44 protein-coding genes are annotated in these 43,163 nt (G+C 68.7%); 32 read left to right on the top strand and 12 right to left on the bottom strand.

What is annotated here, in order from left to right; all coding sequences use genetic code 11:
• The 9 genes from ftsY to trmD all read left to right on the top strand — a co-directional run.
• On the top strand, positions 1-1,037 hold a 1,037-nt coding region (gene ftsY, locus ACN675_RS14580; protein WP_420751516.1), incomplete at its 5' end, for a signal recognition particle-docking protein FtsY.
• Positions 1,038-1,311: 274 nt separating this feature from the next.
• Positions 1,312-2,619 (top strand): ammonium transporter, encoded by a 1,308-nt coding sequence (locus tag ACN675_RS14575; RefSeq protein WP_420751515.1) that lies wholly within the window; start codon positions 1,312-1,314, stop codon positions 2,617-2,619.
• A 49-nt stretch (positions 2,620-2,668) separates the two neighbouring features.
• Positions 2,669-3,007 (top strand): P-II family nitrogen regulator, encoded by a 339-nt coding sequence (locus ACN675_RS14570; RefSeq protein ID WP_068160495.1) that lies wholly within the window; start codon positions 2,669-2,671, stop codon positions 3,005-3,007.
• Positions 2,997-5,522, top strand: a complete 2,526-nt coding sequence (locus ACN675_RS14565; RefSeq protein WP_420751514.1) for a [protein-PII] uridylyltransferase — start codon at positions 2,997-2,999, stop codon at positions 5,520-5,522. The genes ACN675_RS14570 and ACN675_RS14565 overlap by 11 nt, the downstream gene beginning before the upstream one ends.
• 95 nt (positions 5,523-5,617) lie before the next feature.
• The gene (gene ffh / locus ACN675_RS14560; RefSeq protein ID WP_420751513.1) at positions 5,618-7,204 is read left to right on the top strand and encodes a signal recognition particle protein; all 1,587 of its coding nucleotides are present in this window, start codon (positions 5,618-5,620) and stop codon (positions 7,202-7,204) included.
• 208 nt (positions 7,205-7,412) lie between these two features.
• Complete coding sequence (gene rpsP, locus ACN675_RS14555; RefSeq protein WP_197256133.1) at positions 7,413-7,868, top strand: 30S ribosomal protein S16; 456 nt, start codon at positions 7,413-7,415, stop codon at positions 7,866-7,868.
• The gene (locus ACN675_RS14550) at positions 7,868-8,110 is read left to right on the top strand and encodes an RNA-binding protein (RefSeq protein WP_068160502.1); all 243 of its coding nucleotides are present in this window, start codon (positions 7,868-7,870) and stop codon (positions 8,108-8,110) included. The genes rpsP and ACN675_RS14550 overlap by 1 nt, the downstream gene beginning before the upstream one ends.
• A 10-nt stretch (positions 8,111-8,120) precedes the next feature.
• Positions 8,121-8,705, top strand: coding sequence for a ribosome maturation factor RimM (gene rimM, locus ACN675_RS14545; RefSeq protein WP_420751512.1), 585 nt, complete (start codon positions 8,121-8,123; stop codon positions 8,703-8,705).
• A 4-nt stretch (positions 8,706-8,709) separates the two neighbouring features.
• Entirely contained in the window at positions 8,710-9,423 is a 714-nt protein-coding gene (gene trmD, locus ACN675_RS14540) for a tRNA (guanosine(37)-N1)-methyltransferase TrmD (protein WP_420751511.1), read from the top strand.
• A 63-nt stretch (positions 9,424-9,486) separates the two neighbouring features.
• Here the strand turns inward: trmD and ACN675_RS14535 are convergent, their stop codons facing one another.
• Positions 9,487-10,479 carry a serine hydrolase gene (locus ACN675_RS14535; protein WP_420751510.1) on the bottom strand — a complete coding sequence of 331 codons (993 nt, stop codon included), beginning with the start codon at positions 10,477-10,479 and terminating at the stop codon, positions 9,487-9,489.
• An 82-nt stretch (positions 10,480-10,561) separates the two neighbouring features.
• Here ACN675_RS14535 and ACN675_RS14530 point away from each other — a divergent pair, with 82 nt between their 5' ends.
• From ACN675_RS14530 to ACN675_RS14500, 7 genes are all read left to right on the top strand, one after another.
• Positions 10,562-12,952 (top strand): Tex family protein, encoded by a 2,391-nt coding sequence (locus tag ACN675_RS14530; protein ID WP_420751509.1) that lies wholly within the window; start codon positions 10,562-10,564, stop codon positions 12,950-12,952.
• Between the two features lie 83 nt (positions 12,953-13,035).
• Positions 13,036-13,941, top strand: coding sequence for a hypothetical protein (locus ACN675_RS14525; protein ID WP_420751508.1), 906 nt, complete (start codon positions 13,036-13,038; stop codon positions 13,939-13,941).
• An 84-nt stretch (positions 13,942-14,025) separates the two neighbouring features.
• Positions 14,026-14,367 (top strand): 50S ribosomal protein L19, encoded by a 342-nt coding sequence (rplS, locus tag ACN675_RS14520; protein WP_197251248.1) that lies wholly within the window; start codon positions 14,026-14,028, stop codon positions 14,365-14,367.
• A gap of 199 nt (positions 14,368-14,566) precedes the next feature.
• Positions 14,567-15,304, top strand: coding sequence for a signal peptidase I (gene lepB, locus ACN675_RS14515; protein ID WP_420751521.1), 738 nt, complete (start codon positions 14,567-14,569; stop codon positions 15,302-15,304).
• A gap of 2 nt (positions 15,305-15,306) precedes the next feature.
• Positions 15,307-16,005 (top strand): ribonuclease HII, encoded by a 699-nt coding sequence (locus ACN675_RS14510; RefSeq protein WP_420751507.1) that lies wholly within the window; start codon positions 15,307-15,309, stop codon positions 16,003-16,005.
• A gap of 37 nt (positions 16,006-16,042) precedes the next feature.
• Positions 16,043-16,357, top strand: a complete 315-nt coding sequence (locus ACN675_RS14505; RefSeq protein ID WP_068160521.1) for a DUF2469 domain-containing protein — start codon at positions 16,043-16,045, stop codon at positions 16,355-16,357.
• Between the two features lie 55 nt (positions 16,358-16,412).
• Positions 16,413-17,924, top strand: coding sequence for a DUF222 domain-containing protein (locus tag ACN675_RS14500; RefSeq protein WP_420751506.1), 1,512 nt, complete (start codon positions 16,413-16,415; stop codon positions 17,922-17,924).
• 210 nt (positions 17,925-18,134) lie between these two features.
• On the opposite strand, the gene ACN675_RS14495 is transcribed toward ACN675_RS14500, so the two are convergent.
• On the bottom strand, positions 18,135-18,659 hold the full coding sequence (locus ACN675_RS14495) for a nuclear transport factor 2 family protein (RefSeq protein WP_420751505.1): 525 nt from the start codon (positions 18,657-18,659) through the stop codon (positions 18,135-18,137).
• Between the two features lie 347 nt (positions 18,660-19,006).
• On the opposite strand from ACN675_RS14495, the gene ACN675_RS14490 reads away from it, so the two are divergent.
• Positions 19,007-20,107: a dihydrodipicolinate reductase gene (locus tag ACN675_RS14490; RefSeq protein ID WP_420751504.1), complete on the top strand. Its 1,101-nt coding sequence runs from the start codon at positions 19,007-19,009 to the stop codon at positions 20,105-20,107.
• On the opposite strand, the gene ACN675_RS14485 is transcribed toward ACN675_RS14490, so the two are convergent.
• The gene (locus ACN675_RS14485) at positions 20,082-20,492 is read right to left on the bottom strand and encodes a nitroreductase/quinone reductase family protein (RefSeq protein WP_420751503.1); all 411 of its coding nucleotides are present in this window, start codon (positions 20,490-20,492) and stop codon (positions 20,082-20,084) included. The genes ACN675_RS14490 and ACN675_RS14485 overlap by 26 nt on opposite strands.
• Positions 20,493-20,694: 202 nt before the next feature.
• Between ACN675_RS14485 and ACN675_RS14480 the strand changes: the two genes are divergently transcribed.
• From ACN675_RS14480 to ACN675_RS14465, 4 genes are read left to right on the top strand one after another with little or no spacing between them, the layout of a single operon-like run.
• Positions 20,695-21,051, top strand: a complete 357-nt coding sequence (locus ACN675_RS14480) for a YraN family protein (protein ID WP_420751502.1) — start codon at positions 20,695-20,697, stop codon at positions 21,049-21,051.
• Positions 21,051-22,559 carry a YifB family Mg chelatase-like AAA ATPase gene (locus tag ACN675_RS14475; RefSeq protein WP_420751501.1) on the top strand — a complete coding sequence of 503 codons (1,509 nt, stop codon included), beginning with the start codon at positions 21,051-21,053 and terminating at the stop codon, positions 22,557-22,559. The genes ACN675_RS14480 and ACN675_RS14475 overlap by 1 nt, the downstream gene beginning before the upstream one ends.
• Positions 22,556-23,710, top strand: coding sequence for a DNA-processing protein DprA (dprA, locus tag ACN675_RS14470; protein WP_420751500.1), 1,155 nt, complete (start codon positions 22,556-22,558; stop codon positions 23,708-23,710). Before ACN675_RS14475 ends, dprA begins: the two co-directional genes overlap by 4 nt.
• A 41-nt stretch (positions 23,711-23,751) precedes the next feature.
• A complete protein-coding gene (locus ACN675_RS14465) occupies positions 23,752-24,534 on the top strand; it encodes a siderophore-interacting protein (protein ID WP_420751499.1) in 783 nt (260 codons plus the stop codon).
• Positions 24,535-24,538: 4 nt separating this feature from the next.
• Here ACN675_RS14465 and ACN675_RS14460 read toward each other — a convergent pair whose 3' ends face one another.
• Positions 24,539-25,717, bottom strand: a complete 1,179-nt coding sequence (locus ACN675_RS14460; RefSeq protein WP_420751520.1) for a multidrug effflux MFS transporter — start codon at positions 25,715-25,717, stop codon at positions 24,539-24,541.
• Positions 25,718-25,835: 118 nt separating this feature from the next.
• On the opposite strand from ACN675_RS14460, the gene ACN675_RS14455 reads away from it, so the two are divergent.
• Together ACN675_RS14455 and ACN675_RS14450 are read left to right on the top strand one after the other, a co-directional pair.
• Entirely contained in the window at positions 25,836-26,759 is a 924-nt protein-coding gene (locus ACN675_RS14455) for a tyrosine recombinase XerC (protein ID WP_420751498.1), read from the top strand.
• A 317-nt stretch (positions 26,760-27,076) separates the two neighbouring features.
• Complete coding sequence (locus ACN675_RS14450) at positions 27,077-28,549, top strand: MinD/ParA family ATP-binding protein (protein WP_420751519.1); 1,473 nt, start codon at positions 27,077-27,079, stop codon at positions 28,547-28,549.
• A gap of 7 nt (positions 28,550-28,556) precedes the next feature.
• Here the strand turns inward: ACN675_RS14450 and ACN675_RS14445 are convergent, their stop codons facing one another.
• Complete coding sequence (locus ACN675_RS14445; RefSeq protein WP_420751497.1) at positions 28,557-29,054, bottom strand: M23 family metallopeptidase; 498 nt, start codon at positions 29,052-29,054, stop codon at positions 28,557-28,559.
• A 312-nt stretch (positions 29,055-29,366) separates the two neighbouring features.
• Here ACN675_RS14445 and rpsB point away from each other — a divergent pair, with 312 nt between their 5' ends.
• From rpsB to ACN675_RS14410, 7 genes are all read left to right on the top strand, one after another.
• The gene (rpsB, locus tag ACN675_RS14440; protein ID WP_420751496.1) at positions 29,367-30,194 is read left to right on the top strand and encodes a 30S ribosomal protein S2; all 828 of its coding nucleotides are present in this window, start codon (positions 29,367-29,369) and stop codon (positions 30,192-30,194) included.
• 127 nt (positions 30,195-30,321) lie between these two features.
• Positions 30,322-31,146, top strand: a complete 825-nt coding sequence (tsf, locus tag ACN675_RS14435) for a translation elongation factor Ts (RefSeq protein ID WP_420751495.1) — start codon at positions 30,322-30,324, stop codon at positions 31,144-31,146.
• A 176-nt stretch (positions 31,147-31,322) separates the two neighbouring features.
• Positions 31,323-32,051, top strand: coding sequence for a UMP kinase (gene pyrH, locus ACN675_RS14430; protein ID WP_420751494.1), 729 nt, complete (start codon positions 31,323-31,325; stop codon positions 32,049-32,051).
• Between the two features lie 28 nt (positions 32,052-32,079).
• Entirely contained in the window at positions 32,080-32,637 is a 558-nt protein-coding gene (gene frr / locus ACN675_RS14425; protein WP_197252861.1) for a ribosome recycling factor, read from the top strand.
• A gap of 65 nt (positions 32,638-32,702) precedes the next feature.
• Entirely contained in the window at positions 32,703-33,569 is an 867-nt protein-coding gene (locus tag ACN675_RS14420; protein WP_420751518.1) for a phosphatidate cytidylyltransferase, read from the top strand.
• 41 nt (positions 33,570-33,610) lie between these two features.
• Entirely contained in the window at positions 33,611-34,306 is a 696-nt protein-coding gene (locus ACN675_RS14415; protein ID WP_420751517.1) for a class I SAM-dependent methyltransferase, read from the top strand.
• Positions 34,303-34,812 carry a DUF1990 family protein gene (locus ACN675_RS14410; protein ID WP_420751493.1) on the top strand — a complete coding sequence of 170 codons (510 nt, stop codon included), beginning with the start codon at positions 34,303-34,305 and terminating at the stop codon, positions 34,810-34,812. Before ACN675_RS14415 ends, ACN675_RS14410 begins: the two co-directional genes overlap by 4 nt.
• Here ACN675_RS14410 and ACN675_RS14405 read toward each other — a convergent pair.
• On the bottom strand, positions 34,772-35,626 hold the full coding sequence (locus ACN675_RS14405) for an HpcH/HpaI aldolase/citrate lyase family protein (protein WP_420751492.1): 855 nt from the start codon (positions 35,624-35,626) through the stop codon (positions 34,772-34,774). The two genes, ACN675_RS14410 and ACN675_RS14405, sit on opposite strands and share 41 nt — an antisense overlap.
• A gap of 115 nt (positions 35,627-35,741) precedes the next feature.
• Between ACN675_RS14405 and rlmN the strand changes: the two genes are divergently transcribed.
• Positions 35,742-36,851 carry a 23S rRNA (adenine(2503)-C(2))-methyltransferase RlmN gene (gene rlmN, locus ACN675_RS14400; RefSeq protein WP_197250265.1) on the top strand — a complete coding sequence of 370 codons (1,110 nt, stop codon included), beginning with the start codon at positions 35,742-35,744 and terminating at the stop codon, positions 36,849-36,851.
• 15 nt (positions 36,852-36,866) lie between these two features.
• On the opposite strand, the gene ACN675_RS14395 is transcribed toward rlmN, so the two are convergent.
• The gene (locus tag ACN675_RS14395; RefSeq protein WP_420751491.1) at positions 36,867-37,316 is read right to left on the bottom strand and encodes an SRPBCC family protein; all 450 of its coding nucleotides are present in this window, start codon (positions 37,314-37,316) and stop codon (positions 36,867-36,869) included.
• A gap of 266 nt (positions 37,317-37,582) precedes the next feature.
• A complete protein-coding gene (locus ACN675_RS14390; RefSeq protein WP_420751490.1) occupies positions 37,583-38,479 on the bottom strand; it encodes a LysR family transcriptional regulator in 897 nt (298 codons plus the stop codon).
• A 70-nt stretch (positions 38,480-38,549) separates the two neighbouring features.
• Here ACN675_RS14390 and dapA point away from each other — a divergent pair, with 70 nt between their 5' ends.
• On the top strand, positions 38,550-39,500 hold the full coding sequence (dapA, locus tag ACN675_RS14385; protein WP_420751489.1) for a 4-hydroxy-tetrahydrodipicolinate synthase: 951 nt from the start codon (positions 38,550-38,552) through the stop codon (positions 39,498-39,500).
• A gap of 51 nt (positions 39,501-39,551) precedes the next feature.
• On the opposite strand, the gene ACN675_RS14380 is transcribed toward dapA, so the two are convergent.
• The 4 genes from ACN675_RS14380 to ACN675_RS14365 form a co-directional block, all read right to left on the bottom strand.
• The gene (locus tag ACN675_RS14380) at positions 39,552-40,226 is read right to left on the bottom strand and encodes a carboxymuconolactone decarboxylase family protein (RefSeq protein ID WP_420751488.1); all 675 of its coding nucleotides are present in this window, start codon (positions 40,224-40,226) and stop codon (positions 39,552-39,554) included.
• A complete protein-coding gene (locus ACN675_RS14375) occupies positions 40,210-40,953 on the bottom strand; it encodes an SDR family NAD(P)-dependent oxidoreductase (protein ID WP_420751487.1) in 744 nt (247 codons plus the stop codon). Before ACN675_RS14375 ends, ACN675_RS14380 begins: the two co-directional genes overlap by 17 nt.
• The gene (locus ACN675_RS14370) at positions 40,950-41,777 is read right to left on the bottom strand and encodes a TauD/TfdA dioxygenase family protein (protein WP_420751486.1); all 828 of its coding nucleotides are present in this window, start codon (positions 41,775-41,777) and stop codon (positions 40,950-40,952) included. Before ACN675_RS14370 ends, ACN675_RS14375 begins: the two co-directional genes overlap by 4 nt.
• A 45-nt stretch (positions 41,778-41,822) precedes the next feature.
• On the bottom strand, positions 41,823-43,163 hold a 1,341-nt coding region (locus ACN675_RS14365; RefSeq protein WP_420751485.1), incomplete at its 5' end, for an aldehyde dehydrogenase family protein.

Below are 43,163 nucleotides of genomic sequence, written 5' to 3'. Positions count from 1 at the left end.
CCGCGCCGGAGCCGGAAGTGGTTACGCCCGAGCCCGAGGTGATCGAGCCGGAGGTCGTGGCCGCGCCGGAGACCGCCGCGCCGGAGACCGCCCCCGCACCCGCGATCGAGGAGATCGCTCCGACCGCCGGTCGTCTCGACCGGCTGCGCGGCCGGCTGGCCCGGTCCCAGTCGGCGATGGGCAAGAGCCTGCTCGGCCTGCTCGGCGGCGGCGACCTGGACGAGGACTCGTGGGAGGAGATCGAGGACACCCTCCTCATCGCAGACCTCGGTGCCGCTACCACCACCAAGATCGTCGAGCGGCTGCGCCACGAGATGGCCGCGCGCAACGTGCGCACCGAGGCCGACGCGCGCGCGGTCCTGCGTGACGTACTCGTCGACGAACTGCACCCCGAGCTGGACCGGTCCATCCGGGCGCTGCCGCACGACGATCACCCGTCTATCCTGCTGGTTGTCGGTGTCAACGGCACCGGCAAGACCACCACGACGGGCAAGCTGGCGCGCGTGCTCGTCGCCGACGGGCGCCGCGTGCTCCTCGGTGCCGCCGACACGTTCCGTGCCGCCGCCGCCGATCAGCTGCAGACCTGGGCCGAGCGCGTCGGCGCCGAGGTGGTGCGCGGCAAGGAGGCCGGTGACCCCGCGGCCGTCGCGTTCGATTCCGTCGCCCGCGGCATCGAGAACGGGGTCGACGCCGTGCTCATCGACACCGCCGGCCGACTCCACACCAAGACCGGTCTGATGGACGAACTCGGCAAGGTGAAGCGGGTCGTCGAGAAGAAGGCCGCGGTCGACGAGGTTCTGCTCGTGCTCGACGCGACGATCGGCCAGAACGGGCTCACACAGGCCCGCGTGTTCGCGGAGGTCGTCGACATCACCGGTGTCGTCCTGACGAAACTCGACGGGACCGCCAAGGGTGGCATCGTCTTCCAGGTCCAGCACGAACTGGGTGTGCCGGTGAAGCTCGTGGGTCTCGGGGAGGGCGCCGACGACCTGGCGCCGTTCGAGCCGGGCGCGTTCGTGGACGCTCTGCTCGGCTGAGCGGCGCGCCCGCTCGTCGCAGTCGACGGTGAGAGGGAAGCCGCGCGACGACACGACCCGTATCTCCGGCAGGGGTGCGAGGGACACGTGCCGCGCGGTTTTTCCCATTTTTCGGACGCTTCGGGCGAAGAACGCAAACCGGGAAACAGAGAAGAAACACGAAGCGGGATCCCGTTCACTTCGTAGAAACAACACGGCGCTTCCACGGAAACATCTCGGCAGCAAGCTTTCCTCAATCACGCGCTGACCGGCGCGGTATCTAGGGAGGTTGCAAGTGGAGGAAGTGGTGAACACCGGCGACGCAGCATGGATGCTGATGGCGGCCTCGCTGGTGCTGCTGATGACACCGGGCTTGGCGTTCTTCTACGGCGGCATGTCGCGCGCCAAGTCGGTGCTGAACATGATGATGATGTCGTTCGGCGCCATGGCTGTGATCGGCGTGATCTACGTTCTGTGGGGCTGGTCGATGTCCTACGGCACCGAGAGTGTCGGCGGCATCTTCGCCAACCCGTTCGAATTCTTCGGTCTCCAGGGCGCGATCTACGACGAGGAGGGTGGATTCCTCCCCGGCCTGGGCAACTACCCGCAGATCATCGACATCGGCTTCCAGGTCACGTTCGCGATCATCACCACCGCGCTGATCTCCGGCGCCCTCGCCGAGCGCGTGAAGTTCGGGACGTGGATGGTCTTCGCCGGCCTGTGGGTGACCTTCGCCTACTTCCCGCTCGCCCACATGGTGTGGGGTGGCGGTCTTCTGTCCGGCTCCGAGGACGGCATCGCCGCGAAGCTGTTCGGCACCGTCGACGACGGTGAGGGCGGTCTGACCGCCGCAGTTGCACCGATCGACTTCGCCGGTGGCACCGTCGTCCACATCAACGCCGGTATGGCCGCCCTGGTTCTCGCCCTGGTCATCGGCAAGCGCGTCGGCTTCGGCACGGTTGCGATGCGTCCGCACAACCTGCCGTTCGTGATGCTCGGTGCCGCGCTCCTGTGGTTCGGATGGTTCGGCTTCAACGCCGGCTCCGCGTTCGCCGCCGACGGTATCGCCGGCCTGGCCTGGGTCAACACGACCACCGCGACCGCTTCCGCGATCCTCGGCTGGCTCCTGACCGAGCGCATCCGGGACGGCAAGGCCACCAGCCTCGGTGCCGCCTCCGGTGCTGTCGCCGGTCTCGTCGCCATCACCCCCGCGGCCGGCGCGCTGAGCCCGGTCGGCTCCATCGCCCTCGGTGTCGTCGCCGGTGTGCTGTCCGCCCTCGCGGTCGGCCTGAAGTTCAAGTTCGGTTACGACGACTCGCTCGACGTCGTCGGCGTGCACCTGGTTTCCGGTCTCTGGGGCACCATCGCGATCGGTTTCCTGGCCACCGACACCGGCCTGTTCTACGGCGGCGACTACAAGCAGCTGGTCGTGCAGATCGTGATCGCCCTGGTCGCCGTGGTGTTCACCGCGATTGTCACCGCCGTGATCGCGTTCGCGCTCAAGCCGCTCGGCTGGCGTGTGTCGCCGGAGGAAGAGGCGCGCGGTATCGACGAGTCGGAGCACGCGGAATCCGCATACGACTTCGTCTCGGCGCTCAGGTGAGATAAGAAGACGAACGTAGCGGCACGGCAGACTTGGGAAGGATGAGGAAATGAAGCTGATCACGGCAATTGTCAAACCGTTCACCCTCGAAGACGTGAAGGCGGGTCTCGAGCAGGCGGGCGTGCTTGGCATGACCGTCAGCGAGGTCCAGGGATACGGACGCCAGAAGGGTCACACGGAGGTCTACCGCGGAGCCGAGTACTCGGTCGACTTCGTGCCCAAGGTGCGCGTCGAGGTCGTCGTCGACGACGCCGCCGTGGACAAGGTGGTCGAGACGATCGTCGAGGCCTCGCGGACCGGGAAGATCGGTGACGGCAAGGTCTGGGTCACCCCCGTCGAGTCGGTGATCCGAGTTCGTACCGGAGAACGAGGCACGGATGCACTCTGACCCCAAGGGGTCCGGAACGCGCGGCCCCGATCCCGCTGCACGAGCAGCGGGATCGGGGCCGCCCGTGTCCTCCGGGCCGGACGCGTCCCTCGCCACCGCGGGCGGTGCCGCCGCCGACCTGGCCATCGCCCGCGATCAACTGCTCGCCGGTGGTGTCCGCAACCGCCGCCTCGATTCGGCTGCGCTGCGGCACGCGCTGGTGGACCTGCACGAATTCTGGCTCACCACGAAAGGCTCCGAGGTCGGGATCGTCCCCGACTGCGGTTTCGCGATCGTCGCCGTCGGCGGTCTGGGCCGTCGCGAGATGCTGCCGTACTCCGATCTCGACCTCATCCTGTTGCACGACGACATGGAACCGGCCGTGGTGTCCGACATCGCGGACCGGCTCTGGTACCCGTTGTGGGACGCCCACATCAAACTCGACCACAGTGTTCGCACCGTCCCGCAGGCGTTGCAGGTCGCGGCGTCCGACGTGACCGCTGCCCTGGGCATGCTCGAGGCCCGGCACATCGCCGGGGACATCGAGCTGAGCAACCTGCTGATCGGCGGGGTGCGCAGGCAGTGGCGGACCGGGATCCGAGCACGCTTCGACGAACTCATCGAACTCACCGAGACACGCTGGCAGCGCAGTGGGCAGATCGCGCACCGCGCCGAACCGGACCTCAAGAGCGGCCGAGGAGGGTTGCGGGACGTGCAGTTGCTCAATGCCCTGTCCGTCGCGCAGCTCACCGACGGCATGCCGGGGTTGGGGCCGGACGTGCCCGGCGGCGGACTCGCCGCGGCGCACCGCCGGTTGCTCGACGTGCGCACCGAGCTGCATCGCGTCGCGGGACGCGCCCGCGACCAGCTCCGCGCCCAGGACGCCGACGAGATCGGTGCCGCGCTGCGCATCGGCGACCGCTTCGATCTGGCCCGGATGCTCACCGAGTCCGCGCGGACCGTCAGCTACTCCGTCGAGGTCGGGATCCGCACCGCGGGCAACGCCCTGCCGCGGCGCGGACTGTCGAGGCTGCGCCGGCTCCCGGTGCGGCGCCCGCTCGACGAGGGTGTCGTCGAGCACGCGGGGGAGGTCGCGCTCGCCCGCGATGCGCATCCCCGGAAGGATCCGGGCCTGATCACCCGGGTCGCGGCCGCGGCCGCGCAGGCCGGGCTGCCGATCTCCGCCTCGACGCTGAACCGGCTCGCCGACAACGCCCCGGAGCTGCGCGAACCGTGGCCGCGGTCGGCGTTCAACGACCTGCTGGTTCTGCTCGGTTCCGGCCGGCGTGCCGTCGACGTCATCGAGTCCCTCGACCGCACCGGGCTGTGGGGCAGGCTCCTGCCGGAATGGGGTGCGGTGCGCGATCTGCCCCCGCGCGACGCGGTGCACACCTGGACGGTGGACCGGCATCTGGTGGAAACGGCGGTGTACGCGGGCGGGCTCACGACCCGGGTCGCACGACCCGACCTGCTGGTGCTCGGCGCCCTGTTGCACGACATCGGCAAGGGCCGCGGCGGCGACCACAGCATCGTCGGCGCCGAGCTGGCGACGCAGATCGGGCGCCGGATGGGACTGTGGCCGTCGGATCTCGCGCTGCTCACCGCGATGGTGCGGCACCACCTGCTGCTGCCGCACACCGCGACGCGCCGCGACCTCGACGATCCGGCGACCGTGCAGTCCGTCGTCGACGCACTCGACGGCGACCCGGTGCTGCTGGAACTGCTGCACGCCCTCGCCGAGGCCGATTCGCTGGCCACCGGTCCGGGGGTGTGGGGTGACTGGAAGGCCTCGCTGATCCGGGAACTGGTCCGGCGCTGCCGGATGGTGATGGCGGGGGAGGAGTTGCCCACCCCCGACCCGATCGATCCGGAGCTCGCGCAGCTCGCCGCCGACGGCGGTGTGCACGTGACATTGCAGCCCGGCGAGGGTCCGCACTCGTACACCGTGTCGGTGGTGGCGCCGGACGAACCGGGGCTGCTCGCGGACGCGGCGGGCGTGCTGGCGCTGCACGGGTTGCGGGTGCTGTCCGCTTCGCTCGGCAGCCACGCCGGTAGCGCCGTGAACAGTTTCGTGGTGGCCCCCCGGTTCGGAACGCCGCCCGAGGCCGGGTTGCTCCGGCAGGAACTGATCCGCGCACGCGGCGGCGACCTGGATCTGCCGGCGGCGCTGGACGCGAAGGAACAGGCCGCGCGGGAAGCGCAACTGCCGGAACAGCCCGAACGGGCCGTGCCGGTCGTGTACGCGCTGGCACCGCCACGCGTGATCTGGTTCGACGCTCCCGATCCCGGACAGGTCATCCTCGAGCTGCGCGCCGAGGACCGTCTCGGGCTGCTGTGCCGGCTCGCCGAGGCGTTCGAGTCGGTCGGTGCCGACGTGCGGTGGGCGCGGGTCACGACCCTCGGCACAGCGGTCGTCGATGCGTTCTGCATCGACCTCACCGGGACCGACACCCGGGCCACCCGGGAGCAGCTCGAGCAGGCCGTGCTCGCGGTGGTGCCGGGCGTCGAACCGAAGAAACCCGAGGCGACCGCCTGACCGGGTAGCCGCCCGCCGTGACGTCACGATCGCGGCGAGCGGCTACCCTGGATCGCAGCACTGTCCGTCTTTCGCAGAACCCAGGAGCGCATTCGGTGTTCGAATCCCTTTCCGACAGGTTGACCGGGGTCCTGAAGGACCTGCGCGGCAAGGGGCGCCTCTCCGATGCCGACATCGACGCCACGTGCCGCGAGATCCGTCTCGCCCTGCTCGAGGCCGACGTCGCGCTGCCCGTGGTGCGCGCGTTCATCGCGAAGATCAAGCAGCGCGCCAAGGGTGCCGAGGTGCACGGCGCGCTGAACCCCGCCCAGCAGGTCGTCAAGATCGTCAACGAGGAACTCGTCGGGATCCTCGGCGGCGAGACCCGCCGCCTGCGGCTCGCGAAGAACCCGCCGACGGTGATCATGCTCGCCGGTCTGCAGGGTGCCGGTAAGACCACGCTCGCCGGCAAGCTCGCGGCCTGGCTCAAGGGCCAGGGACACACCCCGATGCTGGTCGCGTGCGACCTGCAGCGCCCCGGTGCCGTCAGCCAGCTCCAGATCGTCGGTGAGCGCGCCGGAGTGACCGTGTTCGCGCCGCACCCGGGGACCTCGATCGGTGGTGGCGAGAACGAACTCGGCGTGTCCGCCGCCGACCCGGTCGCCGTCGCGAAGTCCGGCGTCGAGGAAGCCCGCAACAAGCAGTACGACGTGGTCATCGTCGACACCGCCGGCCGCCTCGGCATCGACGAGGAACTGATGGCGCAGGCCGCGAACATCCGCGATGCCGTGCAGCCGGACGAGACCCTGTTCGTGCTCGACGCGATGATCGGCCAGGACGCGGTGAGCACCGCCGAGGCGTTCCGCGCCGGGGTCGGGTTCACCGGCGTCGTCCTCACCAAGCTCGACGGTGACGCCCGCGGTGGTGCGGCGCTGAGCGTGCGCGAGCTGACCGGGCAGCCGATCCTGTTCGCGTCCACCGGCGAGAAGCTCGAGGACTTCGACGTCTTCCATCCCGAGCGCATGGCCAGCCGCATCCTCGGTATGGGCGACGTGCTCACCCTCATCGAGCAGGCCGAGCAGGTCTTCGACGCCGAGCAGGCCGAGAAGACCGCGTCCAAGATCGGCTCCGGGGAACTCACCCTCGAGGACTTCCTCGAGCAGATGATGGCCGTGCGCAAGATGGGCCCGATCGCGAACCTGCTGGGCATGCTGCCCGGCGCCGGGCAAATGAAGGACGCGCTCGCCAACGTCGACGAGAAGCAGCTCGACCGCATCCAGGCGATCATCCGCGGCATGACCCCGGAGGAACGCGCCGATCCGAAGATCATCAACGCCTCCCGGCGGCTGCGCATCGCGAACGGTTCGGGCGTGAAGGTCTCCGACGTCAATCAGCTCGTCGACCGGTTCTTCGAAGCCCGCAAGATGATGGCGGCGATGGCCGGCCGCATGGGCATGCCCGGCGCCCGCAAGAACCAGCGCAGCAACAAGAAGGGCAAGAAGGGCAAGAAGGGCGGTCGCGGACCGACCCCGCCGAAGATCAAGGGCGGATTCCCCGGCGGGCTCCCGGCCGGGTTCCCGGGTGCGGGCGGCGGCATGCCGGCCGGTTTCCCGGATCTGTCCAACATGCCGAAGGGTCTCGACGAACTGCCCCCGGGCCTCGAGGGCTTCGACCTGTCGAAACTGAAGCTGCCGAAGAACTAGTTCCGCCGAAGAACCGGGCTGCCGATCCCACCTCGATGCCGGATTCGTCCGGGCGGGGTGGGATCTGGCAGAATGGTTCGCTGTCGTCGCATCCGGTTCCGTACCGCGCGGCGGTCACAGGTTAGAGGCAAAACCGGGCGTGCCAGAAGGGCGCGTCGTCCGAATTGCACGTGACATGCGCGTTCGCGCGCTCGAAGGGAAAACAGCAGTGGCTGTCAAGATCAAGCTCACCCGCCTCGGCAAGATCCGCAACCCCCAGTACCGCATCGTGGTCGCGGACTCGCGTACCCGCCGCAACGGCCGGGCCATCGAGACGATCGGCAAGTACCACCCGAAGGAAGAGCCCTCGCTGATCGAGGTCGACTCCGAGCGTGCGCAGTACTGGCTGGGTGTCGGCGCGCAGCCGACCGAGCCCGTCCTGAACCTCCTCAAGATCACCGGTGACTGGCAGAAGTTCAAGGGCCTGCCGGGCGCCGAGGGCACCCTGAAGAAGGCGGAGGCGAAGCCGACCAAGCTCGAGCTGTTCCAGGCCGCGCTCGCGCAGGCCGAGAACGAGCCCGCCGCCGAGGCCATCACGCCCAAGAAGAAGAAGGCCGCCAAGGACGAGGCTGCCGAGGCTCCCGCCGAGGCCGCCGACGCCGAGTCCACCGAGGCTGCCGAGTAATGAGTGCCGTTGTCGCCGATGCCGTCGAGCATCTCGTTCGTGGGATCGTCGCCAACCCCGACGACGTGCGGGTCGAGCTGATCACCGGCCGTCGGGGGCGCACCGTCGAGGTGCACGTGCACCCCGACGATCTCGGCAAGGTGATCGGTCGCGGTGGGCGCACCGCGACCGCACTGCGGACCCTCGTCACCGGCATCGGTGGTCGCGGAATCCGCGTCGACGTCGTCGACACCGACCAGTAGGCGAGCGGCAGTGGAGCTCGTCGTGGGCCGTGTGGTCAAGTCGCACGGCATCAAGGGTGAAGTGGTCGTCGAGGTTCGCACCGACGAACCCGAGGAGCGTTTCGCCGTCGGCGCCGAGCTGCGTGGCCGCAAGCCCCGCGAGCAGACCCTGCACACGTACACGGTGGAAGCCGCCCGGGAACACTCCGGGCGGCTTCTGCTGCGTCTGCGTCAGGTCGCCGACCGCAACGCCGCCGATGCCCTCCGCGGCACGCTGTTCGTCGTCGACAGCTCCGACCTGCCGCCGAGCGACGATCCCGACGAGTTCTACGACCACGAACTCGAAGGGCTCACCGTCCGGATCGTCGAAGGGCGGCCCGACGCCGGCACCGAGGTCGGTACCGTCCGCGAGGTGCTGCACACCGCTGCGGGCGAACTGCTCGCGATCCGGCCGGCCGGCTCGGATCGCGGCGAGCTGTTGATCCCGTTCGTGACGGCGATCGTGCCGACCGTCTCGATCTCCACCGGCATCATCGAGATCGACCCGCCCGACGGGCTGCTCGACCCCGACTTCGGCGAGCCCCCGTCTCGTGGAAAAGACAAGGGAGACAAGTAGTTCCGTGCGACTCGATGTCGTCACCATCTTCCCCGAGTATCTCGAGCCGTTGCGCGCGGCGCTGCTCGGTAAAGCCATGGACAAGGGCCTGATCTCCGTCGGCGTCCACAACCTGCGCGACTGGACCCACGACGTGCACAAGGCCGTCGACGACTCCCCGTACGGCGGTGGACCCGGCATGGTGATGAAGCCGACCGTGTGGGGACCGGCGCTCGACGACGTCCTCGCCGGACCGGACGGCGAACCCGACCCCGACGTGCTGCTCGTCGTCCCCACCCCGGCCGGAGTGCCGTTCACCCAGGAAACCGCGCACCGCTGGTCCGGTGAGAAGCGGATCGTGTTCGCGTGCGGCCGCTACGAGGGCATCGATCAGCGGGTGTTCGACGACGCCGCGCGGCGCGTGCGCGTCGAAGAGGTCAGCATCGGCGACTACGTGCTCATCGGCGGGGAGGTCGCGGTCCTCGTCATGGTCGAGGCGGTCGTCCGGCTGCTGCCCGGTGTGCTCGGCAATCAGCAGTCGCACCAAGAGGATTCGTTCTCCGACGGCCTGCTCGAAGGACCGAGCTACACGCGCCCCGCGAGCTGGCGCGGTCTCGACGTGCCGCCCGTGCTCATGTCCGGCGACCACGCCAAAGTCGCGCAATGGCGCCGCGAACAGTCCCTGATCCGCACCCGCGAACGCCGGCCCGACCTGCTGCCGGACACGCCGGGCGAGTGAGTCCGCTTCCCGCTCGGTAGGTCTCGGGCGAGGGGCTCTCGAACGAGGGCCGGATCGCACGCATCAATGCGTCGGCTTCCCGAACGCTTCCTGGACCACCAGGGTCACCGTGTCACGCGCGTGCGCCGCGCTCGCATCGTCGGTGACATCGACCAGCGCAGTGTCCGGCAACGGCGTCCACTCCGCAAGGTCGGGATCGTCGTAGTGCACCTTCTCGCGGGACAGGACCGCGACCACGTAACGGTGGTCGTCGCCGAAGAATCCGGTCGACAGGTGGATCCAGTTGCCGTCCACGCAGCACATCCAGCCCTGCTTGACGCCCAGCTCGGTCGCGTCGGGCAACCCGTCGGGCAGTCCGAAACGCTGGTCGTATCCGTCGGAACCGGCGGGCTCGAAGTCGAGCAGATGGCCCACGAGCGTCGCGGTGCCGCGCTCGTCCAGACCCGAGGTGCCGCCCAGCACGGCGTCGTACCAGGTGAGCAGATCGGACGCTGTGGTGACGGTGTTCCACCAGTTTCCGTCGTAGGGGGCGCTGGTGTCGGTGAGGCCGTGCCGATGGACGACCCGATCGACGATCTCGCTGCCGCCGTAGCGCGACCACAGATCGTTCGCCGCGGAATCGTCCGAGCGCGACAGCATGGCCGCGATCTCGTCGTATTCACCCTCGCCCAGCGCGATCTCGCTGGTACCCGCACGGAACAGCAGGTCGTCGGCGATGAACAGCTTGACCACCGACGCCGTCTCGATCGGTTCGTCCGCGCCGGCCACCGTGCGCGACCCGGTTTCGCGATCGAGCAGCGCGACCGTAACCCGCGCACCCCGCTGGGCCTCGGCCAGGGCAGCTGCGGCGACCACGCGGTCGGTCAGCGCCTGCACCTTCATCGTGTAGGGAACCTCGGGGGCGGGCACGGGAAGGAACTCCACCGTCGGGTGCGGAGCAGTGACCCCGACCATGAGAACCTCGGAATCGGAGGACACCGAGCCGCAGGCCACCGCGGTCGCTGCCGCGAACAGCAACGAGACGATCGATCGGCGTCTGCCCCGAGGCCCGGACATCAGGTGCTCCTACTCCCATTGTGCGGCGACGCCGACGTCTCCGGTATCCAGTTTTCCTCGCGCGTCGCACGAGGATGACGCGATGAGGATAGCGGTAGGGTTCGACGTCGTGACGACTGCTCTCAAGACCGTTAACCAGCGCCTCGCCGAGGAACTCGACGTCCGGGAGAATCAGGTGGCCGCAGCGGTCGACCTGCTCGACGGCGGAGCCACGGTGCCGTTCATCGCCCGGTACCGCAAGGAAGTGACCGGAGCCCTCGACGACGCTCAGCTTCGGCAGCTCGACGAACGGTTGCGCTACCTGCGCGAACTCGACGAGCGGCGCGCAGCGATCCTCGAATCGATCGAGGGCCAGGGCAAGCTCGACGACCACCTGCGCGGACAGATCATGCTCGCCGACACCAAGGCGCGGCTCGAGGACATCTACCTGCCGTTCAAGCCCAAGCGGCGCACCAAGGCGCAGATCGCGCGGGAAGCGGGGCACGAACCGGTCGCCGACGCGCTCATCGGGGACCCGACGACCGATCCCGCGCAGTACACGGCCGAACAACTCGACGGCGCCCGCGCCATCCTCGTCGAACGGTTCGCCGAGGACGCCGACCTGGTCGGGGAACTGCGCGAGGCGATGTGGTCGCGTGGCCGGCTGGTCTCGGCGGTGCGCCCGGGCAAGGAGACCGAGGGCGCGAAGTTCGCCGACTACTTCGAGTTCTCCGAGCCGTTCACGGATCTGCCGTCGCACCGCATCCTCGCGGTGCTGCGCGGCGAGAAGGAAGAGGTGCTGAGCCTCACCCTCGAACCGGACAGCGACGATCCGCAGCCGGGGGAGCGCACCTACTTCGAGGGCCGCATCGCCGCCCGGTTCGGCATCGCCGACCAGGGCCGCGCCGCCGACAAGTGGTTGCTCGACACCGTGCGCTGGGCGTGGCGCACCAAACTGCTCGTCTCCCTCGGTCTCGACACGAGGATGCGGCTGCGGCAGTCCGCCGAGCAGGACGCCGTCGACGTGTTCGCCGCGAACCTGCGCGACCTGCTGCTCGCCGCACCCGCGGGTACTCGCCCCACGATGGGCCTGGACCCCGGTTTCCGGACCGGCACGAAGGTCGCGGTCGTCGACGCCACCGGCAAGGTCGTCGACCACGCGACGATCTATCCGCACCAGCCGCACAACAAGTGGGATCAGGCGCTCGCGACGCTCGCGGGTCTGGTCGCGAAGCACGGCGTCGAACTCGTCGCGATCGGCAACGGGACCGCGTCCCGCGAGACGGACGCCCTCGCCACCGAGCTGATCGCGAAGTCCGGTGCGACGAACCTGACGAAGATCGTCGTGTCCGAGGCCGGCGCGTCCGTGTACTCGGCGTCCGCCTACGCCTCGCAGGAACTGCCGGACCTGGACGTGTCCATCCGGGGTGCGGTGTCCATCGCCCGGCGGCTGCAGGACCCGCTCGCCGAACTCGTGAAGATCGACCCGAAGTCGATCGGCGTCGGCCAGTACCAGCACGACGTGTCCGAGACCCTGCTGGCGCGTTCGCTCGGCGCGGTCGTCGAGGACGCGGTGAACGCCGTGGGTGTGGACGTGAACACCGCGTCGGTGCCGCTGCTCGCGCGTGTGTCGGGCATCTCGGGGTCCCTCGCCGAGAGCATCGTCGCGCACCGCGACCAGAACGGCCCGTTCCGCACCCGTTCGGCCCTCAAGGATGTGGCGCGGCTCGGCCCGAAGGCGTTCGAGCAGTGCGCGGGCTTCCTGCGCATCCCCAACGGCGACGACCCGCTCGACAGTTCCGCGGTGCACCCCGAGGCCTACCCGGTGGTGCGGCGCATCGTCGAGCGCACCGGCAGCACCGTGCGGGAACTGATCGGCAACACCACGGCGCTGCGCGGGGTGCGGCCCGCCGAGTTCGTCGACGACCGATTCGGCCTGCCCACCGTCACCGACATCATCGCCGAACTCGAGAAGCCCGGCCGCGACCCGCGGCCGGAGTTCAAGACCGCGACCTTCGCGGCCGGCATCGAGAAGGTCGCCGATCTGAAGCCGGGCATGGTGCTCGAGGGCGTGGTCACCAACGTCGCCGCGTTCGGTGCCTTCGTCGACGTCGGCGTCCACCAGGACGGCCTGGTGCACGTGTCGGCGATGTCGCGCAGCTTCGTCAAGAATCCGCACGACGTCGTCAAGTCCGGTGAGGTCGTCAAGGTCAAGGTGCTCGATGTGGACGTGCCGCGCCAGCGCATCAGCCTGACGCTGCGCCTCGACGACGAGATCCCCGCCGGCGACGGCAACGGCGGTGCGGCCCCGTCCGCGCGCGGCGGAGCCCGCCCCGGTGGTCAGCAGCGCCGCAACCCGCGGCAGGGCGGCGGGAATCCGGGTGGCGGCCGGCAGGGCGGTGGACGGCAGGGGTCGCGGGACCGCCGCTCCGACTCGGCGCCCGCTTCGGGGTCGATGGCCGACGCACTGCGCCGCGCCGGATTCGGGAAGTAAATCCGACGGGCCGGGGTTCGTGTCGGGTCACCGGCGCGGCCCCGGCCTGACATGCTGGGACTCATGCGGTCGAGGGTGGCTCCATGAGCGAATGGCTCCGGCACGAGATCATCGACAGAGGGCGGCTGCCCCTGCTCTTCTTCCTCCTGGGGTTCCTCGCCGCGTTCCTGTTCATCCGGCTCAGCGTGCGACTGATCCGCGCCCAGGTGCGCTGGTGGCCCGGGAACATCACACCGGGTGGTCAGCACGTGCACCACGTCGTCTTCGGTGTGGTCACCATGGTGATCTCCGGCGGTGCGCTCATCGCCGTCTACGAGAACGGGAGCCAGGTCACCGGTGCCGCGCTGGCGACGTTCTTCGGGATCGGCACCGCCCTGACCCTCGACGAGTTCGCGCTGATCTTCTACCTGAACGACGTCTACTGGGAGGAGGAGGGGCGGGTCTCGGTCGACGCCGTGTTCGTCGCGCTGGCCGTGACCGGTCTCGTGCTGCTGGGCGTGCAGCCCTTGGAGCTGGCCGACGTCACCGACTTCAACGAGAGCACCTCGTGGGTTGTCCGGGCGGGCATCATCGTATCGGCGCTGATCAACCTCGGGCTCGCAGCGATCGTGCTCCTCAAGGGCAAGATCTGGACGGGGCTGGTCGGCCTGTTCTTCCTACCGTTGCTGCTCATCGGTGCGATCCGCCTGTCGCGGCCGGGGGCTCCGTGGGCGCGGTGGCGGTATCAGGGCAAGCCTCGCAAGATGCGCCGCTCGATCGCCCGTGAACGCCGCTACCGCCGGCCGATGATCCGGGCGAAGATCTTCGTGCAGGACCTCGTCGCCGGGCAGCCCACGCTCGACACGGTGCGGGACAGCGTGGAGCATTCGCGGGTCGCCGCGGAAGCCGAACTCGACCGCACCGTGCACGCCGCACCCCCTCCGATTTCATCGACCGGCGCTGCATCTGGCACAATTGACGGGTTGCCCGGATCGGGCACGCCTACCTGACCTGGGTACGAACCAGTCGAGCGCCGCCTGAAGGCGGCCGCCGCTCGGTTCCTCTGCTCGAGCGAACAAGAGGATGAACAACCGATGAACACCCTGGACTTTCTGGACGCCAAGTCCCTGCGCGACGACATCCCGGAGTTCCGTCCCGGTGACACGCTGAACGTGCACGTCAAGGTTATCGAGGGCTCGAAGGAGCGCGTGCAGGTCTTCAAGGGCGTCGTGATCCGGCGTCAGGGCGGCGGTGTCCGCGAGACCTTCACCGTTCGCAAGGTGTCGTTCGGCGTCGGCGTCGAGCGGACCTTCCCGGTCCACAGCCCCAACCTCGCCAAGATCGAGGTCGTCACCCGAGGTGACGTGCGTCGCGCCAAGCTGTACTACCTGCGCGACCTGCGCGGCAAGGCCGCCAAGATCAAGGAAAAGCGCTGAGCGCTCACGCCTGATCCCACGGTTCACGCGAAGCCCGGTCCGGAAGTACCCGGACCGGGCTTCGTGGCGTGTGTGGTGTCCGCGCAGTCGAGTGAAGCCCAGAGGCTAGTCTGATCCGGTGGCAGATACACCGCAGGATCCGGCAGTGCCGGAGTCGCAGGACCGCCTCGCCCATCGGGGATCCGGGGATCGGGAGACCATCGGTTCCCGAGAGCGGAAGGATTCGGGGGAAACCAAGAAGCAGAAGTCGTTCTGGCGCGAACTGCCACTGCTGATCGTCGTCGCACTCGTCCTGAGTTTCCTTCTCCAGACATTCATCGCGCGGGTCTACCTGATCCCCTCGGAGTCGATGGAACCCACCCTGCACGGCTGCACGGGGTGTACCGGCGACCGCATCGTCGTCGAGAAGATCAGCTACCGATTAGGGGATCCGCGGCCCGGCGACGTCATCGTCTTCAAGGGCCCGGATTCGTGGTCCACCGGATACAAGTCGACGCGCTCGGACAACGTCGTCATCCGCGGGATCCAGGAGGTCGGTTCGCTGGTCGGCCTGGTCCCGCCGGACGAGAACGACCTCGTCAAGCGGGTCATCGCCGTCGGCGGACAGACCGTCGAATGCTGCGACGACCAGGGCCGGGTCCTCGTCGACGGCAAGCCGCTCGACGAGCCCTACGTCAAGATGGACTTCCCGTTCACCCCGGGCGTGCTCACGTGCGAGACCGAGTTGAAGTCCGGGCGCTGCTTCGGCCCGGTCACCGTTCCCGAGGGCCACGTGTGGGTGATGGGCGACAACCGCAGCAACTCCGCGGATTCGCGCTGGCACGTCGGAGACGAGAGCCAGGGCACCATTCCGTTGGACAATGTGATCGGCAAGGCCCGCATGATCGTGCTGCCGCCCGGTCGCTGGGGCATGATCGACTCACCGGAGATCCAGTAATCGTGAACGGTTGGCCACCTCGCCCCGTCGTCCGCCGGTCCTCGGGTCTGTGGACGATGGAATCGACGCTGACCCGCTGCGGTCTCGGACCCGTCGCCGGCGTCGACGAGGCCGGTCGCGGCGCGTGCGCCGGCCCGCTGGTCATCGCGGCCTGTGTCCTCGGACCGAAACCGCATCCGTCGCTCGCGCGGCTCGACGACTCGAAGAAGCTCACCGAGAAGGCGCGCGAGGAACTGTTCCCGATCATCCAGCGTCGTGCGGTGGCGTCCAGTGTCGTCGTGGTTCCCGCGGCGGAGGTCGACGCCATCGGCGTGCACGTCGCGAACATCGAGGGCATGCGCCGCGCGGTCGCGGGACTGGCGACCCCGCTCGGGTACGTCCTCACCGACGGTTTCCGGGTGCCGGGCCTCCCGGCGGCGTCGCTGCCGGTGATCGGGGGGGACGGCGCCGCGGCCTGCATCGCCGCGGCGAGTGTCCTCGCGAAGGTCACCCGTGACCGGATGATGATCGAACTCGACGGCGAACTGCCCGGCTACGGATTCGCCGTCCACAAGGGCTACGGCACCGCATTTCACATGGCTGCGTTGCGCGAACTGGGGCCGAGCCGCGAGCATCGACGGTCCTGGGCGAACGTCCGGGCGGTTGTCGGCGCGCGGGAGAATGCCCGGGGATTCGATTCCGACGAGGCGGATGCGGGATGATGGCAGGACACACCAGAACGGGAGGACACCGAGACCGATGAGTGCCGAGGATCTCGAGAAGTACGAAACCGAGATGGAACTCTCGCTTTACCGGGAGTACCGGGACATCGTCGGTCAGTTCGCCTACGTGGTGGAGACCGAGCGTCGCTTCTACCTGGCGAACGCCGTCGAGCTGATCCCGCAGAACGTCGGTGGCGAAGTCTATTTCGAAGTGCGTATGTCGGATGCGTGGGTGTGGGACATGTACCGCCCCGCTCGCTTCGTCAAGCACGTCCGGGTCATCACGTTCAAGGACGTCAACATCGAGGAGCTGGACAAGCCGGAGCTGCGGCTGCCCGACAAGCTGGGCTGAGGCCGGCGCAACGCACTGATCGAATTCTGTCGGTGCCCCTCGCTATGGTTCGAACATGCTTTCGAACCGGGTGGGGGGTGCGGTGGTCGAGGCGCGGCTGTCCGCCCTCGACACCGCGGTCGACGGCCTGCTCGGTGACGACCTGTCGGGTCTGTCGGACGACGACATCGTCGCCGTCCTGCAACGCCTGGAAACCTCCCTGCGCAAGGCCTCCGCGGTCGGGCACCGCCTGATCGTCGAGACCACCGAACGCATGATCCCGGGCCATCTCGGCTGCCGCTCGGTCAACGACTTTCTGGTCGGCACCCTGCGGATCTCCGCCGCGGATGCGGCGCGGCGGGTCAAGGGCGCCAAGAAGGTCGGCACCTGGCATTGCCTCGACGGTGAGGACCTCGAACCCGAACTGCCCGCCACGGCAGTCGCGGCGCGTTCCGGTGCGATCGGGCCGGAGCATGTCGCGGCGGTGGCGAAGGTGATGCGGAAGGTGCCGCACGGGGTCGGGTTCGACGAGATCACCGTCGCGGAGAAGATCCTGGCGGATGCGGCGTGTTCGGTCACCCCCGACGATCTGGTGAAACTCGGTGCGCATCTGCTCGCGTACCTGAACCCGGACGGGGACGTGCCGGACGAGAAGGAACGCACACGGCGCCGGGGTCTGCGGATCGGCAAGCAGGGTGTCGATCTCATGACCCCGATCTCCGGGCTGATCGATCCCGAGACCCGGGCGCTGCTCGAACCGGTGCTGGCGAAACTCGCCCGGCCGGGCATGAACAATCCGGACGATCCCGAATCACCGTCCGGTGATGTCGAATCCGGGACCCTCGACCGGGATGCGCTGGCCAAGGCCGCGGCCCGCGACACGAGAACGGTGGTGCAGCGCAACCACGACGCGCTGAAGGTCGCCCTGCGGCAGATCTTGTCGTCGGGGGTGCTGGGCAGCCATCGGGGGTTGCCGGTGACGGCGATCCTGACCATGGGCGTGAAACAGCTCGAGGAAGCGACCGGCGTCGTGACCACCGCTTCCGGTGGGTTGGTGCCGATCCGCGACGCGCTGCGCATGGCAGAACGCGCGCATCCGGTGCTGGCGATCTTCGATCACCACGGCCGGCCGCTGCACCTCGGCCGCGCGAAGCGTTTGGCGTCGGCGGATCAGCGGCTGGCGTTGATCGCCGCCTCGGGTGGTTGTACCCGGCCGGGTTGCGATGCGCCGGCCACATTGACGGCGGTGCATCACATCAGAGAGTGGCGAGACGGCGGGCTCACCGACATCGGCAACGAGGACCTGGCGTGCGACGCCTGCCACGCGCTGGTGCACGACGGGCCCGGCGGCTGGGAAACCCGCGTCGCACCGGCAAACTCCGAGCACCCGGGCCGTACGGAATGGATTCCGCCGCCGCACATCGACCCCGAGCAGAGACCGCGGGTCAACCACCGTCATCATCTCGGTGATCTGCTGTCGGTGGCGTTGGCGCACTACCGTGCCCGCCGCGAAACCGAACTGCGCGAGCACCGACAGCGGTGGATGCGGGAACCGGTCGCGGATGCCAGTGGCGGCGAGGTGCCGTAGCAGCGCGCGGGGTATTGCCAGGAACTCTGGTTTCCGAACGTCACCATCGAGGGCGAGATGGCCAACTTTCGGGTCGCGGCGATGGTTTCGGTGCGTAGATCGGTGGCGATGACAGTTCGACCACGCGACAGCCAAACTCTCCACGCAGCGTTTTCTCCACGCAGCGTTCTCCGACTTGGCCGAAAGCTCCGGTGACCAGGACGGTGTCGGTCATCGCCCCGCTCTCCGTGCTGCGATGGTATTCAGCCAGGTAGGCATACGGAGTGAGATCAGCGGGTTGAAGAAGTCAACGCGCAGCCGCGTGAGTTTCAGCGCCTTGATGTACCAGGTGCCATCGACCTTCTCGTAGGTCTCGAAGTAGTGCCCGTATCCCAGGAGATTGAGTCCGGGCTTCAGCCGTACGACATCTTGCATCGCCCATACTCCCGTCGCGGTGGTGGCGGAGGTGAGTTCGATTTCGGGGTTGTGCACGTGGTGCACGGTGGGCTGGGAGGTTTTGCCGAGGGTGGCTTCGAGGAACGCTACGATCTCGTCGGCGCCGGTGATCTTCTTCCCACCGACTTCGGACGTGTCGTTGACGGCGTCGTCGGTGAAGACGGTGCGCCATTCCGACCAGTCCTTGGCGTCAAGGAGTCGACAGTAGCGCGCCTTGAGCTGCTTTATCGCCTCCAACTCGCGCAGATAATGCAGGTCGTCGTGATCCGGCCCCGATTCGACGTGAACTGCGCTGTCCATATCGTCCTCTCAGTCGGTGCGGCAGGCCCATCGGACGTCGACCGACGAAGAATGCGATGTCGGTGTCCCATCGAAACATTCACGCGCCCCTCGACCTGCTGTCGACAGCACGACGAGACCTCTGGCGCTATCTTCCGAACATTCGAAACAGAGTCTCACACACCAGGAGGCACTACGGGTGGGTTGCCGGCCGACTCGGGCACTCGCCACGACAGGGATGGCGTCGTACCGTCCGACGGACAACGGTGCTCGACTCGACATGTCGGAGGCTGGATATGAACGCTTGCTGCCCATATCGTTCCTCCCGGTGGGAGAGCCACTCTCACTTCGCGATGGGGGAGGCGTCGATGCTGCGTGTCGTTCAATGGGCCACCGGGGGTGTGGGCAAGGCCGCGATCGAAGCGGTGCGGCAGCATCCCGAACTCGAACTTGCCGGTTGCTATGTGCATTCGGCGGACAAGGCCGGTAAGGACGTCGGGGAGATCCTCGGTATCGACCCGCTCGGTGTCGTCGCCACGAACGAGGTCGAGGACATTCTCGCCCTGGACGCCGACGCCGTCGTGTACGCACCGCTCGTCCCGGATCCCGACGAGGTCGCGCGAATCCTGCGCTCCGGCAAGAACGTCGTCACACCCGTCGGCTGGTTCTACCCGAGCGAGCGGGACACCGCGCTGGAGCAGGCATGCCTCGACGGTGGTGTCTCGCTGCACGGGACCGGCATCAACCCCGGCGGCACGACGGAGCTGCATCCGCTCGTGCTGTCGGCGATGACGTCTGCCGTCACGTACGTGCGGTCCGAGGAGTTCTCGGACATGCGCACCTACAACGCCCCGGATGTGCTCCGCTGGGTCATGGGATTCGGTGGCACACCCGACGAAGCCCGCAAGAGCCCGATGCTGAAGGTCCTGTCCGGAGGCTATCGGCAGTCGGTGCGCATGTGTCTGGACACCCTCGGTATCGCCGACGCGCAGATCCGCTCCTCCCACGAGATCGCCGTCGCGACCGCCCCGATCGACTCACCGCTGGGAGTGATCGACGCCGGCAGCGTCGCCGCCCAGCGGTTCAGCTGGGACGCGGTCGTCGGTGACCGGGTGGTCGTCCGCATCGCCGTCAACTGGCTGATGGGCGAGAAGAACCTGGAACCGGCCTGGGAATTCGGCCCGGGCGGCGAACGCTACGAGATCGAGGTGAAGGGCGACCCGGACACGTTCGTGACGATCCACGGCTGGCAGCCGGCGAGTGTCGCCGAAGGACTCCGGCGGAATCCGGGCATCGTCGCCACTGCCAACCACTGCGTCAACTCGATCCCGTATGTCGTCGCTGCCGAACCGGGCATCCGCACGTGCCTCGACCTGCCCCCGGTTGCCGGGCGGGCTCACCCGGACCTGCTCGCGGGCCGAGCTGAGCCGTCGTTGCCGACGGTCACCGGTCGTCGAGATCGACCCTGATCGTCGTGTTCTCCGTCCCGAAGGTTCGGACGAACATCGCGTTGAACTTCGGCATGGTCGCGAGGCGCTTCCTGACGTCGTCGTCGGGCACGAGATGCGCGGTGCCGGTGTGCCATCGGCCGCGGTAGCGGACTCGCACCCTGGGTTCGGCGATCAGATTGCGTACGTAATCGGAGCTGGTTCCGTGGTTCGACACCATCCAGAACTCGTTGCCGACGATGTGGCCGCCGACAGGCGTTCGCCGGACCGCGCTGCTGCGCCGCCCGACGGTTTCGAGAAGCGTCTGCCGAGGAAGGCGGGCGGCGACCGGATTCGCGACATGCTTGTGCATCCAGTCGTCGCATTGCCGCCGGAAGTTCCGCACCGACCGGTGGAGACCGCTCATATGCCGATCGTAGGTCGTCGGCCGGGAAATCTCCGGGTGTCCATACACGCCGCACCCGACAAATTCCGCGCCGACCGTGCTCCGTGGACCTGGTTGTCCACAGGCGGGTGATTCATCCACAGATTTCTTCGAATTCGGTTTCCCGGGTTCTGCGTCGCCTTCTGTTTCCGCACAGTGGAGACCACGTAGGGGAGGAGCAGGGATGGGACGCAATCAGCAGTTGGGGGCGCGCGGGGAGGACCTGGCCGCCGAATTTCTCGAATCCGTCGGAATGGTTGTGCTCGAACGCAATTGGCGTTGCCGCTACGGTGAACTCGATCTCGTCGCCCGGGACGGGGCGGTGCTCGTGTTCGTCGAGGTCAAGACGCGCACGGGTCTCGGCTACGGCAGTCCCGCCGAGGCGGTGACCCCGGAGAAGGCCGACCGGATCCGGCGCCTCGCCGGCCTGTGGCTGGCCGAGCAGGAAACGCGGTGGCGCCGCATCCGCGTCGACGTCGTCACCGTCCTGGTCGACGACCCGGACGCCCCGAAGATAACGCACCTGAAGCAGGTGCTGTGATGGCGCTGGGACGAGCATTCTCGGTCGCCGTCACCGGTGTCGACGGCCAGGTCGTGGAGATCGAAGCCGACATCGGCCGGGGGCTGCCCGGCGTGAAGATGGTCGGACTGCCGGATGCGGCACTGCAGGAATCGCGCGACCGCGTGCGTGCGGCAGTGACGAATTCCGGTGGGGAGTGGCCGGATTCGAAGGTGGTGCTGGCACTGTCGCCGGCGACGCTACCGAAGGTTGGCAGCGTGTACGACCTCGCTCTCGCCTGTGCCGTGCTCAATGCGGCGAAAGCGCTTCCGCTGGAAGTACTGACGAAGACGATCCTGATCGGGGAACTCGCGCTCGACGGACGGATCCGTCCGGTCCGCGGGGTGCTGCCCGCGGTCCTGGCAGCTGCCCGCGGGGGATGGGCGCGCATCGTCGTGCCCACGGCGACGATGGCCGAGGCCGGTCTGGTGAACGGTATCGACGTGTTCGGCGCCGACACTCTCACCGAGGTGGTGTTGTGGCTGCGTGGGGACGGGCCGCTGCATCGTCCCGACGCGAACCCGGTCCCGGAGCGTCCGGTGCGGGCGGATCTGAGCGAGGTGGTCGGGCAGCTCGAGGCGCGGCGCGCCATCGAGGTCGCCGCCGCGGGAGCGCATCACCTCATGCTCACCGGGCCACCCGGGATCGGGAAAACAATGCTGGCCCAGCGCCTTCCGGGTATCCTGCCGATCCTGTCCGAGGAGCACGCACTCGAGGTCACCGCGATTCACTCGGTCGCCGGCACGCTCAGTCCGGATCGGCCCCTGGTGCTGGACCCACCGTTCATCGCTCCGCACCACACCGCATCGGTCAGTTCCCTCATCGGTGGCGGCACCGGCATGGCGAAGCCCGGCGCGGTGAGCCGGGCGCACCGCGGTGTGTTGTTTCTCGACGAGGTCGCCGAGATGGGACTCAAGACGCTCGAAGCGCTCCGCACCCCGCTCGAAGACGGGGAGGTGCGGATCGCGCGGCGCGACGGAGTCGCCCGCTATCCGGCGAGATTCCAGCTGATCCTCGCCGCGAACCCGTGCCCGTGCGCACCGCCGCGCGATGCCGATTGCGTGTGCGCCCCGACCGCGCGTCGCCGCTATCTGGGCAAGTTGTCCGGGCCGCTGCTCGATCGCGTCGATCTGCGGGTGCGGATGGAATCCGTGGCGACGAGCGCACTGATGGGTGATACGGGAGAGAGCACCGAGGACGTCCGCACCCGCGTCGCGCGGGCGCGCGCGGCCGCCGCCGAGAGATGGTCGGAGTTCGGCTGGTCCACCAACGCCGAGGTTCCCGGACCCGCGCTGCGACAGAAATTCCGCTTGTCACCGGCGGCGCTCAAACCCGTGGAATGGGCACTGCGAAAGGGTGCGATCACCGCACGCGGGGCGGACCGGGCGATCAGAGTTGCCTGGACCGTCGGAGATCTCGCCGGACTCGACAGACCGGGGGAGACGGAAGTCGCGGCGGCACTCGACTTCCGGGACAGGGGCGTCGCATGAGCGCCCCGGACCCGCGCCGGCTCGCGTGGGCCTATCTGTCGACGGTGGCGCAGGGAGCGTCGCGGCGGCTCACGGATGCGATCGCGGAGCACGGACCCGAAGCGATCGCCGACGCAGTACGCGACGGCACGCGCGGGGCGGGGATCTCCCGGCGAACCCGGGCGCGGGCGCACTTGGACACCGCCGGCGCGGATCTCGAGATGGTGGCCCGGCTCGGGGGGCGGCTCGTCACGCCGGACGACGCGGAATGGCCTGCGTGGCAATTCTTGTCGTTCGACGCCCTGACCGGTGGCGCCGACTCCGACGCCGGCCCGTTGGCGTTGTGGGTGCTGGGTAACCGTCCGCTCGACGAACTGTTCGAGCGCGCGGTTGCGGTCGTCGGTACGCGCGCGGCGAGCGGCTACGGAGAACATGTCACGGCCGAGATCGCCGGTGATCTCGCCGTCGACGGCTGGACTGTGGTGTCGGGTGCGGCGTTCGGTGTCGATGCAGCGGCGCACCGCGCGGCGCTCGGAGTCGGTGGCACGACCGTCGCGGTGCTCGCGTGTGGCGTGGACCGGGCGTATCCGTCCGCGCACACGGTGATGCTGCGCAGGATCGCCGAGCAGGGGGCGGTGGTCAGCGAGTATCCGCCCGGCACCACACCTGCCCGATACCGGTTCCTGGCGCGCAACCGGTTGGTCGCGGGGGCGAGCAGCGCGGTCGTGGTCGTCGAAGCCGGTTGGCGCAGCGGAGCCCGGAACACCGCGTCGTGGGCGCGGCGGCTCGGGCGTCCGGTGCTGGCGGTGCCGGGCCCGGTCACGTCGGCGGCCTCGCAGGGCTGCCATCGGATGATCCGGGAAGGGGAGGCGACGCTGGTGGGGAACGCCCGCGAGGTGGTCGAGGCGGCCGGTCCGATCGGTGTCGCCGACGACGGGGACGCGTCGTGGCACCGTGCGCTGGACGGTCTTTCCGGGGACATGGAACTGGTGTACGAGGCGTTTCCCGCGGTCGGGCCGTGCACGGTCGCGGAACTGTCCGAGTCGGCCGGTCTGGACGTCGACCGGGTGCGTGCGGCGTTGCCGATGCTCGAGATGGCCGGGCTGGTCTCGCGCGACGACACGGGCTGGTCGCGTCGCGGCACGACCCAGGACGAGCCGGTCGGCATGTAGGGTCGACCGAGTTAGGTAACCCTGATTATTGGAGGTGGCAGGTGGCCCGAAAGGCACCGAAATCGACGGAACTGACCGTGGTGCGGACCGAACGACTGTCCGACCATCTGACCCGGGTGTACTTCGGCGGTCCGGGATTCGCGCAGTTCGAACCGAGCGTCTTCACCGACTCCTACGTGAAGATCGAACTCGAGTCCGCGGACGGTCCCGTCGTGCGCACCTACACGGTGCGATCCGTCGACACCGAGCGTCGCGAGATCGCGATCGACTTCGTCGTGCACGGAGATCAGGGCGTCGCCGGACCCTGGGCGGTGTCGGCGCAACCTGGTGACACCGTCGTCGTCCGGGGGCCGGGCGGCGCCTACCGTCCCGACCCGGACGCCGACTGGCACCTGCTCGCCGGCGACGAAACCGCGATCCCCGCGATCGCGGCCGCGCTCGAATCCCTCGCGCCCGACGCGACCGGCCGGGTGTTCATCGAAGTCGCCGGTGCCGACGACGAGATCCGGTTGACCGCTCCGACCGGTGTCGCGATCACCTGGCTGCACCGCGGAACCGACGCGGGATCCGTCGGCGAGGACCGTGCGGGAGCGAACGCGCCGCTGGTCGCCGCGGTGACCGGTGCGCAGTGGCTGCCCGGTGAGGTGCACGCATTCGTGCACGGCGAGGCCGAGACCGTGATGCACCATCTGCGCCCGTACATCCGCAAGGAACGCGGCGTCCCCGCGGCCCGCGCGTCGATCTCCGGCTACTGGAAGCGCGGCCGGACCGAGGAGACGTTCCGCGAATGGAAGCGTGAACTGGCTGCGAGCGAAGCAGTCTGAGGTTTCAATCCTCGACGGTGCGGTCGTGGGGCTCGCGTGTCAGCGTCAGCAGCGCGGTGAGCGCGAGCCCCCCGCACACCACGATCGCCAGGGCCATCGGCACCGCGGTGTCCTCGCCGCCCAACCCCACCAGCGGGGACACGACGGCCGCGAGGCCGAACTGCCATGCGCCCATGAGCGCCGAACCGGTGCCGGCGGCCGAGGGAACCTGGCCCTGCCCCAGCGCTGTCGCGTTGCCCAGGACGAAACCGAGGCTCGCGATACACACCCACAGCAGCGGCAGGATCACCCAGCGTTCGGTACCCGCGAACATCGCGGCGATCAGCAGCGCGATCCCGGCTGCGAAGTGCATGGTCACGCCGAACCGCAACAGTGTGCGGACCTCGATGCGCCCGATCAGCCGCGTGTTGACGACGTTGGCGCCGACCAGTCCGATCGAGTTGGCCGCGAAGACCATCGAGAACTGGCCCGGCGACAGTCCCAGGAGATCCTGGGTGACGAACGCCGACGCCGAGATGTAGGCGAACATCGCGCCGAAACCCAACGCGAACGTGGCGGCGTAGCCGACGAACCGGCGGTTGCGGACGACATAGCCGAAGTTCCGGGCGAGCGCGCTCAACCCGCCCCCGTGCCGCTTCTCCGGCGGCAGCGATTCGGGAACGAACATGAGCACACCGAGCGTCATCACCACGGCCACGGCCGCCAGCACCCAGAAGATGCCGCGCCACCCGATCGGGCCGAGCAGGGCGCCACCGATCAGCGGCGCGACGATCGGTGCCACACCACCGATGATCATCATGATGCCGAACAGTTTCGCCGCGGAGTTGCCCCTCGCGCGGTCGGCGATGACCGCACGCGCAAGCACAATGCCGATGCCACCGCTGAATCCCTGGATCAATCGGGCCCCCACCAGCACCTCGATCGTCGGAGCCGTCGCGCACAGCACGCTGCTCAGTACGAGCACCACGGTGCCGGCGAGCAACAGCCGCCGGCGTCCCCAGCTGTCCGACAGCGGTCCGACGATCAACTGTCCTGCGCCGAGCCCGGCCATGAACGTCGTCAGGGTGAGCTGAACTCCGACGGTCGTGGTGCCCAGGCTTTCCGACATGATCGGCAGGCCGGGCAGATACATATCCGTGGCGAGCGGCGCGATCGCCGACAGCAGCGCCAGTGCGAACAGCATCGGCAGAGGAATTGTTTTACTCACGAACTAACCCTAGTGGTCGATCATCCGCCGACTGCGGCCCCGTTCCACGGCGCGGGAACTTGCGCGCGCCGACTCCGCCGACCACCGTGACGTCATGACCGAGCTTCCGGCCCCGCTCGCCGTGCACCTCGAGGAATTCGCCGAACACCTCGCGTTGCAGGGCGGTCGCTCCGCACACACGGTCCGCGCGTACACCACCGACGTCCGCTCCTTGCTCGAACACCTCGAAGCCACGCATCCCGGTGCGCGGATCACCGACCTGAGCCTCGATGTGCTGCGAGCCTGGCTCGCCGCACAGGTCGCCGCCGGTGCCGCCCGCACGACCCTCGCCCGGCGCGCGTCGACCGCGCGCACATTCACGGCATGGCTCGTGCGGACGTCCCGCCTCGACCACGACCCGGCGGCGCGGCTCGTCGCTCCGCGCGCGCACCGGAGCCTGCCCGCGGTGCTGCGGACCGATCAGGCCCTCGAACTCATGGACGCCGCGGAATCCGGTGCCGTCGAACGAGACCCGGTGGCGATCCGCGACCGTCTGATCGTGGAACTGCTGTATGCGACGGGGATCCGCGTCGGGGAACTGTGCGGACTCGACGTCGACGACGTCGACGCGGAACGGAACGTCTTGCGGGTGCTCGGCAAGGGCAACAAGGAACGGGTCGTGCCCTACGGGGTTCCGGCCGCGGCCGCGATCGACGAATGGCTGCGGCACGGTCGGCCGAAGCTCGTGCGCCCGTCGTCCGGCCCGGCGTTCCTGCTGGGCAAACGTGGCGGGCGGATCGACCAGCGTCAGGTGCGCACCGTGGTGCACGACGCCGTGGCCGCGGTGCCGGGGGCCCCGGATCTGGCGCCGCACGGGCTGCGGCACAGCGCGGCAACGCATCTGCTCGAGGGGGGCGCCGATCTACGGGTCGTCCAGGAGGTGCTCGGTCATTCGAGCCTGGCGACGACGCAGCTCTACACACACGTGTCGGTTGCGCGGCTGCGGGCCGCGCACGAACAGGCGCATCCGCGCGCCTGATCCGTTCCGACGGCGTCGGACGGATTTGGGCGTCGGACGGATTTGGTAGCGTCCCCGCGTATTCGATCCGGGGGGAATCAGTGAACAGCGACGAGTCGACGCATGCTCTGCCGGCCTGGCTTCAGGGGGAGCCGTCACCGGAACCGGTAGCCACACCCGCCCGACGCGGTTTCCTGCGCTCGGGCCGGTCTCCGCACGAGGGCCAGGCTCCACAGGACGTCCGGGCTCCACAGGAGATCCAGGCACCGCCGACCGTGCAGCCGGAACCCCCGGTCGCGGCAGCGCCGGGCGCCGAAGACTCGCCGATGGTCCCGTCGATGCCGGTCGCGTCCGTTCCGTTCGGGGCACCGCTGCCGCCGCCTTCACCGCTGCCGCCGCCTTCGCCGGTGCCGCCGCCCTCGCCGGTTCCGGCGCCCTCGCCCTCGCCTGTCCCCGAAGAGCCGGTGCCGGGTCCGATCCCGGAGCCCGCGCCCTACCCGAATCCGCACATGTCCTGGCACATGCCGCCCTCGGCGCCGGCCGTCGAGCAGCCGCCGGTTGCGCAGCCGGCCGTCGAGCAGGTGCCGCAGGTCGAGCAGCCGCCGGTCCCGCAACCACCGGCCCAGCAGGTACCACCCTCTACGCCGCCGCCTGTCGAACCTCGCATGTCGGTTCCGGTGGAACCGAGAACGACTCCCGTGGAACCGCGACCAACACAGCCGGCGACGACTGTGCAGGAGGCCGTACCCACGCCGCCCGCTTCGGAGTTCGTGTTGCCCGGGCCGGATTTCCTGCCAGCGCCGGGGGCCGGCTCGGCGCCCCCAGCATCATCGGCGCCCCCAGCGCCACCGGTGCCCGATCACCAGCCGTCGAGCCTCGATCTGGAATCGGGCGTGCTCGTCAAACGCTCCCGCCGGTCTCCGTCGGGTGGCTGGCGGCGCAGTGTGCACCGGCTGACCGGAGGCATCCTCAACCCCGGCGAGTCCACCGGCGAATCGCACCGGCAGGAGATGATCGACCGGATCCGCCAGCCCATCGGCGGCGACTACCGCATCGCGGTGCTCTCGCTCAAAGGCGGTGTCGGAAAGACGACGACGACCGTCGGGCTGGGATCGACGTTCGCCTCGCTCCGCGGGGACTGTGTGATCGCCGTCGACGCCAATCCCGATTTCGGGACGCTGGCCCAGCGGTTGCCGCAGCAGACGCGTTCGACCGTCCGGGATCTGCTCGCGGCCGCGCCGAACATCGAGCGCTATTCGGATGTGCGGGCGCACACGTCGCAGGCAGCGAGCCGGCTCGAGGTGCTGGCCGGTGAACGCGACCCGGCCGTGTCGGAGGCGTTCAGCGAGTCGGACTATCGGCAGGTCGTCGAAATCCTGCAGGTCTACTACAACATCATCCTCACGGACTGCGGCACCGGCATCATGCACTCGGCGATGCGCGGGGTGCTCGACCTGGCGAACGCGCTGGTGCTGGTCAGCTCACCCGCGATCGACGGTGCCCGTAGCGCCGCGGCGACACTCGACTGGCTCGAACACCACGGGTTCGAGGAACTCGTCGCCCGCACCGTCGTCGTGATCAGCGCGGCGCGGCCGGGCGCGTCGAACATCGACATGGACGCACTGACCGCGCATTTCCTTGCGCGCTGCCGGGCGGTGCAGGTGGTGCCGTTCGACGAGCACCTCGCCGAGGGCGCGGAACTCGATCTCGAGCTGCTGCGTCCGGCGACGCGGCGGGCGTTCGTGGAACTCGCGGCGATGGTCGCCGACGATTTTCCGCCCGTGTCGGGCCGTCACGCCGTGCGGTGGTGAGCGGGTGTCACACCGGTTCGAGCCGGATGACGGTGGGCCGGACCAGCGGTAACGGATCGAGGTAGTCGTCGCGGTCGCGGCGCAGACCCCAGTGCAGGCATGCCGAGACGGGGCAGCCTTCGTGCCCGGGCTCGAGGGTGCCGATCGGTTCGCCGCGTGCGATTCGCCGGCCGGGCGTCACGCTCGCAGTGACCGGTTCGTAGGTGGTACGCAGACCGCCCTCGTGGTCGACCGACACCACGGGCTTTCCGCCGACGGCCCCGGCGAACACCACCGTGCCGGCCGCGGCGGACCGGACCACCTGCCCGATCGACCCCGACAGGTCGACGCCGCGATGTCCCAGAAGCCAGTCGTGTTCGGGCGGATCGAACGGCCGGGTCACCGAGGGCCGCGGCTGCAGCGGCCAGTCGTAGTCCGGCGACGCACCGTGCGCGGCCGGGGTGTATCCCGGTGCTGCCGTGAACCAGAGGACGGACGAGACGGCGATCGCCGTGACGATTCTCATCCGTCGACAGTGATACGCCGGGGGAGACCGCAACAGACCGCTTCCCGCGATTGTGGACAACTCGGGCTCGGTCCACAGCCACACCGCACGGCGCTCACCGGCCGGTTTACGGTGCGGCGGGCAGAAGCCGTACACTTGTCGGGCGGTCTGCGTACGCAGATCGACTTCGCGCGTCCGCGCGCCGATCGTGCTGCAAGTTGTCGGGCACATCGGACATGGCCATCGGCTGGTCCCGCAAGGGTTCGGTGGGCATGCGGACGCCAGGGCGGGCAGCGTGCCCGCAGCAACCGAAACGAAAGGCAGAACACAGCTATGGCTGTCGTTACCATGAAGCAGCTGCTCGACAGCGGCGCACACTTCGGCCACCAGACCCGTCGCTGGAACCCGAAGATGAAGCGGTTCATCTTCACCGACCGCAACGGCATCTACATCATCGACCTGCAGCAGACGCTGACCTACATCGACAAGGCCTACGAGTTCGTCAAGGAGACCGTCGCCCACGGCGGCACGGTCCTGTTCGTCGGCACCAAGAAGCAGGCCCAGGAGTCCATCGCGGAAGAGGCGACCCGTGTCGGGATGCCCTACGTGAACCAGCGCTGGCTCGGCGGCATGCTCACCAACTTCTCCACCGTCCACAAGCGCCTGCAGCGCCTGAAGGAGCTGGAGTCGATGGAGCAGACCGGTGGCTTCGAGGGTCGCACCAAGAAGGAAATCCTCATGCTCACGCGTGAGAAGACCAAGCTGGAGCGCACGCTCGGCGGCATCCGGGACATGGCCAAGGTTCCGTCGGCCATCTGGGTCGTCGACACCAACAAGGAGCACATCGCCGTCGGTGAGGCTCGCAAGCTGAACATCCCGGTCATCGCGATCCTCGACACCAACTGCGACCCGGACCTCGTCGACTACCCGATCCCGGGCAACGACGACGCGATCCGTTCCGCGGCGCTGCTGACCAAGGTTGTCGCGTCCGCCGTCGCCGAGGGCGTGCAGGCCCGTGCCGGCCAGAGCGCCGACAAGGATGCCAAGCCCGAGGCCGGCGCCGGTGAGCCGCTCGCCGAGTGGGAGCAGGAGCTGCTCGCGCAGGCCACCCCGGCCGCCGAGACCGAGGCACCCGCCGCGGACGCAGCCCCCGAGGCCTGATCCGTTGCACGGCCCCGACCGCTCGATCGCGAGCTTCTGGTCGGGGCCGTTGCACTGCGGGCCGCCCCGCGCCGGCGTCGCCCGCACCCGATGAACTTTTCCTTCACACACAGGAGGCTCGCTTCCCATGGCGAACTACACCGCCGCCGACGTCAAGCGTCTCCGTGAGCTCACCGGCTCCGGAATGCTGGACTGCAAGAACGCTCTCGCCGACAACGACGGCGACTTCGACAAGGCCGTCGAGCAGCTGCGCATCAAGGGTGCCAAGGACGTGGGCAAGCGCGCCGAGCGCTCCACGGCCGAGGGCCTGGTCGTCGCCAAGGACGGCGTTCTGATCGAGCTCAACTCGGAGACCGACTTCGTCGCGAAGAACGACGAGTTCCAGGGTCTCGCGGACAAGATCGTCACCGCGGCCGCCGAGGCCCGCCCGGCGGACCTCGAGACCCTCAAGGCCCTCGAGGTCGACGGCAAGACCGTCGCCACGCTGGTCGAGGAGCTTTCGGCCAAGATCGGCGAGAAGCTCGAGCTGCGTCGCGTCGCCGTCCTCGACGGCCCGGTCGCCGTCTACCTGCACAAGCGCGCTACCGACCTGCCGCCGGCCGTCGGCGTTCTCGTCGCGTACTCGGGCGAGGGCGATGCTGCTGCCGAGGCTGCACGCGCCGCTGCGATGCAGGTCGCGGCCCTCAAGGCGAAGTACACGACTCGTGACGAGGTTCCCGAGGAGATCGTCGCCAACGAGCGTCGCATCGCCGAGGAGACCGCCAAGGCCGAGGGCAAGCCGGAGGCTGCTCTGCCGAAGATCGTCGAAGGCCGCGTCAACGGCTTCTTCAAGGACGTCGTGCTCCTCGAGCAGCCGTCCGTGACGGACTCGAAGAAGACCGTCAAGGCGATCCTCGACGAGGCCGGCGCCACGGTGTCCAGCTTCGTTCGCTTCGAGGTCGGCGCCAGCTAGACCCACCTGCTCCTCGACCCCGCCGGCCTCGTGCCGCGCGGGGTCGAGGCGCGTCACGGCCCGGCACGACACGGTCGTGACCCTCACGCCCCGGTCTCGGCCCCACGGTGGTGATGAGGCAGGATGAAAGGGCCGATCCTGCGCGATCCGCGATCCGTCTCAACCAGAGGAGAGCCATGTCCGACCACGCCCACGAACGGCCCGGTTTCCGCCGGGTGCTCCTCAAGCTCGGTGGCGAGATGTTCGGCGGCGGGAAGGTCGGCCTCGATCCCGACGTCGTGACGACGGTCGCGCAGCAGATCGCCGAGGTCGTCCGCAGCGGCGTCGAGGTCGCGGTCGTGATCGGTGGCGGCAACTTCTTCCGCGGTGCGGAACTGCAGCAGCGCGGGCTCGAGCGCGCCCGCTCCGACTACATGGGCATGCTCGGCACGGTCATGAATTCCCTTGCGCTCCAAGACTTCCTGGAGAAGGAAGGCATCGACACCCGAGTTCAGACGGCAATCACCATGGGGCAGGTCGCGGAGCCGTACCTGCCGCTGCGTGCCCGCCGCCACCTCGAGAAGGGCCGCGTCGTGATCTTCGGCGCCGGCATGGGCATGCCCTACTTCTCCACCGACACCACCGCAGCGCAGCGCGCCCTCGAGATCGGCGCCGAGGTCGTGCTCATGGCCAAGGCAGTCGACGGTGTCTACTCCGCCGACCCGCGGGTCGACACCGACGCGACGCTGTTCACCGAGATCACCCACCGCGAGGTCATCGAGAAGGGCCTCAAAGTCGCCGACGCGACCGCGTTCAGCCTGTGCATGGACAACGCCATGCCGATCATGGTCTTCAACCTGCTGACCAAGGGCAATATTGCCCGGGCCGTCGCCGGTGAGAAGATCGGAACACTCGTACGGTCATGATTGGACAACGGAACATGGAGGAACTGCCGTGATCGATGAAGCCCTCTTCGAGGCCGAGGAGAAGATGGAGAAGGCCGTCACGGTGGCCAAGGACGACCTCGGTGGCATCCGTACCGGCCGGGCCAACCCCGGCATGTTCAACCGCATCGTCGTCGACTACTACGGTGCGCCGACGCCGATCACCCAGATCGCCAGCATCAACGTGCCCGAGGCGCGCATGGTGATCGTCAAGCCCTACGAGGCATCGCAGCTGGGCGCGATCGAGACAGCGATCCGCAACTCGGACCTCGGCGTCAACCCCACCAACGACGGCAACATCATCCGCATCTCGGTTCCGCAGCTGACCGAGGAACGCCGCCGCGAACTGGTCAAGCAGGCCAAGGCCAAGGGTGAGGACGCGAAGGTCTCGGTGCGCAACGTCCGCCGCAAGGCCATGGACGAGCTGAACCGCATCCAGAAGGACGGCGAAGCCGGCGAGGACGAGGTGAACCGCGCGGAGAAGGACCTCGACAAGACCACCGCCAAGTACGTGGCGCAGATCGACGAGCTGGTCAAGCACAAGGAAGCCGAATTGATGGAGGTCTGACAGTGGGTCGAGCCGACGGGCCGTCCGGCCCTCAGCTTCCACTCGATTCCGGTGACGACAACGGAATCACACCCGCTGCTCCGGCCGCGGAACAAGCGGCCGCACCGCAGAAGGCATCCAAGGCCGGCCGGAACCTGCCGGCCGCGATCGGCGTGGGCGCCGCTCTCGGCGCCCTCGTCATCGGCATTCTGCTGTTCGCCCCGACCGCGTGGCTCGCGGTCGTCGCGTGCGCGATCGGGATCGCCACGTGGGAGGTCACCAAGCGACTGCGCGAAGCCGACGTCCGCGTCCCGCCGATCCCGCTGCTGGTCGGCGGGCAGGCGATGATCTGGTTCGGCTGGCCCTACGGCCCCACGGGCGTGCTGGCCGCGTTCGCCGGCACCGTCGTGGTCTCCATGCTCTGGCGGCTGTTCCAGCGGGGCCTCCGCGCGCAGCCGCAGAACTATCTGCGCGACACCGCGGTCACCGTCTTCACGGCCGCGTGGCTGCCCCTGCTCGCGTCGTTCGCGACGCTGATGGTGCTCCAGGACCACGGCGCGCAACGCGTGTTCTGCCTCATGATCGTGTGCGTGTCCTCCGACATCGGTGGCTACGCCGCCGGCGTGCTGTTCGGCAAGCACCCGATGGCACCGGCGATCAGCCCGAAGAAGTCCTGGGAGGGCTTCGCCGGCTCGCTGATCGCGTGCGTCGTCGCGGGTGTGCTCACCGTGACGTTGATGCTCGACGCCGCGTGGTGGGTCGGGGTCCTGCTCGGGCTGCTGCTGGTGCTGTGCGCGACCGCCGGCGACCTCATCGAGTCGCAGGTCAAACGCGATCTCGGCATCAAGGACATGGGTACCCTCCTGCCCGGCCACGGCGGAATCATGGACCGGTTGGACTCGATCCTGCCGTCCGCCTTCGTCACCTGGCTGGTCCTCGCGGCATTCGTGTAGTGACCGTGCAACGGGCCGGCCGCGCGGTGACGGAGAACGGGGTGATCGCCAGCCCCAACATTTGGCACTGGCCCGCGGTCTACGAGGAGGAGAACCGCGCCCAGGACACCCGCGGCGCCGTGTACGCGGCGCTGCGGGAAGCCGTCGACTGGGCCGGAGCCGACGTCGTCGACGTCGGGTGCGGCAGCGGATTCCACCTGCCGATGTTCGCGCACGAGGCGCGCACGGTCACCGGTGTCGAACCGCATCCGCCGCTCGTCGACCTCGCCCGCCGGCGCACCGTCGCCGACGAGACGATCACCGTGCTGCACGGCGACGCGGAGCGACTGCCGCTTCCGGACAACAGCGTCGACCTCGTGCACGCACGCACCGCGTACTTCTTCGGGCCCGGCTGCGGAGCGGGCATCACCGAGGCCCTGCGTGTGCTCCGTCCCGGTGGGGCCCTGGCCGTCGTGGACCTCGATGCGACCGCCCACCCCTACGGCCGGTGGATGCGCGAGGACCTGCCGCACTACGATCCGCCCGCGGTCGAGGCATTCTTCGCGGCTCAGGGCTTCGACCTGCGACGCATCGACACCGAGTGGGCATTTCCCGACCGGGCGAGCCTCGAGCGCGTCCTCGGAATCGAATTCTCGCCGCGCATTGCGGCGCGGGCCACCCGCGAAACACCGGGCACCGGCCTGACCGTCCGCTACCGGCTGCACATCCGCCGCAAACCACGGGGCCTGGAGCTGTGACGGCGCGAGGCGACCGGCCGACCTACCCGGAGATCGGGGCAACCGCGGGAGCTCTCCCGGACGGTTACCACCACGCCGTGCGTTCCCGCGTCATCGGTTCGGGGGAACAGACATTCCACCGGGCAGCCGACCGGCTGCTCGGATGGCAGCTGCAGCGTCGCGCCGGTGCGGGGTTCCGCGCGGACTCGGCCACCGCGGTGCCCGGCGCGCGGGTGAGCGTGCGGGTCGGATGGGGTCCGGTCGGCATCACCGCACCGTGCGAGGTCGTGTACGTCGTCGACGAACCGCGTCGCCGAGGTTTCGCCTACGGCACCCTTCCCGGCCATCCGGTCCGGGGCGAGGAGTACTTCGGGGTCGAGTGGCGAGCCGACGACACCGTCCTCCTGACGATCAAGGCGTTCTCCCGGCCGGCGACGTGGTGGGCGCGGGCGGGCGCTCCGGTCGCCCGGCTGGCTCAGCGGCGCATCACCGACCGTTACCTCCGTTCCCTCGACGATAGTTCTTGATGCCGAAGGCGCGCGCTAGCTTCGTGATCTTCTTCGCCTTCGCCAGCCTCGGCAGATCGCTGCCGTCCTGGACCCGGCTGCCGTCCTCGCCGAGCCGGTCGATCACCTCGTGCGCCCAGGTCACGTCGTCCGGGCTCGGACTCAGCGCCGCATTCGCGTAGGCGGCCCGCTCCGGTGTCATGCACAGCTTCCCGGTCATCCCCATCGACCGGGTCAGCTCCGCCTCCTGCGTGAGCGTGGCGGGGTCGTCGGTGAGGGACGGGCCGTCGATCGGTCCTGCCAGGCGCGCGGCCCGGCTCGCGATCACCAGCCGCGACCGCGGATACGTGAGGGCGAGCGGCGAGTCACCGACACCGGTGTCGCGGCGGTAGTCGCCGCTGCCGAACACGAGCCGGAACGTTCCGTCGGCCCGCGCGATCTCCGGTGCCGCCTCGAGACCCATCGCGGACTCGATCAGCACGAGGATCCGGGTGTTCTCCGGTAGTCGGTCGGCGGTCGCGTCGACCTGCTGACCGCTCTCGGTCTTCGCGAGCATCACGCCTTCCAGGCCGGGAAGCTCGCCGACCGCGTCCAGGTCCTCGGCCCAGTAGGCGGTGGTGGCGTCGTTGATCCGCACCCAGGCTTCACCGCCGCCGCGGAACCAGTCGACGACTCCGGCGCGTGCGCCGGGTTTGTCGGCGGCCGGCACGGCGTCCTCGAGGTCGAGCACGACCGCATCGGCGGGGGAGGTCGCGGCCGGGTCGAAACGGTCCGGTGCGTTCCCGGGCACGAGCAGCCATGACCGGGCGAGTTCGGGTCGGATCCGGGTGGACATTCTTAGATGGTCTCGCGGTTTCGTGCGCCAGTCTCGCGGTTTCGGTCACCGGGCACGAGCGCCGTTACCGATCGCACACCGGGGCACCGCCCGCATCATGGGATAATCGGTGATTATGGCTTCTTCCCTGCCCCTGGTTTTCGACGCACCCAAGCGCGGCATGCCCCCACGTCACCTCGCCGACCTCGACTCCGAGCAGCGGCGTGAGGCGGTGCGCGAACTCGGGCTGCCCGCGTTCCGCGCCGACCAGCTCGCCCGCCAGTACTACGGGCGGCTCGAGGCGGATCCGGAGAAGATGACCGACCTGCCCGCCGCGATGCGGGAGAAGGTCGGCGAGGCGTTGTTCCCGCCGTTGCTGACCGCCGTCAAGCACATCGCGTGCGACGGCGGCGAAACGCGCAAGACGCTGTGGCGGGCCGGCGACGGCACGCTGCTCGAGAGCGTGCTCATGCGATACCCGGACCGGGCGACCCTGTGCATCTCCAGCCAGGCCGGGTGCGGCATGGCCTGCCCGTTCTGCGCGACCGGGCAGGGCGGCCTGAACCGCAACCTGTCCACGGCGGAGATCGTCGATCAGGTCCGGGCCGCAGCGGCAGCCCTGCGCGACGGCGACGTCGCCGGGGGACCGGGCCGGCTGTCGAACGTCGTGTTCATGGGGATGGGGGAGCCGCTCGCGAACTACAAGCGGGTCGTCGCCGCTGTTCGCCGCATCACGTCCCCGGCGCCGGAGGGACTCGGGCTGTCGCAGCGGTCGGTGACCGTGTCGACGGTCGGCCTGGCCCCGGCGATCCGCCGACTCGCCGACGAGGGCCTGCACGTCACGCTCGCCGTCTCGCTGCACACCCCCGACGACGAACTGCGCGACACGCTCGTGCCGGTCAACAACCGCTGGTCGGTCTCCGAGGTGCTCGACGCTGCGCGGTACTACGCGGACAAGACCGGTCGCCGGGTGTCGATCGAGTACGCGCTGATCCGGGACGTCAACGACCAGCCGTGGCGCGCCGACATGCTCGGCAAGAAACTGCACAAGGCGCTCGGCCCGCTCGTGCACGTGAACCTGATCCCGCTCAACCCGACTCCGGGCAGCAAGTGGGATGCCAGCCCCAAGGACGTCGAGCGCGAGTTCGTGCGGCGCGTGCAGGCGCAGGGCGTCTCGTGCACCGTGCGTGACACCCGCGGCCAGGAGATCGCGGCGGCCTGCGGTCAGCTCGCCGCGGAGGGCTGACTCGGTCCGGCCGGCTCAGTCCGACTGTGCGGTGAGCAGGTCGGCGAGGTTGTCCAGGTTCGCGCGCACCATGCGCGAATACGCCGTGTTGACGAGGGGATCTGCGAGCTTCCCGAAGACTCCGCCGAGTCCGCTTTCGGACTCGGTGCGATAGGTGAATCGGGTGCCGCCGTCGGTTTCCTCAAGCTTCGATGTCGTGGTGAAGTTCAGCTTGCCGCCCACGGATTTCGTGACGACCAGCTTGTGCGGTTCGAACTCGGTGAACTCGTTCTCCCAGTCGAATCGCTTGCCCAGGATGCGGTTGACCCCGCGCCAGCGGGTACCCACACCGACCTCACCGTCGGTGATCTGTTCGCATTCGAGGTTCGACGAGTCCCAGGACGGCCAATTGTGCGGATCGAGGACGAAGTTCCACACTTCCGAGACGGGGCGGGCGATGACGACGGATTCTTCGGTAGTCGGCATAATGATCACTTCCCGAGTGATGACAGATGACTCGCGCAAATCCTACGCCGTTGTCCGGCAGTTGTCCCCGATGATCAGCTGTCGAAAGTGCAACGGCACGAAGAAAATTGGATGATTCAAGTCGTCGTTTTCGGGAGTATTGCCGGAAACATGCTGATCTGTTGGCGCAGTTGTCGTTATCGGATCATCCACTCGAAAGTTGTTTCATTCCGGCAATATGCGGATTCGAGACGTCACCCGAATCTCCAAGATTCGGGCGACGCTGCCTACTCCTCTCGGAAATGCTGTGCAGCGCGGTGCAATTCGGCTCCGACGGCGGCGAGGTTCGGTTGCGACCGGCTACCGGCGCGGTACGCGATACGGGTCCGCCGACCGATCGGCAGGGCAGTGAGTACCACGCCCTCGGGCACGTCGGTCACGGCGAGTTGCGGAACGAGCGCGACTCCGGCGCCGGCCGCAACCAGCTGCAGCACACCGGCGAAGTCGTCGATGCGATGGGCCACCTGCGGTTCGAAACCGTGGTTCAGGCAGCTGCGCACAGCCATGGTGTGGCAGAGCGTACCGGGGTTGCCGACGATCCAGCGGCTCGTGGCGTGACTGCCGATGACGGCGTCGGCGGGCACGTCCGGAGCGGCCCGCGACGCCAGGTACACGGCTTCGTCGAGCAGCGGTTCGAGTTCGATCCCCGCGCCCATCGTGGACGGCACGTTGTCGTATTCGTGGACGAGCGCGATGTCGAGGTGATCCCCGCGGAGCAGATCCGGCACATCGGCGGGATCGACCTCGGTGATCGTCGGTTCCAGTCCCGGCTCGGTGCGTCGCAGTTCGATCAGGGCGGGGAGCACGATCGTCCGCAGCGCGGTCGGGAACGCGCCGAGGCGAACCGATCCGGTCAGTCCGGTCTCGCTCGCCGCGAGTGCGGCCGACGCCCGTTCCAGGTCGGCCAGGATCACCTCGGCGTGCTCGACGAGAACCGTTCCCGCCGCGGTCAAGCGCACGCGACGACCGGTGCGGATCAGCAGCGGTCGGCCGGCTTCGCGTTCGAGGGCGGACAGTTGCTGCGACACCGCCGATGGGGTGTAGGACAGTGCTTCCGCGACCGCCGCGATGGTGCCGCGGTGGGCGAGTTCGCGCAGCAGACGGAGTTTGCGGATATCGAGCATCAGTTCAGCTTACGTATTGCATCACGAAGAGTAACTGGACCTACAGTCTTTGTGGGCCGAGGCTGGGCACATGACCTACCACCCCTCGGGAATCCTCGTCCCGCTCGTCACCCCGTTCACCGGCACCGGCGAGATCGCCGTCGCGGATCTGGAGCGCCTCGCACACACCGTGATCGACGACGGCGCCGCCGGTCTCGTCGCACTGGGCACCACCGCCGAGGCGGCGTCTCTGAGTCCGCAGGAACGCCGCGACGTCATACGGATCTGCGCCGCGGTGAGCCGCGAGCGGCGGGTACCGCTGCTCGTCGGCGCCGGATCGAACGACACGGCCGGCACCGTGCGCGCCCTCGACGAACTGGGGGCGCAGTCCGGTGTCCTGGGGGCACAGCCCGATGCCACAGCCGCGTTGGTGGTGGTCCCGTACTACACGCGCCCGACCGAGGCCGGTGTCGTCGCGCACTTCGAGCACGTCGCCGACCGCAGCCCGGTCCCGATCGTCCTGTACAACGTGCCGTATCGCACCGGGCAGCAACTCGGCTGGGAGTCGATCGTGCGACTGGCGGAACATCCGCGGATCGTCGGCATCAAACAGGCAGTCGGCGCGGTCGACACCGAGACCGCGCGCCTGCTCGCCGAGCGTCCGGATTCGTTCTCGGTGCTCGCCGGCGAAGACACGCTGGTCTCGCCGTTGTTCGCGATGGGGGCAGAGGGAGCGATCGCCGCGACCGCCAACGTCTGCACGGCCCAATTCGCCGACCTGTTCCGGCTGTGGAGCGACGGGCGGGTCGAGCAGGCGCGCGGCCTCGGCAACCGGCTCGTCGGTCCCGTGTCCGCGCTCATGGCCGGTCCCAACCCGACCGTCATCAAGGCGGTGCTCCATGCGCAGGGGCGGATTTCGACGCCGTACGTCCGATTGCCGCTGCTGTCGTTCGAGGACCCCGCGGCGATCGCCGCACTTGTCTCCGAGCGAATGTACCGTTCGTCTCCTTCAATCGATCGAACGATACATTCGCTCGGATAGGGAGGGGGAGTACGAGGATCGCCGATGCGATGCCGGCGCGAACGCGGCGGATCAGCGGGGCACGCCCCCGCCTTCGGTGGCGGACGGCAGATGGGGGAGCAGTTCGTCCTCGGGCTCGATCCCGAACGAGCGCAACGCCATCGCCAGCGTCGAGTAGGCGCCGACGGTGAAGACGAGATCCATCAGCTGATGTTCGTCGAGCTCCGCGGACAGGATCGCCCACGTCCGGCCGCTGATCGTGCCGTCGTCGAGCAGTTCGTCGACCGCGGCGAGCATCGACCGTTCGGCGGGAGTGAAGTGCGCTGTGTCGACACCGTCGGCGATCAGAGAGATTTCGGCGTCGGTGAGCCCGGCCTTGCGGGCCAGCAGCACGTGCTGAGCCCACTCGTAGTCCGAGCCGCGATGGTGCGCGACCCGCAGCACGAGCAGCTCACGCCACCGGGGTGAGAGGGACGTCCCACGCAACAGATGATTGTTGAAACCGAGGAACGCGGTGGCCAGGCCGGGATGACGGGCAAGGGTGCCGAGAAGATTCGAGCCGGAGGCACGTCCCTCCTCGGCCGGGGCGCTCGCGACGGACGATCGGAACGCCCGGACGTACTGTGCGAAGTCGGGATCCCAGTCCGCTGCTGCGGCAGGGGGAATGCGCGGGGTTCCGGCCGGTGTGCCTTTCCGGCGGTCTGGGCCGCCGGAAAAACACACCGGTTCGTCAGGTGTTGCGTCCACCGTTGACTCCGAACACCTGACCCGTGATGTATCCGGCCTCCTCGCCGACGAGGAACGCGCAGGCCGCAGCGACATCGGCCGGCCGGCCGATCCGCCCGACCGGCGTCCGCGCGGTCTGCACGTCCAGGTCGACGAACCCCTTCTCGACGGTTCGGCGCAGCATCGGGGTGTCGATGAACCCGGGCGGGATCGTGTTCACAGTGATGCCGTGCCGACCGAACTCGAGCGCGAGAACCTTGGTCAGACCTACCACTCCGGACTTCGCGGACACGTACCCGGCCAGACCCGGGGAGCCGCTGTGCACGCTCGACGACGAGATGTTGACGATGCGCCCCCAGCCTTCCTCGATCATGTCCGGCAGCACCACCTGGCAGCAGTCGAACGTGCCGGTCAGATTGATCGCGATCGAACGAGCCCACAGTTCAGCCGTGATGTCGAGGAACGGCGAATCCAGGGTGAGCCCGGCATTGTTGACCAGGATCGTGGGCCGGCCGAGGCGGGCGCGGACCTCGTCGACACCCGCCTCGATCGCCCCGCGGTCGGTGACGTCGACGCGCAGCCCCAGTGCCTTGCCGCCGTCGTCCTCGATGTCCGCCGCCACCGCTTCGGCCGAAGCGGCATCGAGATCGAAGATCGCGACGGTGTCGCCGCCGGCGGCGAGACGTCGTGCGATGGCTTCGCCGATGCCGGATCCGCCGCCGGTCACGATCGCTGTCCGCCCGCTCAACTGATCGCCTCCGTGCCGAGCAGCGTCGATCGGTGCATCCGCCGCGGCTTGTCCCGATCGAACGGACACGCCCGATGCACGAGTCCGGTGTTGTCCCAGATGACCATGTCTCCTTCGGACCACTCGTGGCGGTAGACCAAATCGTCTGCAGTGGCGCGTGATTCGAGATCGTCGAGAAGCTTGCGTCCTTCGTCGACGTCGAGGCCCACGATGTGCGAGGCGGTCGCACCGAACACCAGTGAACGACGCCCCGAATCGTGCTCCCACACCAGGGGAAGTTCCCGCACCGCGCGCGAGGCCCACTCCCGGATCTGTTCCGGAGTCGGATCCGGATATGTCAGACGCTGGATGGCTTCGAACGTGTGCACCACGCGCAGTGTCGCGAAGCGTTCCTTCTCCTCGTCGGTCAGCGCGTCGTAGGCCGCGTAGGTGCTCGCGAACTCGGTTTCGCCGCCTTCCGCTGCGGTGACCCGGGCGGAGAGCACCGACGCCTTGGCGGGAATCTCGTCGAGAGCACCGTCGATGTGCCAGTAGTCGTTGCTCGCGAAGTACTCCCTGTTCGGGTTGTCGGGTTCGAAGCTGATCTCCATGATCTCGGGGATCCGGTACTTCGGGAACAACGCGAGCTCGCCGAGGCGCCGGCAGAACTTCACCTGCGCGTCGTCGTCGATGTGCAACTGCCGGAACAACAGCACACTGTGCTGCTCGAGCAGGTCGAGCAGTGCACCGGGTACGGTCTCGTCGGTGAGCAGACGCTCGACGTCGACGCCGAGTACCTCCACGCCGAGGTTGTCGGCGAGTTTCTTCGTGGCAAGGGTGGGCATGGATGTCCTCACTCGTGGGACGCCGGGGAGCCGTACCCGGCGGGATCAGGCCTGCTGGGGCTCGTAGCCGAGGATCGCCTTGACTTCGAGGTAGTCGTGGAAGCCGAATTCGCCCCACTCGCGACCGGTGCCGCTCTTCTTGTATCCGCCGAACGGGGCACAGAAGTCGAACGCGTCGTTGATCGCGACGGATCCTGCCCGCAGTCGCCGCGCGACCGAGCGGGCCAGCTCGGGGTCGGCGCCGGCGACGAACGCGGACAGCCCGTACTCGGTGTCGTTGGCGATCTCGACGGCGTGGTCGATGCTGTCGTACCCGATGATCGTCAGGACGGGTCCGAAGATCTCCTCGCGGGCGATCGTCATGTCGTTCTTCACGTCTGCGAACACCGTCGGTTTGACGTAGAAGCCGACCGTGAGCCCGTCCGGCCGGCCCGGACCTCCCGCGACGAGCGTGGCACCCTCGTCGATGCCGGTGCGGATCAGATTCTGGATCTTGTCGAACTGCGCCTTCGACACGACCGGTCCGATCGCGAAGTCGCCGTTCGGATCTCCGACCGTGACCTGTTCGGCCGCCGCCCGCGCGACCTCGATCGCCTCGGCCATGCGCTCGGCGGGAACGAGCATGCGCGACGGGGCACTGCACGTCTGACCGGAGTTGAGCATCATGGCGCCCACGCCCTTGCCGACGTTCTCGGCGAAGTCGCCGTCGTCGAGGATGATGTTCGGGCCCTTGCCGCCGAGTTCCTGGGTCACGCGCGTGACGCCGGGCGCCGCGTTGATCGCGATGTCGATACCGGCCCGGGTCGATCCTGTGAAGGAGACCAGATCGACGTCGGGGTGGCCCGACAGGGCCCTTCCCACACCGGGTCCGTCGCCCTGCACGAGGTTGAATACACCCTCCGGTACGCCCGCCTCGTCGATGATCTCCGCGAAGATCTGCCCCGTGAACGGCGACTGCTCCGACGGCTTGAGGACCATCGTGCAGCCGGTCGCCAGAGCCGGGAAGACCTTCACCGCGATCTGGTTGAGCGGCCAGTTCCACGGAGTGATCAGGGCGCACACCCCGATCGGTTCCTTCACGATCCGGGTGGCCCCGCGCTGCTCCTCGAAGGAGAAGTTCTCCAGGACTTCGATCGCGGTGCTCAGGTGGCCGAGACCGAGATTCATCTGGAAACCCCCGGCGAGTGCGGTAGGGGCGCCCATTTCCTGCGTGAGCGCGGCCGCCAGATCGGGAACCCGGCGGGTGAAGACCTCGAGGATCCGCTTCAGTACGGCGATCCGGTCGTCGCGCCCGGTGGCCGACCAGGACGGGAAGGCTTGCCGCGCAGCCGCGACGGCCCTGTCGACGTCGGCGGCGGTACCGGCCGGCACCGATCCGGCGACCTG

This window comes from Rhodococcus sp. O3 (assembly GCF_048897285.1).
GTDB lineage: Bacteria > Actinomycetota > Actinomycetes > Mycobacteriales > Mycobacteriaceae > Rhodococcus.
The sequence above is the reverse complement of the archived record's forward strand: the minus strand, read 5'-3'. Positions and strand labels throughout refer to the sequence as shown.

Excerpts from the sequence above, each read along its gene's own strand:
- ACN675_RS14570 (WP_068160495.1), top strand. The coding sequence starts at position 2,669 with ATGAAGCTGATCACGGCAATTGTCAAACCGTTCACCCTCGAAGACGTG.
- ACN675_RS14565 (WP_420751514.1), top strand. The coding sequence starts at position 2,997 with ATGCACTCTGACCCCAAGGGGTCCGGAACGCGCGGCCCCGATCCCGCT.
- ACN675_RS14550 (WP_068160502.1), top strand. The coding sequence starts at position 7,868 with ATGAGTGCCGTTGTCGCCGATGCCGTCGAGCATCTCGTTCGTGGGATC.
- ACN675_RS14535 (WP_420751510.1), bottom strand. The coding sequence starts at position 10,479 with ATGTCCGGGCCTCGGGGCAGACGCCGATCGATCGTCTCGTTGCTGTTC.
- ACN675_RS14530 (WP_420751509.1), top strand. The coding sequence starts at position 10,562 with ATGAGGATAGCGGTAGGGTTCGACGTCGTGACGACTGCTCTCAAGACC.
- ACN675_RS14525 (WP_420751508.1), top strand. The coding sequence starts at position 13,036 with ATGAGCGAATGGCTCCGGCACGAGATCATCGACAGAGGGCGGCTGCCC.
- rplS (WP_197251248.1), top strand. The coding sequence starts at position 14,026 with ATGAACACCCTGGACTTTCTGGACGCCAAGTCCCTGCGCGACGACATC.
- ACN675_RS14505 (WP_068160521.1), top strand. The coding sequence starts at position 16,043 with ATGAGTGCCGAGGATCTCGAGAAGTACGAAACCGAGATGGAACTCTCG.
- ACN675_RS14500 (WP_420751506.1), top strand. The coding sequence starts at position 16,413 with ATGCTTTCGAACCGGGTGGGGGGTGCGGTGGTCGAGGCGCGGCTGTCC.
- ACN675_RS14495 (WP_420751505.1), bottom strand. The coding sequence starts at position 18,659 with ATGGACAGCGCAGTTCACGTCGAATCGGGGCCGGATCACGACGACCTG.
- ACN675_RS14490 (WP_420751504.1), top strand. The coding sequence starts at position 19,007 with ATGCTGCGTGTCGTTCAATGGGCCACCGGGGGTGTGGGCAAGGCCGCG.
- ACN675_RS14485 (WP_420751503.1), bottom strand. The coding sequence starts at position 20,492 with ATGAGCGGTCTCCACCGGTCGGTGCGGAACTTCCGGCGGCAATGCGAC.
- ACN675_RS14480 (WP_420751502.1), top strand. The coding sequence starts at position 20,695 with ATGGGACGCAATCAGCAGTTGGGGGCGCGCGGGGAGGACCTGGCCGCC.
- ACN675_RS14475 (WP_420751501.1), top strand. The coding sequence starts at position 21,051 with ATGGCGCTGGGACGAGCATTCTCGGTCGCCGTCACCGGTGTCGACGGC.
- dprA (WP_420751500.1), top strand. The coding sequence starts at position 22,556 with ATGAGCGCCCCGGACCCGCGCCGGCTCGCGTGGGCCTATCTGTCGACG.
- ACN675_RS14460 (WP_420751520.1), bottom strand. The coding sequence starts at position 25,717 with ATGCTGTTCGCACTGGCGCTGCTGTCGGCGATCGCGCCGCTCGCCACG.
- ACN675_RS14455 (WP_420751498.1), top strand. The coding sequence starts at position 25,836 with ATGACCGAGCTTCCGGCCCCGCTCGCCGTGCACCTCGAGGAATTCGCC.
- ACN675_RS14450 (WP_420751519.1), top strand. The coding sequence starts at position 27,077 with ATGCCGGTCGCGTCCGTTCCGTTCGGGGCACCGCTGCCGCCGCCTTCA.
- ACN675_RS14445 (WP_420751497.1), bottom strand. The coding sequence starts at position 29,054 with ATGAGAATCGTCACGGCGATCGCCGTCTCGTCCGTCCTCTGGTTCACG.
- rpsB (WP_420751496.1), top strand. The coding sequence starts at position 29,367 with ATGGCTGTCGTTACCATGAAGCAGCTGCTCGACAGCGGCGCACACTTC.
- tsf (WP_420751495.1), top strand. The coding sequence starts at position 30,322 with ATGGCGAACTACACCGCCGCCGACGTCAAGCGTCTCCGTGAGCTCACC.
- pyrH (WP_420751494.1), top strand. The coding sequence starts at position 31,323 with ATGTCCGACCACGCCCACGAACGGCCCGGTTTCCGCCGGGTGCTCCTC.
- ACN675_RS14405 (WP_420751492.1), bottom strand. The coding sequence starts at position 35,626 with ATGTCCACCCGGATCCGACCCGAACTCGCCCGGTCATGGCTGCTCGTG.
- rlmN (WP_197250265.1), top strand. The coding sequence starts at position 35,742 with ATGGCTTCTTCCCTGCCCCTGGTTTTCGACGCACCCAAGCGCGGCATG.
- ACN675_RS14395 (WP_420751491.1), bottom strand. The coding sequence starts at position 37,316 with ATGCCGACTACCGAAGAATCCGTCGTCATCGCCCGCCCCGTCTCGGAA.
- ACN675_RS14390 (WP_420751490.1), bottom strand. The coding sequence starts at position 38,479 with ATGCTCGATATCCGCAAACTCCGTCTGCTGCGCGAACTCGCCCACCGC.
- dapA (WP_420751489.1), top strand. The coding sequence starts at position 38,550 with ATGACCTACCACCCCTCGGGAATCCTCGTCCCGCTCGTCACCCCGTTC.
- ACN675_RS14370 (WP_420751486.1), bottom strand. The coding sequence starts at position 41,777 with ATGCCCACCCTTGCCACGAAGAAACTCGCCGACAACCTCGGCGTGGAG.